The following is a 56662-nucleotide window of genomic DNA, read 5'->3' as shown; positions in this document are numbered from 1 at the left end:
CGACGATCGACGACCACATGAACGAGTCGGGCGGCTTCCAGCCTCACGAACTCACCGACGACGGCATCTCGCCGCGGGCGTTCCCCGGCACGGCCGACGGCGCGCACATGTCCACCGGCCTCGAACACGACGAGCAGGGCCGCCGGACGGAGGACACCGACATGCGCGTCGCGCAGGTCGACAAGCGCAACCGGAAGGTGGAGACGGCCCGCGAGCGCGAGGACTGGAGCCCGCGCGAGTTCGGCGACGCGGACGCCGACGACCTCGTGATCACGTGGGGGTCGAACGAGGGCGCGCTCGCCGAGGCGGTCGAGATCCTCGACGACGAGGGGCAGGACGTGCGGGTCCTCTCGGTCCCGTACATCTTCCCGCGGCCGGACCTCTCGGCGGACGTCGAAGCGGCCGAGACGACGGTCGTCGTCGAGTGTAACGAGCAGGGACAGTTCGCGGACCTCGTCGAGCACGACGTGCTCGAACGGGTCGACCGCGTGAACAAGTACAACGGCGTGCGGTTCAAGGCCGACGAACTCGCAGCGGAGATCAAGTCGACCCTCGCAGAGGGGGTGGAGGCGTAACCAATGAGCTCAGACATTCGATTCACCGACTTCAAGTCCGACAAGCAGCCGACGTGGTGCCCGGGGTGCGGCGACTTCGGCACGATGAACGGGATGATGAAGGCCCTCGCGGAGACGGGCAACGACCCCGACAACACCTTCGTCGTCGCCGGCATCGGCTGTTCCGGTAAGATCGGCACGTACATGCACAGCTACGCGCTCCACGGCGTTCACGGGCGCGCGCTCCCCGTCGGGACCGGCGTCAAGATGGCCCGGCCCGACATCGAAGTGATGGTCGCCGGCGGCGACGGCGACGGCTACTCCATCGGCGCGGGCCACTTCGTCCACGCCGTCCGGCGCAACGTCGACATGACGTACGTCGTGATGGACAACCGCATCTACGGGCTGACGAAGGGTCAGGCGTCGCCGACCTCCCGCGAGGACTTCGAGACGTCGACGAGCCCCGAGGGCCCGAAACAGCCCCCGGTGAACCCGCACGCGCTGGCGCTCGCCTCCGGCGCGACGTTCATCGCGCAGTCGTTCTCCTCGGACGCGCTCCGCCACCAGGAGATCATCCAGGAGGCCATCGAGCACGACGGGTTCGGCTTCGTCAACGTCTACTCGCCGTGCGTCACGTTCAACGACGTCGACACGTACGACTACTTCCGCGACTCGCTGGTCGACCTGAAGGAGGAGGACCACGACCCGACCTCCCGTGAGGACGCGAAGGACGTCATCCTTGACAACGAGAGGGAACACCAGGGCGTCATCTACAAGGACGAGTCGTCGGTGCCGTACCACGAGCAGCACGGCGTCGACGAGGACATGTCCGTCATCCCGGACGGGGCCCCCGAGAGCGCGACGGACCTCGTCCGCGAGTTCTACTGAGACCGCCCGAGGAGGCCGGGGCGATTCCGACCTCTCTCGACGGCCAAAACCGGCCGAACGAGCGGGTTCTCGCGGATTTTTCGGCAAGTTTCAGCAAGCCTAATTAGCTGGGTCCGCAACTGGCGTGTATGGTTGATCGCTACGACGTCGCTATCGCCGGGGCCGGTCCGGCGGGCGCGCAGTGCGCCCGCGACCTGGCCACGCGCGACTACGACGTCGTCGTCTTGGAGACGGAGTCGGAAGACGAGTTCCCGCGACAGAGCAACAAGTCGACGGCCGGCACGTTCCCGTCGATGATGTCCTCGTTCGGGATCCCCGACGATGTCGTGATGTCGTACACCGACGACGTCGTGTTGGAGTCGCCCAACGAGTACTACGAGAGCTACCAGCCGGGGGCGGTGTTGGAGTTCGCGGAGTTCAAGCGGTTCCTCGTCGCCGACGGCCGCGAGAACGGCGCCGAGTACCGCTTCGACGCGCGAGTCTCGCGGCCGATCCTCGACGACGACGGGGTCATCGAAGGGGTTCGGTACAACGGCGACGAGGAGGTGTACGCCGACGTGGTGATCGACGCCACCGGCCCGGCCGCGCCGCTCGCGAGCGCGCTCGACGTCGTCGACCTCGAACGCGAGAACCAGGCGATCGGTATCGAGTACGAGATGGAGGGCGTCGAGATGAACCACCCCGAGTACGCCGACCTCCGGCGCGCGATGATGCTCCGCCTGGACCACGACATCGCGCCCGGCGGCTACTCGTGGATCTTCGCGACCGGCGAGGACACCGCGAAGGTGGGGATCTGTTACATCCAGAACGACCGGCACCGCGAGTTCGCTGAGGCGGGGAAGACCGTCGACGGCTACCTCGACGACTGGGTGAGCCGCGACCCACGCTTCGCAGACGCCGAACAGATCGACGAGAAGGTTCACCGCGGCTCCGCACACATCCAGATGCCCGACCAGATGCACACCGACCGCTTCCTCGCGATCGGCGACACGGTCCCGTCGATCGATCCGCTGTGGGGCGAGGGGATCCACAAGGGGATGAAGTCGGCCCGCGCCGCGGCGGCGACCGTTGACCGGTGTCTCACCGACTCGAAGCGTCGCCTCGACGCGGAGAGCCTCGAGGTCTACGAGCGGCTCTGGCATCGAGACGTGGCCCCGCGGATGAAGGCGCGACTGATGCTCACGCGGCTGTTGTATCTCGCTCCCAACGACCGGTACGACCGGTTCATGCGCGACCTGCGTCAGACCGACGACAACGCCCTCGAAAAGGCGAATCAGGGCGACAAGAGCGCGATGGCGAAGCTCCTCCACCTCGACGACATCCCGCTGCTCGCGAAGTTCGCCCGCGAGCGGTTCGGGGTCTGAGCCGGTCGAGCGAGAGCGGCGGAGCGAGCGCGCGGTCGCGACGACGGCGAACCGCTTTTGTCGACGCGACGCCCACGAACGATCATGCTCGATTACGTGGGGCTGGAGGCCGACCTCGACGAGGAAGCGCGGCTGATCCGCGACACCGCCCGCCAGTTCGTCGACGAACAGGTCCGCCCCGACATCGGCGATCACTTTCAGGCGGGGACGTTCCCGACGGACCTGATCTCCGAGATGGGCGACCTCGGCTTCTACGGCTCGAACCTCGACGGCTACGGGCTGCCGAACGTCTCAGAGACCGCTTACGGCCTCCTGATGCAGGAGCTGGAGGCGTGCGACTCCGGGCTCCGGTCGATGGCCAGCGTTCAGGGGGCGCTCGTGATGTACCCCATCCACGCGTACGGCAGCGACGAACAGAAGGAGCGCTGGCTGCCGGACCTCGGTACCGGGGAGGCGGTGGGCTGTTTCGGACTGACGGAGCCCGACCACGGGTCGGACCCCTCGGCGATGGAGACGACCGCGGAGCGCGACGGCGACGGCTACGTCCTCAACGGCTCGAAGACGTGGATCACGAACGCCCCCATCGCGGACGTGGCGGTGGTCTGGGCGCGCGACGCCTCCGCCGAGGGGCGGCCGGTCCGCGGATTCCTCGTCGAGACCGACCGCGACGGCGTCACCACCAACGAGATCGACGATAAGCTCTCGCTGCGGGCGTCGATCACCGGCGAGATCGCCCTTCAGAACGTCTCGGTCCCCGAGGAGAACGTCCTCCCGGGAGTAAACGGCATGAAGGGACCGCTGTCGTGTCTCACGCAGGCGCGCTACGGGATCGCGTGGGGCGCGGTCGGCGCCGCGCGCGACTGCTTCGAGCAGGCCCGCGAGTACGCGCTCGACCGCGACCAGTTCGGCGGCCCGATCGCGCGGTTCCAGCTCCAACAGGAGAAGCTCGCGGAGATGGCCACTCAGATCACGACGAGCCAGCTGCTCGCCCACCGGCTCGCGGAGCTGAAAGAGCGCGGCGACCTCACGCCCAAGCACGTCTCGATGGCGAAGCGCAACAACGTCCGGATGGCGCGCGACCAGTCGCGGATCGCCCGCGAGATGCTCGGCGGCAACGGAATCACGACCGACTACTCGCCGATGCGCCACATGGCGAACTTCGAGACCGTCTACACCTACGAGGGGACCCACGACATCCACACGCTGGTACTCGGCGAGGACCTGACGGGGATCGCCGCGTTCGAGTGAGGAACGGGAACGAGGAGACGGGGAAACTCGGTACGCGTCGCGCGCGAACTCCGTTACCGCTCGTCGAGGGGGACGAACTCGGAGTCCTCGGGACCGGTGTACCGGGCGCGCGGGCGGATGAGGCGGTTGTCCTCCTGGTACTCGGCGACGTGGGCGATCCAGCCGCCGACGCGGCTCATCGCGAAGATGGGCGTGTACATGTCGACCGGGATGCCGAGCGAGTCGTAGACGGAGCCGGAGTAGAAGTCCACGTTCGGGGCGATCCCCTTCTCGACGAGCCCCTGGTCGGTGAGGTACTCTTCGATCGCGGTGGTGTAGTCGAGCCACTTCGTGTCGCCCGACGACTCCGAGAGGTCGCGAAGCTTCTCTTCGAGGATCTTCGCGCGGGGGTCTTTCACTTTGTAGACGCGGTGGCCGAACCCGGGGATGCGTCCGCCGTCGTCCCGCTTGTCTTTCACCCACTGGACCGGATCCTTCGAGGAGGCGTCGATCTCGTGAAGCACCTCCATCACGTCCTGATTCGCGCCGCCGTGGAGGGGACCGGAGAGCGCGCCGATACCGCCGGTGACGCCGGAGTAGACGTCGGCCATCGTCGAGCCGATCACCATCGCGGTGAACGTGGACGCGTTGAGCCCGTGGTCGGCGTGGAGCGTGAGCGCCATGTCGAACGTCTCCTCGCTCACCGCGTCCGGCTCGGTCCCGGTGAGCATGTAGAGGAAGTTCCCGGCGTGCGAGAGCTCCGGGTCCGGGGCGACGGGCGCTTCGCCCTGCCGGACGCGCTCGAACGCCGCGAGGACCGTCGGGATCTTCGCCGTGATCCGACGGCCCTGACGGAGGGTGGCCTCGCCGTCGTCGTCGCTCTCCTCGTCGGGGTCGTACGCGGACAGCATCGACGTCGCGGTCCGGAGCGCGGCCATCGGGCGCTCGCCGGCGTCCGCGAGCGCGCGAACCGTCTCGATGACGTCGTCGCCGACATCGCGCTCCGCCGCGAGGTCGACGGCGAACGAGTCGAGCTCCGCGGCGGTGGGCAGGGAGCCGTGCCACAGCAGGTACAGCACCTCCTCGTAGCTCGCGCCCCGCGCGAGGTCCTCGATGTCGTACCCGCGATACACGAGCTTTCCGACCTCGCCGTCGACGTAGCTCAGATCCGACTCCGCGACGAGGACGCCTTCGAGCCCGCGTTTTAACTCATCGGCCATACCACGTCGTTCCGACCAACAGCAAAAAAGCGTTATCTTTCAGGAGGAATACGATACGTCGATCGTGGTACGTCTCCGCGTCGCACGACGACGTGACAGGGTTCGGAAACGTCCGCGTCGGGTCGCGAGCGGCCCGGACGGCCGTCGTCTCGGCGCGCCGCCGGACGGCTCTCGTCTCAGCGCGCCGGGACGACCGTCACGGTCCGGTTCCGGTCGATCGCGTCCTCCAGTTCCTCGGCGATGGCGGAGCCGCGGGAGACCTGGACCTCGCCGCCGCGCCCGACCGTGGCGGTGAAGAGGTACTCGCCGTCGGCGCGCACCTCGACCGTCTCGCCGACGCCGTCGTCGACGTCGATGACGACGTGCCGGGAGGTTATCTCCGGCGCGACCACCGTCCCGCGCTCGGCGCCGACCTGCCCGTCGCCGCGGCCGTTCTCGGCGGCGCCGCCGGCGGGGCCGCCTCCCGATCCGCCCGGCTTCTCGTCGTGCGTGCGGACGTCGATGTCGATCCCAAGCCGGTTCTCGATGTCGGCGATGCGGCCGCCGCCCTTCCCGATCACCGTGCCGATGTCGCCCTCCGTGACGTAGACGACCGCCTCGTCGTCGCCGTTGAGCGTCACGTCGACGCGGCCGTGCGCGACCGACTTGATCTCGCGTTCGATCTCCTTTTTCGCGATGCGGCCGACGCCGGACTCGCTCTCGGCCTCGCCCCCCTCCTCGTCGAGCGGGACGGTGACGACCTGCCGGTTGAACGTGTATATCTCGTACTCCGGGGTCCCCGTCTCGAAGTTCGTCACCTGAATGACCGGACGGGCGAGGTCCTCGGCGGTGAGCCCTGCGGGCACCTTCACCTCCGTGGTCACGTCGTAGACGGTGTGGACCTCGCCGGCCTCGATGTAGACGACGGTGTCGACGATCTGGGGGATCATCCCGAGTTCGACGCGGCCGACGAGCCGCTGGAGCGCGTCGATGGCGCGGGAGGCGTGGACGACGCCGACCATCCCGACGCCGGCCATCCGCATGTCCGAGAACACCTCGAAGTCGTTCGTCTTCCGCACCTCGTCGTAGATGGTGTAGTCGGGCCGGACGAGGAGGAGGGAGTCGGCGGTGTTCTCCATCTCGCCGCCGAGCGCGCCGTACTGGGTGATCTCCGGGCCGACCTGGAGGTCCCGCGGCTTCTCCATCGTCTTCACCGCGTAGTCGCTGTCGTTGAGGAACTCGGCGACCGCCTGCGCGAACGTCGACTTGCCGGCGCCGGGCGACCCCGAGATGAGTACGCCGCGCTTCCGCTCCGTGAACCGGTCGCGCAACTCGTCGGCGAACTCGTAGTCGTCGAGGGTCGTCTTCGCGATGGGGCGGACCGCGGTGATCTCGATGCCGTCCGCGAAGGGGGGCCGCGCCACCGCGATCCGGTAGTCGCGGAACTGGACGATGTCCATCCCGTCGTCGGAGAGTTCGATGAACCCCTCGCTCGACTGGCGGGCCAGGTCGACGATCGAGTTGGCCCACTCGCGCATCTGCGCCTCGTCGGTCGGTCCCTCGTCGATCTCGACGTAGCGCATCTCGCCGAGCGTCCCGCGCTTCGCCTTCGGGACGGTGTCCGTCTTGAGGTGGACGGACATCGTCTCGTCGGTGAAGAACTCCTGAATCGGCAGGTCGTCCACGACGCCGCGGGCGACGGGTTCGACGTACTCGACGTCGAGCCCCTTCGCGCGGGCGACCTCTGCCTGGACCACGTCGCTGGAGAGCAGCGTCGCGTCGTGGTCGGCGGCCAGGTCGCGGATCAGCGCGTCCACGTCGCCCTCGTGGGCGTTCGAGCGGGCGTCGCCGCTGGCGCGCTCGCCGACGTACCGCAGCTCGATCCGCTCGTCGTCGGCGAAGTCGGCGAGCCGCTTGAGCTCGCTCAGCCCGTCCCAGCCGGATTCGAGCCCGTCGTTCGCCTGCGACTCCAGTTCGCCCACGACCGCCTCCGGGACGAACACGGTGACCGACTCGTAGGTCCCGTCCGCGACGCGTTCGGACACGCGGCCGTCGACGACCGCGCTCGTGTCCGGTACTACGTTCATATCGAGGATCGGTCCGGGAACGGTATAAGCGTGTTCGACCGGGGGCCGCGTACCGAGACCGCGGCGACGGCACCGATCAGTCGTCCGCGGCGACCGTTTCCGCCTCGCCGGCCGCCAGCCGCTCGGCGTAGGCGGTGAAGTTCTCGAACAGCTTCTTCGCCTCGCAGGCGGCGTCGTACGCCTCGGGCGTGATCGAGTCGAGGACGCCGTCCACGCGGGCGTCGCCGATCTGATCCCGCTTGCCGTCGGTCACGTCGCGGGCGGTCTCGACGTCGTACTCGGGGTGGAACTGGACGCCCCAGCAGTGGCCGTCGCGGAACGCGTGGACGCCGCGGTCGTTCTCGGCGAGCAGCGTCGCGGACGGCGGCAGTTCGACCACCGCGTCGCCGTGGGTCGTGAAGGCAGTGAACGACTCGTCGATCCCCTCGAACAGCGGGTCCCCACGGACTTGGCGGATCTCGTTGTAGCCGATCTCGAACCCGTCCATCCCGGCGACGCGGCCGCCGAGCGCCTCCGCGAGCACCTGGTGGCCGTAACAGACGCCGAGGACCGGGACGCCGGCCGCGGCGGCCTCGGCGACGTAGTCGACGAGCGGTGGGATCCACGCCTCGTCCCAGTAGACTGAGGAGCGCGACCCCGTCACCACGACGCCGTCGAACTCGGTGTGGTCGGGGAGGTCTCCCGCGACGGCGTCGAACTCGACGAGGTCGGCGTCGATCTCTCGCCGGAAGTTCCGACGGGTGTTCGCGCCGTCGTGGGCGGCGTTCAACAGAGCGAACCGAAGGTGAGTCATTGACCAAACGGAGACGGGAGAGTCACAAAACGATTGCGGCGCCGGACACGCCGGCCGACGACGCGGACGGGGCGCTCGCCCGCCGGAGTATGCCGCACGCCGGTCCTACTCGAACCGGTCGGTCGCGTGTTCGGCGAGCCAGCCGACGAGCAGGTCGTTGACCGCGGCCGACGCCTCGACGCCGACGAGGTGCCGGGCGCCCTCGACGGCGTGGAACTCCCCGCGGGGGAGCCCCTCCGCGAGCGTCTCGCCGGCGGTGACCGGACAGGCGGTGTCGCCGCTCCCGTGGACGACGAGCGCGGGCGTCGTGACCTCGAAGAGCGCGTCGGCGAGGTCGAATCCATCGACCGCGGCGCGGTGCGCCTCGTACGCCTCGCGGTCGGCGTCCTCCGCGACGCGCCACTCCGCGATCCGCGAGAGCGCGTCCGGGTGCGCCTCGCGGAAGTCGACCGAGAGCAGCCCGGAGAGCGACCCCTCGACCGCCGCCGGGTCGGCCGGGTCGGCCCAGACGCCGTCTGGGTTGTAGGCGTCGCCCGCAGGTGGCGTCCCCACGAGGGAGAGGCTTGCCGGCCGCGAGGTGGTCAGCGCGGCGGTGAGGGCGACCATCCCGCCGAGCCCGTAGCCGACGAGATGGGCGTTCCGGATCCTCTCGGCCGCGCAGACCGCGTCGAGGTCGGCCGCGAGGTCCTCGACTCGGTAAGGGCCGGGCGGCGCGTCCGACCGACCGACGCCGCGCGTCTCCGGCGTGATCACCGTGTGCGGCCCCGCGAGCGCGGCGTGTTGCCAGCCGAACTGCCACGCGCCGAGGCCGACGTCGCCGCAGAAGACGACCGCCTCGTCCGGATCGCCGGCGTCGGGCGCGTCCACCTCGTACCGGATTTCGGTGCCGGCGTTGGTCGCGTACGGCATGGAAATCGCGGGTACTCAGGCCTCTTGTAGGCTGCGGAGGACGTCCGGCGCCGCGTCGAGCGCGTCGTCGAGGGCGTCGGCGTCCGGGCCGCCGCCCTGCGCGAAGTCCGGCGGGCCGCCGCCGCCGCCGCCGACGCGCCCGGCGAGTTCGGAGACGACCTGCCCGGCGTTCACGTCGACGCCGTCGGGGACGCCGACGACGAAGCTCGCGGAGCCGTCGGCGCCGCTGCCGATCACCGCGACCTTCCCGTCGTCGACGTGGGCGTTGGCGGTGGCGCGCAGCTCGTCGGCGTCGCCGTCGAGCCGCTGGATCACCGCCGTCGTCCCGGCGACCTCGACCTCCTCGGCGTCGGCGCCGCCGGCGGCGCGCGCGGCCGCGAGCTCCTCTTTGAGCGACTCGATCTCCTTGCCTCGGGCCTTCCACTCCTCGAAGAAGCGCTCGGCCGTCTCGGGCACGTCGAGCGGGTCGACGTCCAACACGTCGGCCGCGTCGTACAGCGCGTCCTCGGTGCGCTGGGTCGCCTCGACGGCGGCGGCGCCGGCGGCGAACGCGATCCGCTCGACGCCGTCCTGAACCGGCTCCGTTTTCAGCACCTTCACGGCGCCGATCTCGCCGGTCCGGTCGACGTGGGTGCCCGCGCAGGCCTGTACGTCGGCGTCGCCGACGTGGATCAGCCGGACGTTCGTTCCCGGCGGGACGCCGCCCTGATACAGGTCGAAGCCGTGTTCCGCCTCCGCCTCGTTGCGGTCGGGCCACTCCTGCCTGACGGGGACATCGTCGCGGACGAGTTCGTTGGCGACGCGCTCGATCGCCTTCACGTCCTCGCGGGTGATGCGCTCGAAGTGGCGCACGTCGAGCCGCGCGGAGTCGGTCCCCTTCTGTGCGCCCGCCTGTCGGACGTGGTCGCCGAGGACCTCGCGGGCGGCGTGGCCGATCAGGTGGGTCGCGGTGTGGTGCGCGCAGAGCCGCTCGCGGCGGTCGCCGTCGACCTGCCCCCTGACGAACTCGCCTTTCCCGGGGTCCGCGTCCGTGCGGTGGAGGACGACCCCGTCGGCCTCTTGGACGTCGGTGACGTCGACGGTCGTCTCGCCGACCGTGAGCTGTCCCCTGTCGGCCGGCTGCCCGCCGCCCTCGGGATAGAACATCGTCTGGTCCAACACGACGTCGTACCCCTCCTCGGCGTCGACCACGTCCAGGACGACCGCCTCGAACTCCGTGCGCCCCTGGTCGTCGTAGAACAGCTTCTCCGTCTCGGGGAGGTCGGCGAGCCGCTCGTCGCGCTCGTCGGCCGCCGCCGCGGCGTCACCCTCCTCGTGGCGGTCGGCGACGAGCGCGTAGAAGTCGTCGGGGACGTCGACGGTCGCGCCGCGATCGTCTGCGATGTCGGCGACCATGTCGGGCTGGATCCCGTGGGAGTCGTACAGCTCCAAGAGTTCCCCGGTCGGAATCGGTTCTCCAGCCCCGGCGTACTCGTCGGCGAGCTGTTCGACCTTGCGCGCGCCGCGCTCCAGCGTGCGCTCGTACTTCCGCTCCTCGCTGCGGACGATCTCGCGGATCGTGTCGCGGTTCTCGTAGCCGATCCGCTCGGCCTGCATGTCGACCAGCTCGTCGAGGGGCGCGTCGACGCCCACCTCGTCCACGAGGCGTTTCATCCGGCGGAGTACCATCCGGGCGAGATAGCCCGTGCCGACGTTCGACGGGACGATCTCGTCGCCGAACATGTACGCGAGCGTCCGCGAATGGTCGGCGATCGCGTAGATCGATTCGAGCGGCTCCACCAGTTCGCGCAGGCGATCCACGTCGACGTCGAGACGGTCGGCGATCTCGCTGCGGGCGGCCTCCACGTCGTCGACGTCGTCGATGTCGAGCCGGCCGGAGAGCTTCGCGGCGCGGTGGACGATCGATTGCTCCGCCTCCGTGTGTTCGATCCCCGCGTTCTCCTTCAGGAAGTCGATGGCGTCGGGGTAGATCGCCTCGTACACCGTCGCGGTCCCCTGGCTCATCCACGTCCACCGTTCGAGCCCGTACCCGGTGTCGACGATGTACGTGTCCATGAACGAGTACGTGTTCCCGTCTTTCATCTCGTAGTCGCCGTCGGGGTCCTGCTCCATACACATGAAGACGAGCGTCGCCAGCTCGGCACCCTTATAAATGACCTCGATGGCCGGGCCGGCGTTGCCGCCGCCGACCCACGGGTCCTCGATGTAGGTGATCGCCTCCAGATCGGCGCCGAGGCTCTCGAACAGCTCGTCGCAGTACTGGACCGTCTCGTCTTTCCAGTACACCTCGCCGTGGTAGGCGTACTCGTCCTCCTCGACCTCCTCGCGCGTGTTGAACGCGTGGTGGGCCATCATCTCGAACGCCATCGTGTGCCGGCCGGTCTTCCCGACGTTGTCGATGTCCTGCATCCGGATGCACGGCTGCGAGATGGTGAGTGGGTTCGCCGGCGGCGGCGTCTGCCCCGAGGTGACGAGCGGCTGGAAGTCGTAGATCGACGCCTGCGTCAGGAGGACGTCGTCCCGCCACCGGTTCGCGGCGACCGGGTACGGGTCGATCCGCTCGTGATCGTTCGCTTCGAAGAAAGAGAGGAACGCCTCTCGCATCTCCGACAGCGAGTGCGCCTCCGGGAAGCCCGGGTCGTCGATGAAGCTGTAGTCCTCGCAGGGCGGCTCGCCGCACAGTTCCCGCTCCGCGTCGCGGGTCCAGAAGTGCGCGCCACAGGAGGGACACTCCTTGCGCTCGAACCCCTCCTCCTCGAAGTAGTCGAGACGGTACTCCGCTTCGAGATCGCTCATTACACGAACGTGGCCCGTGTTGCTCCAAAAGGGTTCCGGGGTCGCTCGCGGTGCGCAACGGCGGCGTTCGGCCCCCCGAGCCGGGCTCGACGGCGGATTTTCGGACGGAGCGACGACGACCGTTCTCGTGGGCGACCGCGGACGCCGCGATCGGTCGGAAGCGCCCGACAGCGCCGCGTTCAGGCGATCGGTACGAAGATTTATACCCTCTGCGCGGCCTAGTACGTTCAATTGTGACTTCCGCGTTGGGCGAGCGCGCGTCGGTCCTCGTGCTCGACGACGACCCCGAACTCGCCGGCGAACTCGGGACCCACCTCGACGCCGAGCGCCGCGACTCCGGCGACGGCGGGGCGGCCGAGGCGCACGCCGCCGCCCCGGACGGGGTCGACGAGGCGCGGCTCGTCGGGGCCGACGTGACGGTCGTGGTAAACGAACCGGGGCTCGAACGGGTCCGGTCGGCCGACGGCGTCGGCGCCGTGGTCGCGTACGTCGACGACCCGACGGACCGGGTCGCGACCGACCCGCTCGTGGACGCGGTCGCCGGGTCGCCGGAGGCGCTCTCGGAGACGGTGTCGTGGCTGCTCGAACGGGCTCGGCGGTCCGTCGTCCGGTCGCAGCCGACGCGGACTCCCTCCCGGATCGAGCAGCTCAACGCCGGGATGACCGAACTCGCCGCCGTCAGGTCGGTCGACGAGGCGTACCGGGCGGCCATCGCGGTCGCCGAGCAGGTGTTCCCCGAGTACCAGTGCGTGGTCGCGGTCCGCGACGGGGAGTGGGTCGAGCCCGTGGTCGCCTCCAGCGGGACGCCAGTCGAGGACTGTAACCGCGTCCGCGTCGGCGCCGGCGTGGCCGGCAAGGCGGTCCAGACCGGCGACGCCTCCATCGCCCCGAATCCGAACCCCGAGAGCCGGTTCGACACGGTGCTCACCGTCCCCGTGGGCGACGACGTCGTCCTCCAGCTCGCGGCGGCCGCCGCCGACGAGTTCGACGGTGCCGACCGGCGACTGGCGGAGCTGCTCGGCTCGCACTTGGAGGAGACGCTCGATCGGATCGCCGTCACGGAGACGCTCCGGGGGGAGCGCGACAGGCTCCTCGCGTTGTTCACGAACGTCCCGGACCCGGCCATCGCCTACGACTACGTCGACGGCGAACCGATCGTCCGACAGGTGAACGACGCGTTCGAGGCGACGTTCGGCTACGAGGTGGAGACGGTCCTCGGCGAGTCCATCGACGAGTACATCGTCCCCCCCGACGCCGAGTCCGAAGCCGGCGAACTCAACGACCAGCTACGGCGCGGGGCGAACGTCCGGCGAGAGGTGACGCGGACCACCGTCGACGGGCCGCGCCACTTCATCCTCCACGTCATTCCGATCCACCTCGACGCCGCCAACGCGGCCGGATACGCCATCTACACCGATGTCACCGACCGGCGCGAACGCGAGGAGACCCTCCGGCGGCAGAACGAGCGGCTCGACGAGTTCGCTTCGATAGTCTCCCACGACCTCCGGAACCCGCTGTCGGTCGCGGAGGGGTACGTCGACCTCGCCCGCGAGACGGACGACACGGCCTCCCTACAGAAGGCCGCGGACGCGCTCGACCGGATGGACGAACTCGTCGCGGACCTCCTGTCGCTGGCCAGACAGGGGCGCTCGGTGGGGGAGACCGACTCCGTCTCGCTGGCGGACGTCGCACGCGAGGCGTGGGAGAGCGTCGACACCGGGAGTGCGACCCTCGACGTCGAGACGGACGCGAGCCTGGAGGCGAGCCGGACGCGGCTGTGCGAACTGTTCGAGAACGTCTTCCGGAACAGCGTGGAACACGGTTCCACTGGCAGCCGGACGGGGTCCGGCGACAGCGTGGAACACGGTTCCACTGGCAGCCGGACGGGGTCCGGCGACAGNGGAACACGGTTCCACTGGCAGCCGGACGGGGTCCGGCGACAGCGTGGAACACGGTTCCACTGGCAGCCGGACGGGGTCCGGCGACAGCGTGGAACACGGCTCCACGAGGGGTCGGGCAGAGCCCGACAACAGCGTCGAGCACGGCAGCGACGCCCCCGACGACCCGCTCTCGGTCCGTGTCGGGGAATTGGCGCGAGACGAGAACGGCGACTCCGCGGGATTCTACGTCGAAGACGACGGGATCGGGCTCCCGGAAGACGCCGACCGGGTGTTCGAGAGCGGCTTCACGACCGAGGAGTCGGGCACGGGGCTCGGGCTCGCCATCAGCGAGCGCATCGCCGAGGCGCACGGCTGGACCGCCCACGCGCTCGCGAGCGAGGACGGCGGGGCCCGCTTCGAGTTCCGCACGCCCTGACTGGCGTCGCGCGCGCGCCGGTCCGAAACGACCTTACGCCGCGCGCGAGGGTATCCGATATGGTCGAGAACGTCGTCTACCCCGCCTACTTCGACGCCGAGCTGTCACGCTCGGAGGGCCGCCGCGTCCCGACGGACCTGGCGGTCGAAGCGCCGACCGTCGACGAGATCGCGAAGGCCGTCCAGCAGGTCGGCTACGACGCGGTCGTCGAGCGCGACGCGACGTACTCCCGGGAGTTCGAGCCCCGCGGCTCCGTCGTGGTCAAGGGCACCGAAGACACCGCGAAGAACGACCTCGTTCAGGCGATCGCCGCGTACCTCGGCGTGCTGCGGGAGTAACCGTGCGGCGCGTCGGCACCGTCGTTCGCACGGCCGGCGGACTCGCGATCGCCCGCGGCGACGCCGGCGCCGAGCCGCCCCGGATCGGCGCGAGCGTCGTCGACGAGTCGCTCTCGACGGTTGGCCGCGTCGTCGACGTGTTCGGCCCGGTCGAGCGGCCCTACGTGGCCGTCACGCCGGGCGACGGCGTCGGGCTCGCCGCCCTCGTCGGCGGCAAGCTGTACGCCCGGTAGCTACGCGTCGCCCGCCTCGGGGTCGGCCCCCTCCGCCGGCCCGTCCGCCGCTTCCTCGTCGACGGCCACGTCGAAGTCGGCGAGCGTCTTGTCCGTGCGAGCGAGGCGCTCGGCGACCAGCAGCTTCTCCCGCCGCTCCAGCCGCTCCCAGTCGAACTCCGACGGCGGCGACGCCTCGAGCGACTCGAACCGCTCGATCACCGCCTCGTTGGCGAACCGCTCGAACGACCCGCAGTTCGGGCACGTCATCGAGAGGTGCGAGGTGTCGAACGAGCGGGTGACGGCGTGATCGAGACAGTTCAGACACCGATAGCTGCGCGTGCGAGGCACACGTAACGGAACGGTCCGAAGGAACGAGAATCTGTGGCTTCCGGGCGGGACGTCGGGGATCGAAACGGCGGCCGAGAGTCGGCCGCGGCGGTCAGAACAGCGCGGACGCCGCCGCCTCGGCCGTCTCGATGACGGGGCCGAAGCCGGGCAGCAGCAGCACGGTCGCGACCGCCGCGAAGACGACCGCGGCGTACAGCGCCGTCGGCCGCACGTCGATTGCGTCGAGCGCGCTCGACGACTCGGGGTCGTCGAGCCACAGCGCCTTCACGACCCGGCTGTAATAGTACAGCGACACGACGCTGTTTATCGCGCCGAGGCCGGCGAGCCAGACGAAGCCGTTGTCGATGGCCGCCTGAAACAGGAAGTACTTCGAGAAGAACCCGGCGAACGGCGGGAGCCCGGCGAGCGAGAACATGAACACGGCCATCGCCGTCGAGGCGACGGGCGCGCGCCGCGCGAGCCCGGCGTAGTCCTCGAAGGTCCGACCGACGCCCCACCGCTCCGCCATCGCGACGAAGAGGAACGCGCCGGTGTTCATGAACCCGTAGACGAGCAGGTGCGCCATCGCGGCGCCCATGACGGTGCCGTTGGCGGGCCCGTCGACCGTGAGCGCGGCGACGCCGATGAGCGCGTACCCGGCGTGGCCGATAGAGGAGTACGCGAGCATGCGCTTGACCTCCTCTTGGACCGCGGCCGCGAAGTTACCGAGCGTCATCGTGACGGCCGCGAGGATCGCGAACGCGAGCATCCAGTTGACGTTCGCCGAGACCGCCATCTCCACCGGGAACGCCTCGGTGAACACGCGGAACGCGACGACGAACCCGGCGGCCTTCGAGGCCGACGAGAGGAACGCGCTCACCGGCGCGGGCGCGCCCTCGTACGCCTCCGGCGCCCAGAAGTGGAACGGGACGGAGGCGGTCTTGAACGCCACGCCGCCGATCATCATCACGACGCCGACGCCGAGGACACCGGTGACGCCCTCGACCGACGCCGACGCGATGTCGGCGAGGATGAGCGACCCCGTCGCGGCGTACACGAGCGAGATGCCGAACAGGAAGATGGCCGACGAGAGCGCGCCGACGAGGAAGTACTTCAGCCCCGCCTCGACGCTCCCGCGGTTCTGCTTGAGGTACGCGACGAGCACGTACGACGGCAGCGACACCATCTCCAAGGCGACGAACACGACCGCGAGCGAGTTCGCGACCGCGAGCAGCGCCATCCCGGTCGCGGCGAACGTCACCAGCGAGTAGAACGCCGCCGGGTTGGCGTGGTCGTGGAAGTAGTCGTGCGCGGCGACGAGCACCAGCGCCGTCACCGACGCGAAGATGGCGGTGAAGAACAGCGCCATGGTATCGACCTTGACCGCGTCGGCGAACAGCAGCACCGCGCCGCCGTCCGGGCTCACGCCGCCGCTCGCGGTGAGCCAGACGGCGGCCGCCAGCGCGGCGAGCGAGCCGAACGCGCCGACGACCGCCATCGACGTGTTCGACCGCGCGTCCGGACGGATCGTGTCGACCAGCAGCAGCGCGAGGCCGGTGGCGGCCAGCAGTAGCACCGGCAGCAGCGCCGTCACGGCGGGTAGTCCGTTAACCATTGATCGTCACCCCCTCGACGACCGGCAGGGCAGCGTCACGGATCATCTCGAAGAAGATGTCGGGTGCGACGCCCAGCACGATGATCGCCACGAGCAGCACCGCGAGCGGGGCGACGTCGTGGAACGCCGCGGGGCCGACCTCGTAGTCGGTCTCCAGTTCGAACGGCCCGAACAGCGTGCTCTGCATCGCCGACAGCAGGTAGCCGGCGACGATGACGATACCGAACATCGCGAGCGCCGTGAACACCGGCGCGTACGGGAGCGCCGGCGCGGACAGCGAGCCGACGAAGATGAAGAACTCGCCGGCGAAGCCGGCCATCAGCGGCAGCCCCATGTAGCCGAAGGCGCCGGCGATGAGGATACCGACGGTGACCGGCATCCGGTCGGCCATCCCGGCCATGTCGCCGACCATCCGGGTGTGGGTGGTGTTGTAGATGACGCCGACCGCCATGAACATCAGCCCAGAGATGAGTCCGTGCGCGACCATCTGGAACGTCGCGCCGCCGACTCCGTACTCGGTGAAGACGATGAGTCCGAGGATGACGTACCCCATCGACGAGACGGAGGAGTAGGCGACGATCCGCTTGAGGTCCTTCTGTGCCAGCGCCAACATCGCACCGTAGATGACGCTGATCACGGCTATCGCCGCGATCGGGACCGCGAGCATCGACGCCTGTTCGGGCAGCATCGTGAAGTTGAATCGGAGCAGCGCGTACGTCCCCATCTTCAGGAGGACGCCGGCCAGAAGCACCGACGCGGGCGTCGGCGCCTGAACGTGGGCGTCCGGGAGCCACGTGTGGAACGGAACGATCGGGACCTTCACCGCGAATCCGAGGAACATCGCGAGGAACGCGACCATCGCGATCCGGTCTGGCGCGATGCCGAACCACGCACTCAGATCGCCCGCCGCGATTGCCTGCGCGATCTCGGGCAGCGCGAACGATGACACCGAGTCGCCGAGCGCGAACACGAGGCTCATGAAGCCGATGAACATCAGCAGCGACGCCGCGTTCGTGTAGACGAAGAACTTGATCGCGGCGTACTTGCGGCGCGGCCCGCCCCAGATCCCGATGAGGAAGTACATCGGGACCAGCACGGCCTCCCAGAAGATGAACCAGAGGAAGAAGTCGAGCGCGGCGAACACGCCCAGCAGGTTCGCCTCCATGAACAGCATGAGGCCGTAGAACTGGCTCTGTCGGGTGTCGACGGGCGTCCACGCGCTGAGTATCGCCAGCGGCACGAGGAACGTCGTGAGCACGAACAGCGGGAGGCTGATCCCGTCGAGCCCGACGAACCACGAGACGCTGCGACCGCCCACTTCGAGCCACTCTATCTGCGTCGCGTACGCGATATCGCCGCCGAGCAGCGCGTTGCCGCCGGCCTCGAAGCCGGACCACAGGTAGAGGCTGCCGACGAACGGGATCAAGCTGATCGCGAACGCCAACCGCCCGGCCCACTCGTCGGGCGCGAGGAACACCGTCAGCGCGCCGGCGAAGGCGGCCGCCATGAGCGCTTCGAGTATCACAGGAACCACCCCCCGGTCGCGCCGAGCACGAGCAACAGCGCGACCAGCCCGAAGGTGAGCAGCGCGGCGTACTGCGAGACGACCCCCGACTGGAGCTTCCGGATCCGGCCGCCGCCGGTCAGGCTCACCGACGAGACGCCGTTCACGACGCCGTCGATGATCCCTTGGTCGAAGGTGTCCGCGCCGCCAGCGACGTCTTCCGTCCGATACGCGAGCCAGACCTGCAGTTCGTCGAGGTAGTAGTTGTTGTACAACACGTCTTTGACCCCGCCGAGTTTGGCGGTGTGTTCCGTCGGCGACGCCACGTTGTAGAGCCGCCAGGCGAGTCCGAGTCCGAGCAGCGCGAGGCCGAGCGAGACGACCGCGCCGACGAGGACGGTTCCGACCTCACCGCCGACGAGATACGCGCTGCTGTACGGGCCGATGTCGGCGTAGTGGTGCGAGGAGAGTCCCTCGATACCGCCCCAGTGGTTGTCGAGCCACAGGTGGAGCAGGTCGATCCCTTCGAGGCCGAGCACCTTCTGGACCGGCACCATGTTGATGAACCCGGTGACGACCGCGAGCGAGCCGAGGACCGTCAGCGGCCCCTTCACGTTCCAGCCGACGGATTTGGGGTCGCGTGCGGTGTCGCTGCGGGGCTCGCCGTGGAACGTCAGGAACACCATCCGGAAGGTGTAGAAGGCGGTGACCGGCACCGCGAGCAGCCCCATCACGTAGCCGCCGAGCAGCAGCGGGTCGTCGAGGCCGTGGACGAGCGCCTCGTAGAGGATTTCGTCTTTCGACCAGAAGCCGGCGAACGGGAAGATACCCGCGAGCGCTAGCGACCCGGCGAGGAAGGTGTAGTAGGTGACGGGCATCCTCGACTTCAGCCCGCCCATGTCCCACATGTCCTCGTTGTGGTGCATCGCGATGATGACCGACCCGGCGCCGAGGAACAGGAGCGCTTTGAAGAACGCGTGAGTGGTCAGGTGGAAGACCGCGGCCACGTACCCGCCCGCGCCGAGCGCGAGCATCATGTAGCCGTACTGCGAGATGGTGGAGTACGCGAGCACCTGCTTCAGTTCGTCTTTCACCACGCCCATCGTCGCCGCGAACAGGGCGGTGAAGCCGCCGACGAAGGCGATGACCGCCATCGTCGTCGGCGTCAGCACGTAGAACCCGTACATCCGCGCGACGAGGTAGACGCCGGCCGCGACCATCGTCGCGGCGTGGATCAGCGCGGAGACGGGCGTCGGACCCTCCATCGCGTCGGGGAGCCACGTGTGAAGCGGGAACTGCGCGGACTTCCCGACGACGCCGCCCAAGACGAGCAGGCCGACGACGGTCAGCCACGTCCCGAGTTCGACGCCGCCGGGCGTCCACGCGACCGAGCCGGAGCCGTTGAGCGCCGCGTCGGCGAGCGCCGGGAACGACTCCGGCCCGGCGAACTGCGCCGTGCCGAAGGTGGCGAACACCGCGACGACGCCGACGAGAAAGAAGTAATCGCCGAAGCGAGTGACGAGGAACGCCTTCTTCGCGGCCGACGGCGGGCCCGGCTCCCGGAAGTTGAAGCCGATGAGCAGGTACGAGCAGAGCCCGACCAGCTCGAAGAACATGAACGCCATCAGCAGGTTGTCGGCGACGACGAACCCGAGCATCGACGCCGTGAAGAGGCCGAGACCGGCGTAGTAGCGCGGCAGCCCCGTCTCGTCCTCGTCGTTCATGTAGCCGAGCGAGAACACGTGGACGAGAAGCGCCACGAGCGTCACGATGACGAGCATGAGCGCTGACAGCGGGTCGATCAGGACGCCGAAGGAGAGTTCGATATCCGTCGGGCCGATGCCCGCGCCGCCCTCGCTCGCCCAGTAGTACAGCGTCTCGTTGTACGCCTGTCCGCCCGCGACGGTCGCGGCGACCCAGATCGACAGCAGGAACGAGCCGGCCGTCGCCGCGACGCCGCCGAAGGCGCCCCCCTTCGGGAGGTACCTACCCGCGCCGAGCGCGACTAGGAACGAGAAGAACGGGAGGAGCACGATCGCCGGAACGTATGCGAATGCGTCCACCATCTTACCACCTCATCTCCGCGGGAACAGTCACGTCTGTCGTGCCGAAGTTGCGGTATAACACGAGTATGATGCCGATGCCGATGGCGACCTCGGCGGCGGCGAGCGCGATGACGAACAGCGCGAACACCTGCCCCGTGAGGTCGCCGTAGTACAGCGCGAACGCGACGAAGTTGATGTTGGCCGCGTTCATCATGAGCTCGACGCTCATGAGGAAGTACAGCGCGCTCCGCCGCGTCAACACGCCGAACAGCCCGATACAGAACACGGCCGACGCCAAGAGGAGGTACCACGACGGCGGGATCGAGGCGGCGACGGCGCTCACTGGCGGTCACCTCCGTCGCGTCCGCCGTCGGTCATCGCCTGCCCGAGCGCGGAGACGATGGAGTCGTCCCCCTCGCGTTTCGCCAAGTAGACGGCGCCGTCGACCGCGACGTCGAGCGCGACCGCGGCGATCAGGAACGCCGCGAGGAACCCTTCGGACGGCACCGTGCCGAGTTCGTACTCGGCGAGGTTGAAGAGGGCGTACCCGATGTTGTGGACGACCGAGGCGTCCGCCGGGAAGCCCACCTCCCCGAAGCCGAACGTCGCTCCGCTGACCGTCGCGGCCAACACCGCGAACAGCCCGCCCACGGCGATCGCGGGCGCGATCCGAGATCCGCGGCTCTCGTCGTTGCTCACGCGCTACTCACCTCCGTTTCTGTATCCGATCGCGTGAGCATCACGGCGAACGTGACCAGGATGAGGACCCCGCCAACGTAGACGAGGATCTGCATGGCGGCAATGAACTCCGCCCGCAGCATCACGTAGTGCACCGCGACGCTCGTGAGGGCTCCGCCCAGAAGCAGAGCGGCGTGGAACACGTCGCGCGCCAGGACGACCCCGAGGGCGAACGCCAGCGTGACCGCGGCGAACAGCCCGAACGCGATGGTAGCATAAACCATTGTGTTTGTCTCCTATGAGAACCCCTTTGAAGATTTCGAGACGCGCCCGCTACTGGTAGTCGACCTCGCCGTCGCCCTCCCCGATCCACGCGCCGCGATCGGGGTTGCGGGACTCCAGCGGGTCGATCCCTTTGTACCACGGGACGTTCTTGAGCTGTTCTTTGTTGAACACGAAGTCGTCCTTCGTGTCGGCGGTGAACTCGAAGTTCTGCGTCAGCAGGATGGCGTCGACGGGGCAGACCTCCTCGCAGAGCCGGCAGTAGATGCACTGCCCGATGTGGAGGTTGTACTGCTCCCCGTTGCGCTGGTCGTCCTGAACGATCTGGATCGTGTCGTTCGGACAGACGTTCTCGCACTGCCGACACCAGATACACCGCTCTTGGCTGAACTTGTGGACTCCGCGGAACCGCGGGCTCACCTCGGGCGCGTCCTCCGGGTATTCCACCGTGAACGTCGTCCCGTCCAGCGCGTGTTTCATCGTCGTCGCCATGGATTTCATGAGTCCGATCATATCAGGCAATCACCCCCACGATTACGGCCGTGAGCACCAGGTTCGCGAACGACAGCACCAGCATTCCCTTCCAGCCGATCTCGATCAGCTGGTCGATCCGGACGCGCGGCAGCGCCGCGCGGGCCCACTGCGTGAACAGGAAGAAGCCCCAGATCTTCACCACGAACCAGATGAAGCTGATACTCTCCGGGCCGGGACCGGAGGCCCCGCCGAGGAACGTCACGGCGAGGATCGCCCCGCCGAGGAAGATGTGGACGAACTCGCCGAGGTAGAAGAGGACGAAGTACGCCGAGGAGTACTCCGTCTGGTACCCCGCGACGATCTCCGTCGGCGCCTCTGGGATGTCGAACGGGTTCCGTCCGATCTCCGCCATGTTCGCCGTGAGGAACAGCACGAACGCGAACGGGTTCACGAGCGCGTACCACGACGGGATCGAGACCCCGGCGATCGTCACGAGCGTCTCCGTCTGCGCGCCGACGACGCCGCTCATCTGGAGCGTGCCGGAGAAGATGACGACCGACATCGCCGTGACGATGAGCGGAATCTCGTATGCGAGGTTCTGCGCGACCGCGCGGAGCCCGCCGAGCAGCGAGTACTTGTTGTTCGACGCGTAGCCGGCCATCACCAGCGAGACGGACGCGATCGACGCGAACGCGAACACCAGCGCGAACCCGACCTCCGGGTCCGCGAGGTGGAGGCTGATCGGACCGAGCTGCCCCATCGGGATGACGGAGAAGCCGAGCAGCGCCGACGCCGGCAGGAGGATCGGCGCGATGTCCCACGAGGGACGGTCGACGCCCTCGGGGATGATGAGCTCCTTCGCGAGGAGCTGGACCGCGGCCGCCGGGATGATGAGCAGTCCGTAGGGACCGATCCGGTCGACCGCGATCCGGTCGGTGAACGCGGCCGTGATCTTCCGTTTCGCCCACGGGCCCGCGACGCCCGTGAACGCGAGGATGATGTTCCCGACGACGAACGCGGCGACGAGCGAGGCCGCGACCTCGCCGATCACGCTGTCGAGTCCGAGCGTGTCGACGATGAACTCGGGGAACAGCTGCGCGGGCGCCGTGCCCATCAGCGGTCCACCTCCCCGAGGACGACGTCGAGGCTACCGAGCGCGGCGATGACGTCGGGGATGTACTCCCCGTTCGCCATCTCCGGCAGCGTCTGGAGGTTCGAGAAGCACGGCGACCGGATCTTGAACCGGGCGGGCTTGTCCGTCCCGTCCGCGCGGATGTAGATGCCGAGTTCGCCCTTGGCGCCCTCGACGGCGCGGTAGATCTCCGTGTCGTCGTCCGGGCGCAGCGTGCGCGGCACGTTCGCCTGGATGTTCCGCTCGTCTTCGGGCCAGTCCTCGAGCAGGTCGACGCACTGCTCGATGATCTTCGCGGACTCCTCGACCTCGCGCATCCGAACGAGCAGGCGACTGAAGTTGTCGCAGCCGTCCTCGGTGACGACGTCCCAGTCGAGTTCGTCGTAGTACCCGTACGGGTCGTCGCGGCGCAGGTCGTAGTCGACGCCTGAGCCGCGGGCGACGGGGCCGGTCGCGCCGTAGTTCTTCGCGACCTCCGGCGGCAGGATGCCGGTGTCGATGGTCCGCATCTGGAACACCTCGTTCGAGGTGATCAGGTTGTGGTACTCCTCGACGGACTCCGGGAGCTGGTCGAGGAAGTCCCGGGTCTTCGAGAAGAACTCCTCCCGGGGTTCGGGGAGGTCCCAGACGACCCCACCGAGCCGGAAGTAGTTGAACATCAGCCGCTGGCCCGTCAGGTCCTCCAAGAGGTTCTGGACGCGCTCGCGGTCGTTGATGGCGTACATGAACGTCGCCGTGAAGTCGCCGTTGATGTCGAGCGCGAACGTCGCGAGCGCGAGCATGTGCGCGGCGATCCGGCACATCTCCGCGCCCATCGTCCGGATGACCTGCGCGTACTCCGGGACCTCGATGTCGGCGAGGTCCTCGGCCGCGCGGGCGTACGCCCACTCGTTGAGCAGGCCCGCCGAGATGTAGTCCCAGCGGTCGGGGTACGGCATGATCTGGTGGCGGTACGTCCCGGACTGCGCCATCTGCTCCTCGCTGCGGTGGAGGTAGCCGATGTCGGGCTCGACGTCGGCGACCTGCTCGCCGTCGAGGACCGTCTTCAGGTGGAGCACGCCGTGGGTCGCCGGGTGGTGCGGCCCGATGTTGAGGAACATCGTGTCGGACTCGGCGTCCTTGTGGTGGTCCTCCAGCGGGTTCGCGTGCTCCGGCAGCGTGGCGATCTGCGGCCGGTCCTTGTCGTAGTCCATCGACAGGGGGTGGCCCTGCCAAGTCTCCGGCAGCAGGATCCGACGCATGTCCGGGTGGTCGTCGTACTCGATCCCGATCAGGTCGTACGCCTCCCGCTCGTGCCAGTCGGCCGTGCGGAAGACGGGCTCGGCCGACTCCGAGACGGGGTTGTCCTTATCGGCGGGCACGACGATGCTGACCTCTTGAGTCGGATCGTCGTACTTCTTCAGGTGGTAGATCGACTCGTAGCGGTTCTCGTACTCCTGTGCGGAGACGACGGAGAGGTGGTCGTACCCCGCCTGCTCCTTCAGGGTCCGGAGCGTCTCCTGAACGGTGTCCGGGCGGATGACGAACGCGGGCGCGTTCAGGTGGTCGTCGCGGTCGACGACGAGGTCGCCGAGCAGCGCCTCCAGCTCGTCGGGGGTGCGCTCGACGCCGCCGTCGTCGACGGTGTCTGGTCGTTCGAGGCTCATGGCGAATCAGCGAAGTTGTACCGCATGACGAGCTCGTCGTCGTCGATCTGGTCGGTCAGCTTGTCGACGAGTTCGTCGCGTTCGAGGTCGGAGAACTCCTCCAGCTCGTACGGCTTGACGGTGACGGGCGCGGCCTCGCCGTTGGCGACGCGCTCCTGAAGCTTCACGACGCCGTACACGAGCGCCTCGGGCCGGGGCGGACAGCCGGGGACGTGGATGTCGATCGGGATCACCTCCTCGGCGCCCTTGATCACGTTGTATCCCTCCTGGAACGGGCCGCCGGAGATGGTGCACGAGCCCATGCCGACGACGAACTTCGGCTCGGGCATCTGGTCGTAGACGCGCTTCATCCGCGGGGCGAACTTCGAGACGATCGTCCCGGGGACGATCATCACGTCGGCCTGTCGCGGCGAGGCGCGGGGGACGCCAGACCCGAAGCGGTCGAGGTCGTGTTTCACCGCGTAGGTGTGCATCATCTCGATGCTACAGCAGGCGATGCCGAACTGCAGCATGAACATCGAGGACCCCCGACACCAGTTCAGGAACTTGTCGAACTTGGTGAGGATGAACGGCGAGGAGCCGAACGCCTCCCGGAGCCGGGAGTTGAACCGGTCCCCCTGCCCGGTTATCCGGGCGTCTCTGGTCTCGGTTACGACCTGCGATTCGTCGGTGATAAACGGTTGATCGCTGCTCATTAGTTGAATTCCTCCGTCGTTTTTCTGCTGGTCGCGCGGGGGCTGCGGGCCCAGCTGATCGCCCCCGACCGCCACGCCCAGACGAGTCCGACCGCGAGGATCCCGACGAACGCCAACATCGGCCACAGCAGGTCGGCCATCGGCACGCCGGCCTGGACGGCCGGACGGTAGATGACCGCCCACGGGAACAGCAACACGGTCTCGATGTCGAACACGACGAACAACAGCGCGACCATGTAGTACTGGATGTTGAACCGGATCCGCGTCCCGCCCGTCGGGGTCTCGCCGGACTCGTAGGTGGTACTTTTACCGGTCTCAGGCACGCTCGGACGGAGCAGCGCCGACACTGTCATCATCGCTATCGGGATGAGCAGGCCGACGACCGCCAAGGCGCCAATCGCTATCCAATCGCTCATATAGGTCTCCGTAACGTGCTGGCGTTTGGACCGCCCCCTCATAAGCGTTGAGTCTTGTGCGTCCGCGTGCGTGCGGGCCGGTCTCGGCCGTTCGCGGTCGAATCACCCGTGAACCTACCGAGAGCTGTCGAACGAGTTCGTCACGGAATGGAAAGTGAGGGACCACCGGACCGCGAAAGGCCGTCGTGTCGAGGTCGCGATCGCCCGGATCGAGGTCCCGCTACCGATCGCGGAACCCGTCGATTCCGAGGTCGTGGAGGTCGACGGAGACGTCCGCCACGCCCGCCTTCTGCTCGTCGTGGAGGTCGACCAGCCGCTCGGCGATCTTGTCGTGTTCGCGCGCGATCACCTGTCCGGCCGACAGCGCCGCGTTGTACGACTTCCCGGCGTCGACGGCGACGATCGGCGCGCCGGTGGGCATCCCGATGACGGAGTCGACCGACTTCTCCTGAACCGGCACGCCGATCACCGGGACCGGATACGCGATAGAGGCGGTCATGTTCGGGAGGTCGGCGGACTTCCCGCCGGCGCCCGCGACGATCACGTCGAGCCCGCGCTCCGTCGCCGTCTCCCCGTACGCGTACATCAGCTCCGGCGTCCGGTGCGCTGAGACGACGTAGCTCTCGTACGTGAACCGCGCGTCCGGCGAGTCGCCGAAGTCGGTCTGCTCCGCGAAGCCGAGGTCGTCGAGCGCCTCGTAGGCGTCCTCCATGACGGGGAGGTCCGAGTCGGACCCCATGATGATCCCCACGTCCGGGGTGGTCGCCGGGTCGGCGTCCGCCGCCGCCTCCGCTTCGATCCGCTCGATCAGGTCGTCGACCGTGGTCATGGACGAGCGTTCGGCGGAGGTCGGTAAGGAAGTGCCGGATGCGGCGACCGATTTCGCTGAACTCGTATTCGTCGCTCCCTGTCCAACCCTTATCAACCGAATCGCCCGAATCCTACGGTAATGGCGAGCTCCACGGACGACGGAGGAGACCACGACGGCGAGATCCGCCTCTGGCGAGACGAGGGGCGGTGGATCGCCCGAGACGTGGGAACTGGCGTCACGACGCAGGGCCAGTCTCGCTCCGACGCGCTAGAGAACCTCGACGAGGCCGTCGCGCTCCACCGTGGAGAGATCGGTCGCGAGCCGACCGAGGAAGAGCTTCGGGAACTCGGGATCGATCCCGAAGAGAACGAAACTGGAGACACGGAGCCGCCGGACGTCCTCAAATATCGTGGCGAGGCGCACCTTCTCCGGACGGGAGGTCGTGAAGGTCCTCGTCAACCGCGGCGGGTTCGAGTGGCGACGGACCGCCGGCGACCACGCGCAGCTCTACTACGAACGCCCGACGGACGAGACGGACAAAAGACACGTCACGGTTCCGCTCCACGACGAACTTCGGGCGGGAACGCTCAGGGGTATCGCGGACGCCGCCGGTGCACACGATTTCGACGACTTCTGCGCTTGGATAGACCGCAACTCCTGAGAGCCGTTCGGGACTACTCTTCCCGGAACGTCAGTCCGTTCCGGAGTTCTCGCGCCTGAGAGACCAGCGCGTCGCGGTCTGCCTCGCCGTCGTTCGGCGAATCCACGCCTCGTTCCGTCACCGTCAGGTGCCCCATCTTCCGGAGCGGGTACACGTCGTCTTTCCCGTACCAGTGGAGGTCGGCGTCGGGGGCGTCGAGGATCGTCTCGACGTTCCGGAGCGTGGCCGGCCGTGTCTCCTCGACATCCCCGAGCAGATTAGCCGTGACCGCGGGCGCGACGAGGTCGGTCGGGCCGAGCGGCCACCCGAGGACGGCGCGGACGTGGTTCTCGAACTGCGAGGTGCGCGCGCCCTCGATCGTCCAGTGGCCGGAGTTGTGCGGGCGCGGCGCGATCTCGTTGACCAGCACCCCCCCGTCGCGGGTCTCGAACAGTTCGATCCCGAAGACGCCGCGGCCGTCGAGGACCTCCAGCACGTCGTGGGCGATCGACTCTGCCTCGGCGACGACCGCGTCGTCGGCGCGGGCGGGACTCACGCTCTCGCGGAGGATCTCCTCGCGGTGGACCGTCTCCGTGACGGGGTAGGTCCGCGTTTCGCCGTCCGCACCCTTCAGCCCCATCACGGCGATCTCGCGCTCGAAGTCGAGGAACTCCTCGGCCATCGCGGCCCCGCCGACCGCGTCGAGGGCGTCGACGGCCTCGTCGGGCGTCTCGACCGGGACGTTCCCGCGGCCGTCGTACCCGCCCTCGCGGGCCTTCAGCATGACGCCGCCGAACTCCTCGACGACGCGTTCGAGCCCCTCGGCGGTCGCGACCGCGACGAACTCCGGGATCGGGATCCCGGCGTCCGCGAGCGCCTCCTTCTGGACCAGCTTGTCCTGGATCGTCTCCAGCGTGGCCGGGTCGGGGTGGACCGGCACGCCGTGTTCCTCGCTCGCGGCCGCGAGGACGTCCGGGTCCGCGAGTTCGATCTCGAAGGTCAGCGCGTCGACGCGGGCCGCGAGTTCGTCTATCGCGTCCGCGTCGTCGAAGTCGCCGACGATCTGGTCGGCCGCGACGGGCGCCGCCGGGCAGTCAGGCGTCGGGTCCAACACGACGAGGTCGACGCCGAGCGGCGCGGCGGCCTCGGCGAGCATCCGGCCCAGCTGTCCGCCGCCGACGACGCCGAGCGTCGGCCCCGGAAGAGTGATCGACATGTGCGAGTCGGTACTGGACAGCGATGAATAAGTATTGCCAAAATGAGACTCAGATACGCACAGATACGGATCTCTCGGTCGGAGACCGCCGGCTCAGACGGCGATCCGTTCGAGATCGCTTTCGAGTTCGTCGACGAACTCGTTGTACGCCTCGACGAACCCGCGGAATCGGTCGGCGTACTCCCGGACGTCGGCCGCGGAAGGGGCGCCGTACTGCGAGAGGAGGTAGAGCCCGCCCGACCCGCCGATCCGGAGGTACGAGACCGCCCCCTCGTCGTACTTCAGCTCCCAGCGGTCGCCCTCGACGCGCGTGGTGAACGTCCCGTAGTCGTCCCCCTCGTACCGGTGGATCTCGCCGGCGATCACCGCGCAGGTGTCGCGGATTTCATCGAGGACGCGGTCGCGCTCGGCCACCACGCCCTCGGTGGTCGCAGGCTCGGGGAACTCCGCGCTCACGCCGTCGAGGACGCCGGACAGCGAGTCGACGTGGTCGTTCCACGCCGCCACGAACGCCGCGTAGTCGTCGAGCGCGGTCGCCAGCGCCGCCGGCTCCGGCGGCTGCTTCGTCGAGACGACGTACGTGTCCGACCCCGATTTCGGCGAGAACAGCAGGAACTCCAGTTCGCCGGCCTCGTGTTTCACCGTCCACTCGCCGCCCGGCGTCGACAGCGTCTCCCGGCCGTAGTCGCCGCCTTGGAGCCGCGCGAGCTGGTAGGCGATCTGCCCGGCGTGGTCCCGCACCGCGGCGACCAGTTCGTCGCGTCGCTCCGCGACGGCCGCGGCGTCGCGCACGTCGAGGTCGATCCCGAGGTCTGCCTGCGTCGTCACGGTCTCAGTGAGCGCGCCACCCGGTTAACCGGTTCGGGTCGGCTGGTGGCGTCCGACCCTCTGCTGCCGGCGGCGCGGTCACTCGATCGTCTCGCGGATCTCGCGGAGCCGGTCCGGCTCGTCGATGCCGGAGCGGACCACGACCGCGGAGACCGCGTCGCCGTCGAGGACCGGGGCGTCGCCGCTCAGGATGGCGTCCGAGCCGGTCTCCTCGGCGAGCCAGCGCCGCCCGTCCGCGATCGCCTCCCGGTTGAGCCACGCGGGCGGGCCGCCGATCACGAGCAGGGTCCGGTCGGCGTGCCCCTCGGAGACCTCGACCGTGTTCTTCCCGCGGGTCGCCTTCCGGATGACCGTCTCGATGGCCGACACCGCGGCGCTCGTGTCGACCTCGGCCGGCTCCGAGGAGCCGAACAGCCCGAGTCCGAACCGCGATCCCGAGTCGGGCGCGTCCACCGCCTGCGTCGCGTGCCCGATCGCCGCGATCTGGCCGTCGCTCCCGACCGCGCGGGCGATGTCGCTCGCGTCGAGCACCTGTTGGGGCGTCGCCGTCCCCTCGGGCGTCTCGCCGGCGCCGAACAGCGCCGCGATTCGCTCGACGGCGACCCGGTTGAGCCGCTCGCGGGCCCCGGCGAGCGTCTCGCTCGGCCGGATCCACGCCCCGTTGTCGAACGGGAAGACCGCCGCGCACTCGTCAGAGAGCGCGTCGAGGGTCCGCGCGGCGTTCCGCTCGGCCAGCGGGCGGTGGGTCGTGGGCGGCGCCGGCTCGTCACCGGGGGACCCCGCGCCGCCCGCGGCCGCGCTCGCCGCGCTCGGCGGCCCGTCATCGTCCGGTTCCACCGTCTCGTCGTGGGCAGGGAGGAACCCGAAGGCGTAGACCGGGGCGTCGTAGAGCCGCGAGAGCTCCGCGGCGAGCGCCGGGGCCGCGCCCGCACCGGCCGCGCCGCCGAGCCCGACGACGATCAGGAACGCCTCCGCGAGGGAGGGCTGCTGGTCGTCCATGGCCCGGCCGAGTTCGCTCGCGTGCGCGTCCCCGAGGCGGCGCCCGGCGTGGAGGTCGCCGCCGAGCCCGTCCCCGCCCGCGGCGTCACTGAACCGGTACCGGCGCTCCTCGCCGAGCGCGTTCAGCGCCCCGAGCGCGTCCATGTCCGTGTCGAAGGCGTGTGCGCCCGCGAGGAACGGGGCGTCGCCGTGTTCGCCGGCGAGGCGGTCGGCGATCCGCCCCCCGGCCCCGCCGAGGCCGATGACGTGTAGTCGCATACGTGGAGCGGTCGTCGACCGGGGATATATGACTTCGGCTCGGCGCCAACGGCGACCGAGCCCCCGGGCCTCGCGACGGCTCAGAACTCGTCGAGGCGGTGCTGCCGCTCCGGGATCTCCGGCTCCGGCTCCGGCTCGACGCCGAGCAGGCGCAACAGCGCGGTGTCCGCGAACGTCAGCGCCACCACGAGGATGATCGGCGCGAGGAACAGCCCGTGGAAGCCGAACACGACCGGCCCGAAGATGTACGCCAGCATGAGCAGCCCGACGTGGGTGGTCTCGCCGCTGAAGTACGGCCGGAGGACGATGTCGGGGATGGTGTCGACGACCACGATCGCGACGGCGAGGAACCCGGCGACGTAGGCGAACAGCGAGAGGTCGCCGTCGAGCGCGATCGGTATCGACATCGCGGCCGCGATCGGGATGTAGACGATCTTCATCCCGATCACGGGGATCAGGCTGGCGACGCCGGTGAGCGCGCCCGCGAGCGTCGGGTACGGGATCTCGACCGCCGCCGGAGCGACCGCGTTGTACCCGAGGTAGGTGACGACGGCGATGATCGAGATGGCGATGACGTTGAGCAGGTTCCCGTACAGCACGGCCTCCAGCTCGTCGTCCGCCGTTTCGAGGTACTCGCGGACGATCGCGTCGTCGTCGAACCGGAGCAGCCAGTCGTGGAACTTCGACCCGTCGATGAGCAGGTAGTACGTGACGATCACGGTGATGAGCAGGTTCAGGGCGAGCCCCGACAGCGTGCTCGCCAACAGCGACGCCTGCTCGGAGACGAGTTCGATGAGAGGGTCGAACTGCCCGGACCGGTACGCCGCGAGCAGCTCGTCCATCGTCGGGTTCGACAGCGCCGCGAGGTCGCCGATCACCGAGTTCTCCGCGCCGATGGTGTCGGCCACCGGATACGTCTCGATGAACCGCCGCGCCTCCAAGACGAGCAGCACCAGCGTGTAGCTCACCAGGCCGATGAGCGGGAGGCCGATGACCGACAGCGACACAACCGCGCGAACCCGGGCCGGCAGCCGGAAGCGTTCGAGCCGGTGGTAGAACCGCCGCGTCGAGTAGTAGAGGAAGACGGCGACGGTGAGCGGGGCGACGAACCGATAGGCCACGTAGCCGGCGATGACCGCGACCGCGAGGCCGAAGAGGGCGACGACGAACCGCTTTTCGTCCATGGGCCACGGTCGCCACCGCCGGACATAAACCATGGTGGTCGTCGCGACCCCGCCGACCCCCGAAATCGCGGCCGCGCGGATCCCAAAGCCCCTAACGGCGGACGGTGAAGGGGGACGCATGAGCGAGATTCACCCGGACCAGCGCGTCGCCGTGCTGGCGGACTCGCAGAACCTGTATCACTCCGCGCAGAGCGTCTACTCGCGGAACATCGACTACTCCGGCCTGCTCGACGAGGCCGTCGCGGACCGGTCGCTCGTCCGCGCCATCGCGTACGTGATCCGCGCCGACTCGCCCGAGGAGGAGAGCTTCTTCGAGGCGCTCCGCGACATCGGCTTCGAGACGAAGATCAAGGAGATCAAGACGTTCGCCGACGGCTCGAAGAAGGCCGACTGGGACCTCGGAATGAGCCTCGACGCCGTCTCCCTCGCGAGCCACGTCGACACCGTCGTCCTCTGTACCGGCGACGGCGACTTCGCCCGGCTCTGCTCGCACCTCCGTCACGAGGGCGTGCGCGTGGAGGCGATGGGGTTCGGTAACTCCGCCGCCGACGAACTGATCGAGGCCGCCGACGACTTCGTCGACCTCGCCGAGCAGAAGGAGACGTTCCTGCTTTAAACTGCGTCGTCGGTCCCCGTCGTTTCCGCTCCGCCGACCAGCGCCGACACCGCGTCTCTGACCGCCGCCGCGGCAGCCTCGACCTCTCGGACGCGGACGTACTCCCGTTCGGCGTGCGCGACGGCGCCCGACTCGTCGGCGAGGTCCCCCGGCCCGAACACGACCGTCGGCGCCGGCGCGAAGTAGGAGGCCTCCGTCGCGGCGCCGAACGGTCGCGCGGACCCGCCGCGCTCGCTCGGAAGGCCGGCCGCGTCGGCCGCCTCGCGCGCCGCCCCCGCGACGATTCGGACGAGTTCGTGGTCCGGGTCGGTCGCGAACGCCTCGAGGAACGGTGACTCGCGGTCGGTGAGCCCGACCGCGGCGTCGACGTCGCCGTGGTCGCCGCCCGCGCCGTCGGCGAGCGACTCCCGCACCGCGGCCGCGAGCGACGACCGGAACTCCTCGGCGGTCTCGGGCGGCACGCTCCGCCGGTCGACGGTGATCGAACAGTCCGCCGGCACTTGGTTCGTCGCCGCGCCCCCCCCGATGACGGTCGGGGTGAGCTTCGGCGGGCCGAGTTGCGGGTGCTCGTCGGCGTCCGCGTCGAAGGTCCGGACCGCGCCGAGCGCGTCCTCCGCGGCCGCGACCGCGTTCGCGCCCGCGAACTCCGCGGCGTGCGCGGCCGTCCCGGAGAGCTCGACGGTCGCCTGAAAGCGTCCCTTCGCGGCGGTACACGCGTCGAGGCCGGTCGGCTCCCCGACGAGGAACAGGTCGCCGTCGAGCCGGTCGTCCGTCCCCGGAAGCCGCCCCGTCAGCGCCGCCGCGCCGAGCGAGAGTTCCTCCTCGTCGGGCGTGAGCGCGAGCGTGATCTGCCCGCGGTCGGGGTCGGCGGCGAGAAAGCCGGCGAGCAGCGCCGCGAGCGGTCCCTTCGCGTCGCAGGCGCCGCGTCCGCGGATCACCTCGCTCGCTCCGTCGGGTCCGTCGGGGGCCTCCGCCGAACCGCCACGCTCGTCCGCCGCCTCGCCCCGCTCGAACGGGACGTGCGGCGTCACCGTGTCGAAGTGCGTGTTCAACACGAGGTGCGGGCCGTCTTCGGGGGCCGGCGAGCGCTTCTCCGCGAGGACGCAGCCGTCCGCGGCGACCGCGGGGTCGGCGCTCCGGTCGTCCAGCAGGTCAACGACGAACTCGCGCATCTCGTCGACCGACTCGTGGGAGGGAATCTGGACCGCGTCTTCGAGGAACGAGACCGGGTCGAAGTCGTCGGGGCGCCCCGGGGCGGCGTCGCTCCCGTCGCTCATCGCGGGTCGGCGGGGAGCGCCCCTGAAAACTCGTGGGCGACGGGACCGGTCAGGGTGGCGTGCCCCGCGTCGGGGACGGTGATATCCAGTTCGCCGCCCGGCGGTCGGCTCACGGCGTCGTCGCCGGAGATTAGGCCGAGCCGGCGCGCGGCCGCGACGACCGCGACCGCGCCGGTGCCGCAGGAGCGCGTCTCGCCCTCGACGCCGCGCTCGAAGGTGCGTTGGTCGAGGACCGCGGGGCCGTCGCCGGACCCGTCGTCGACGACCGCCGCGAGGTTCACGTTCGCGCCCTCGGGGAAGACGTCGGCGTGCCGGACCGGCGGCGCGACCGCGTTGAGGTCGACCGCGTCGATGCCGTCCGGGTCGTCGCGGCCGCCGTCGACGAACGCGACCGCGTGCGGGACGCCGGTGTTGACGGCGGTGACGGGTAGCACCTCGACCGGTTCGTCGATCAGCGGTTCGTCCGCGAGCGCGCCGTCGCTGGCGACCGGGACGCGGCGGGGGTCGAACGTCGGCGCGCCCATCTCGATGGTGGCCGCGGTCCCGTCCGCGGTCACGGTGGCGCGCCGGGTGCCGGCCTGCGTGTCGATCATGAACTCGCGGTCCCCCGTCCGGTCGTGAGCCCACCGTGCGACGACGCGGGCGCCGTTTCCGCACATCGTCGCGGTGGAGCCGTCCGGCTGGACCAGCGTCATCACGACGCGCGTCGGGTCGAACCGCTCCTCGTCGCTGAGGAAGAGGACGCCGTCCGCGCCGCGGCGGTCCGCGGGCGCGCCGCTGTCGTCGGCGTCGGCGCCGAAGTCCCGGCCGTCCACGCCCGTCTCGCGGTCGCAGTGGGCGCGGGCGAACGCCGCGCGGTCGCCGACTATCTCGGCGTCGGCGTCGACGACGAGGAAGTCGTTGCCCGTGCCGTGGTACTTCTCGACCGGGACGGCGTGGGTGCTCATCGGCCACCCTCCGGTCGCTCTTCTCCTCTGCGACCCGCGTCCCGTTCGACCGTCGTCAGGTCCGAGAGGGACTCTCGGCGTCGGACGACCGTCGCGGTTCCGTCGTCGAGCGCGACCTCCGCGGGCCGCGGTCGTGAGTTGTATTGGCTCGCCATCTCGTATCCGTACGCGCCCGCGACGCCGACCGCGAGGAGGTCCCCGCGGTTCGGGTCGGCGAGCGCTCGGTTCCTACCCAGCGTATCGCCGGTCTCACAGATAGGTCCGGCGACCGTGACAGGGGTTGCCGACCGGTCCCCGGGGGCGGGAGCGTCGCTCCCGTCCGCTCCGCGCCCGCCGCCGAGGTTCCGGATCGGGTGGTATGCGTCGTACATCGCGGGACGGAGCAGGTCCGTCATCCCCGCGTCGACGCCGACGACTGTCTCGTCCGGCGTCGGCTTCACGGTGTTCACGCGCGTCAGGAGGACGCCCGCGTCGGCGACGACGTACCGCCCGGGCTCTATCGCGAGGTCGACGCCGTCGGGGAGCGGCGCGACAGCCTCGCGGGTCGCGTCGGCGACGGCCGGCAGGTCCAAGGCCGGGGCGTCCTCCTCGTAGGGGACGCCGAACCCGCCGCCGACGTCGACGTATTCGAGGTCGACCGGAGCGGGCGCGTCGTCCTCGGACGCGCCGTCGCTCGGCGCGGCCAACTCCCGCGCCAGTTCGCCCATCCGCGCGACCAACTCGCGGTGGCTGTCGAGCTGGTCCGGGTCGATGCCGGAGCCGGCGTGGGCGTGGATCCCCACTACGTCGACGCGCTCGGCCGCGTCCCGCGCCGCGGAAGCGGCGCGGTCGTAGGGGATCCCGAACTTCGCGGCGCCGCCGGTGGTGACCTTCTCGTGGTGGCCCGCGCCGACGCCGGGGTTCACGCGGACGCAGACCCGGCCGTCGTAGCCCCGCTCGGTCAGTCGGTCGAGGGTGTCGACCGCGCCGACGGTGACGGTGAGGTCGGGCTCCGCCTCGGCGACGCCGACGACGTAGTCGAGGTCGCGGGCCGGCGGGTTGACGGCGGTGTAGTGGAGCCGCGAGCCGTCGAAGCCGGCCGCGAGCGCGCGGTCCACCTCGCCCGCGGAGGCGCACTCGGCGTCGAGACCGGCGTCGCGGATTGCCTCCAAGACGGCCCGGCCGGTGTGCGCCTTGACGGCGTACCGCACGTCAGCGTCGGGCAACGCGGCGAGCAGGCGCTCGCAGTTCTCGCGGACGCGGTCGAGGTCCTGTACGTAGAGCGGGGTCTCGTGGCCGTCGGCGAGGTCGGTGAGCCGGTCGGCGTCCCAGTCGCTCACGCGGCGGACCGGCGGGTTGTCGTCGGGTTCGGCGGTCGGTTCCGCGGCCGCGTCGCGGTCGCTCATTCGCGGAGCGCGTCCTCCCGCTGCGTCGCTTCGAGGGTGTCCTCCTCCACGTGGGTCGCCACGACGGCGGGCTTGTACGCGCCGCCCTCGAAGAGGTCGTGGTCGCCGACCGACGACTCCACCATCCGCGTGAACGCGCGGCGCTCTGCCGGGAGGTGACCGTAAATGATCTCTTCCTCGACGAGGTCGTAAACGGGGATACGGGGGGTCAAAAGCGTGTTCTCCCCGACGATGCTGTTCTCGCCGACGCGGAACCCGGAGGTGACCCGACACCCGGCGCCGAGCGAGACGCCGTCCTCGACGATGACCGGCGCGTCCTCGACGGGTTCGAGGACGCCGCCGATCAGCGTGTTGGCGCCGAGCTTGACGTTCTCGCCGAGCTGGGCGCAGGAGCCGACGGTGTCACAGGAGTCGACGAGGGTGCCGTCGCCGACGTACGCGCCCATGTTGACGAACGAGGGGCTCATCATGATACAGTCGCTCCCGAGGTACGCGCCGCGGCGGATCGCGGTCCCGTCGGGCGTGTTCCGGGTGCCGCGCTCCGCGAGGTCGTCGGTGTCGCGCAGCGGGAGCACGTCGTGGTAGGTGACGCCGCCGTACTCGCGGGGCTCCGTCTCACGCAGGCCGAAGTTGAGCAGGATCCCTCGCTTTACCCACTCGTTGGCCTCCCACGAGGTCACGTCGTCGCCGGTCTTCTCGGCGGCGCGGACCTCGCCGGACTCCAGCGCGGCGAGGAACTCGTCGACCACGGCGGCGTCCGCGTTACTCGCGTCCGCGGCGCTCAGTCCGTCCTGATAGCGGTTCCAGAGGTCGGCTACGTCGGCTTCGAGGCTCATTGGATAGTGTATGGATGAGTGGCGGTATTTACTCGTCGATATTTCTATTCTTCTCGGTTATTCCTCGCCCGCGTCCAACACGTCGCCGAACCCGTACCAGCCGGGGTCGCTGGCGGCGAGCCACGCGGCGGCGTCGAGCGCGCCCTCGGCGAACACCCCGCGGTCGCCGGCGCGGTGCGTGAGTTCGAGCGTCTCGCGGTTCCCCGCAAGCAGGACCTCGTGTTCGCCCGTCACGTCTCCCGCCCGGCGGGCGTGGACGCCGATCTCGGTCGACTCGCGCGGCGCGTCGCCCTCGCGGCCGTGGACGCGCTCGTCGAGGTCGCCGCGGACCTCCTCCACGTCGTCGAGGATCGACTTCGCGGTGCCGGACGGGGCGTCGCGCTTCGCGTTGTGATGCGTCTCCGTCAGCTCCACGTCGTACCCCGGGAGCGCCGCGGCCGCCTCGCGGACGGCCCGGCGGAGCGCGGCCACGCCGCGCGCGAAGTTCGACGCCTTGAGAACTGGCACGGACTCGCTCGCGGCCCGGAGGTCGTCGACCTGCGACTCGGTGAAGCCGGTCGTCCCCGTCACGAGGGGGACGCCCGCGTCGGCGCAGGTCTCCGCGTACGCGACCGCCGAGTCTGGGCCGGTGAAGTCGACGAGGACGTCCGGCTCCTCGCTCGCGAGCAGGTTGTCGAGGTCGGCGGCGTCCTCGACCGCGACGCCCGCCACGGGGTCGGTCGCGGTGCGGTTGACGGCGACCGCGACCGTGACGTCCTCGCGGTCGGCGGCGGCCTCGATCACCTCGCGACCCATGCGGCCGCCAGCGCCCGTGACGGCGATTCGGAGGTCGGCGGCAGTCGGGTCGCCCGAGTCGCTCATTCCGCGTCCTCCGCCGCCGCGGGGTCGGCGGCCGTCGGGTCGAGCGCCCCCGGTGCGTGCTCCTCGTACGCGGCCAGCAGGTCCTGGAGCGACTCACGGCGGTCCTCGGAGAGCCGCGAGAGCGGCGAGCGAACGCGGGGACCGCCGCGCCCGCGGACGTACATCGCCTCCTTCACGGGGATTGGGTTCGTCTCGGCGAACAGCTCACGGACGAGCGGCGACAGCTCGTGGTGGAGCGCCCGCGCCCGGTCGTAGTCGCCCGAGAGCGCGGCGCCGACCATCGCGCAGGTCCGCTCGGGCTCGACGTTGGCGACCACGCTGATCGTGCCCGACCCGCCGATCGAGAGGACCGGGAGCGTGAGGCCGTCGTCGCCCGACAGCACCGCGAACGACTCGTCGCGGGTGCGCTCGATCACCTCGCTTATCAGATTCAGGTCGCCGGAGGCCGCCTTGTACCCCCGGATGTTCGGGTGTTCGGCGAGCTCGACCGTCACGTCGACCGGGATCGACTGCCCCGTGCGGCTCGGGACGTTGTAGACGATCTGGGGGAGGTCGACCTCGTCGGCGATGGTCCGGTAGTGGTCGAGGAACCCCTGCGGCTCGGGCTTGTTGTAGTACGGCGAGATGAGCAGCAGGCCGTCGGCGCCCGCGTCGGCCGCGCGCTGCGATAAGGAGAGCGCCTCCGCGGTGTTGTTCGAACCGGTGCCGGCGATCACGGGGATGTCGTCGAGCGCGTCGCGCACCGTCTCGATCACCGCGACGTGTTCGTCGTGGCTCATCGTCGCCGACTCGCCGGTCGAGCCGACGGGGACCACTCCGTCGACGCCGGCGCGTTCGAGGTAGCGCGCGTTTGCGGTGAGCTGCTCGTGGTCGACCGCCTCGTCGTCGGTGAAGGGGGTCGTCATCGCCGGATAGACGCCCTCGAAGGGGGCGCCCGCCGCGTCTCTGTCCGTCGATTCGGTCGTCGCGTAGGGTGTCGTGGTGGTCGTGTCTGTCATGGGTGCTGCGGTGAGTCCGGGTCGGTCAGTGGACCGGTGCGCGCGGGTCGGGGGTCGTCCGGGACGGGGTCGCCACTCCCGCCGGCGGACGGCTCACGCGCGTTTTTTCGAGAAGAGCCGCGTCGCTGGCGTCGACCGCTGGCCGCGTGCGGACGCGGGTCGAATCACACCGACATATGGAACGGACGCGCGCTTATACGTTGTGCCTCGGGTCGAAACTGCCGCGGCGGCCGGTTGCCGGTCGCGTCCGCGTGATCTCCGCCTCCGCGTCCCGGTCAGGCCCCGAGCAGGTCGGCCAGTTCGTGAAGCGTCTCGACGGTCGCGTCCGGGTCGCCGCCGAACGGCTCCCACGGCGTGCCCTTTCGGTCGACCCACGCCGCCTGCATCCCGGCGTGGCGCGCGCCCAGCACGTCGAACCAGCCGGCCGTCGCATGGACCACCTCGTCGATCGAGGTCCCGGTCCGGGCCGCGCCGTGCCGGTAGAGCTCGGCGGCCGGCTTGAACGTCTCCACCTCGTCGGCGCTGATCGCGTCCTCTATCAGGTCCCCGATGTCGGCGTGGTCGACCATCGACGCGAGCATCTCGAGGTCGCCGTTCGAGAGGACGTAGCAGTCGTAGCCGGCGTCGCGGAGCCGCTCGATGGCGTCGCGCACGTCGCCGAACACCTCCAGCTCGTGGTACACCGCGAGGATCTCGTCGCGCTCCGCGTCCGGCAGGTCGACGCCGTGCGCGGCGAGCGCGTACGTCAGCGCGTCGCGGTTCATCTCGTAGAACGGCTGGTAGGCGTCGACCGCGTTCGCGACGAACGTGTACGCCAGTGACCGCGACCGCCACAGCCGGGACACCGGCTCGGGGTCGGCGACGCGGTCCGCGAGCGCCGCCTCGGCGGCGTCGACGTCCACGAGCGTGCTGTACGAGTCGAACGTCACCGTCGAGACGCGGTCGGGATCGAACCCCATACGCGACGCCACAGCGGGTGACCGGATAACCGGCCGGGGCGCCGGCAGGACTCCACGAGCGGACGGCGGTGCGACCGCGGCGGTGCGATCGCGGCGATCCGCGCGCCGCGCCCGCGCGGCTCGCACATTTATGCCGGGCGGGCGACTCTGGTCGACGCATGACCGACCCTGCCGACGACGCCCCCGAGCCGACGGACGACGTCTCCGACCCGACCGACGAAGCGGCCGGTTCGACCAGCGGCGGGCGCGACGAAATCGCCGACGACACCGACGCCGGCCGCCACGAGTACGACCCGGACGCCGACCACGCCTTCCCGGACGAGCGGCTCAACGAGGTCCTCGCCCGGCTCGAATCCGACGAGGAGATAGTCACCTACCTCGAGGCGCAGAACGTCAACCCGGTCGCGCGGAAGGGGTACAACGACCACGGCTCCAAACACGTCGAGATCGTCCGCGACCGCGCGCTCCGCCTGTACGACCTGCTCAAGTCCGGCGGCGTCGAGTTCAACGGCGCCCGCCAGCAGGGGCTCGACGAGGCGGACGAGCCCGTGATCGTCGCGCTGGCCGCGACGCTCCACGACATCGGCCACGTCGTCCACCGCCACGACCACCCGTACTACTCGATCCCGCTGGCGGCGGACCTCCTGAACGACCTGCTCCCCTCGTTCTACGACGTTGCCGATCAGGTGCGCGTGAAGGCCGAGGTGCTCCACGCGATCTTGTGTCACCACACGGAGGAACAGCCGCTCACGCTGGAGGCGGGCGTCGTCCGGATCGCCGACGGTCTCGACATGGAACGCGGGCGCTCGCGGGTCCCCTACGAGGAGGGCGGCCGCGGGATCAACACCGTCTCCTCGCAGGCGATCGAGCGCGTCTCGCTCCGCGAGGGCGACGAGACTCCCGTCCAAGTCGTGATCCGCATGAACAACGCCGCCGGCGTCTATCAGGTCGACTCGCTGCTGAAGGCGAAGATGGAGGGGTCGCTGCTGGAGGACCGGGTCCAGACGATCGCGATCAACACCCACAGCGACGGGCAGGACGGGAACGGCTCGATCGTCGACCGGATCGAACTCTGATCGGCCGCGCCCGGAGCGGAACGCTCCGGGTTAGGGTCCGCGAAGCGTGTCGCCCGCCCCGTTCCGATGAGACGCCTCGTCCGCGACGGTCGTCGCGGCGACGGTGGTCGTCTGCGCGAAGTAGTCCGGAGTGAGCCCCCCGCACAGTTGGCTCCCCTCAGCGGTCCCGCCGCCCAACACGGGCGCCGCCTCGAAGCCGTTCGAGCGCGCCCCCGTCGCCGCGATCCCCGGCTGATTGACCACGAGGCGACCGGGAGCGAGCCGCTCCGCGACCCGCCGAGCGCGGCGCTGTTGGGTGGTGTGGACCGCCGCGGCGTGGGGGGAACCGATCTCGGCGGCGAGCGCTGTCGCGGCGTCGAACCCGCTCCGTCCGTGGACCGCGACCGCGGGGATCCCCGGCAGCGTCGCGAGCCGATCGTCCGCGCCGTTTGGCTCGGCGACGAGGAACGACGCCTCGCGGGCCGCGCTCGGGAGGTCGAGCGCGGCCGCCAGCCAGCGCGGCGAGTTCCCGCGGGGATCGGCCTCGTCGTCTCCGTCGTCTCCGCCGTCTCCGTCATCGCCGAGGAGCGCGCGGAGTCGGTCGCGCTCGGCGGCGTCGAGGACGTACCCGCCCTCGGCTTCGAGCGCGGCACACAGCGCGTCGACCGTCGGAGACACCGTGACGACCGCGGCGTCGCCCGCGGGGTGGGCGCCGAAGTCGTAGGTCGCCCCGACCGCGACCCGCGTCGCCACGGCCCGATCCGGGACCGAGCCGTCCGCGACGGCGACGACGCCGTCGGCGCCCGTCGCCGCGTTCGGCATCCCGCAGCGCTGCCCCGCGGCGACCGTCGACTCGGAGCCGGCCGCCACGACGAAGTCGGCCCGCTCGAACAGCGCGTCGGTCTCGGGCTTCGCCGCCGGTGCGGGCAGCATCGACACCGCGCCGGTCGGCGCACCCGCGTCGGCGAGCGCGCGGCGGGCCGTCTCGACGACGACGTCGCACGTCTCCACGGTCGACGGCGAGGGGGCGAAGACGACCGCGTTCCGGGCGGCGAGCCCGTACAGCGAGAGGACCGCGGGGATCACGACCGGGTGCGTCGCGGGGACCGCCGCGCCGACGACCCCCGTCGGCCCGGCGACGGTCACCGTGCCCGCCGCGCCGTCGCGGTCGATCACGCCGGCCGTCGGCGCGTCCCGCAGCGTCCGCCGGGCGGCGTCGAGCGCGGTCGCGACCTTCTCGCCCTTCGTTCCGGGGTGGCCCCGCCCCGTCTCGTTGGCCGCCGACCGCGCGAGGCGACTGACCGTCTCCCTGTCGGCCAGCCGCTCGCCGACGGACCGAACGAGGGCGTCGACGTCGTCGGGGTCCCACGCCGCCAGTTCGTCCGCCGCCGACCGCGCGGTCGCGACGGCCCGCGACGCGCGGCTCGGCGGGGCCGATGCGGCGGTCTCGTCCGCCGTCGACGGGTTGTCCGGTTCGGTCGCCGCTGCGCCGCTTCGTCCGGTCAATTCCGTTTCGTCGAGCCCGGCCGACTCCGTTTCGTCGAGCCCGGCCCCCGCGCCGGAATCGTCGCCCTCGCCCGTGCGGTCCCTGTCCATGGGGCCGACTGCGGCGTCATCCGGCTTATTCTCACCCCGTGAAACACTGTGTCACCGCGTGCGAGGAGTCGTCACTGAAGAAACAGTTATGTAGGTCGGTATGGTGCGTGCGGACGTATGACGGAGCCGTCCGAGCTCGTGGGCGTCGCCGAGCGCCGCCTCGACTTCCTCGAACGGCTCGCCGCGGAGCCGCTGCGCAAACACGAGCTCGTCGACGCGCTCGGCCACTCCCGGTCGACGGTGAACCGCGCGATAGACGAGCTGGAGGCGGCCGGGCTCGTCGCCGGCGAGACCGACGGGTATCGGACGACGCTCTCCGGCCGCCTGCTCGCGGCCGCGTACCGGGAGTTCCTAACGGTCGCGGACGACCTCGCGGCCGCGGGCGACGTGCTCGACCCGCTCGGCGCGGACGTCGACGTCGATCCGGCTGTCCTCCGCGGTGCGGAGACGTACCGGGCCGCGGCCCCCGATCCCTACCGACCGCTGGAGGTCCTCGACGAGGCGCTCGCCAACGCGGACTCGGTCGCCGCCGCGCTGCCCGCGTTCCCGTACCCCCGGATCGCGGAGCGACTCCGGCGCGCGGCCGCCGGCGGCGGGACCGTCGACCTGACGCTGGCGGACCGGGCGTACCGACACGCGGCCGAGCGCTTCGCGGACGACCTCGGCGCCGTCGCGCGCCGGGACGACTGCCGGGTCGCCGCGGTCGACGCCGTCGACGCCGGGGTCGTCGCGGCCGACGGGACCGCGCTGCTCCTCACCTTCGACGACGCCGGCACGCTCCACGGCGCGGCGGCGTCGACCGAGCCGGAGGCGGTCGCGTGGGCTGAGACCAAGGTGCGCGAGCTGGTCGACCGCGGGCGTGACGTCGGTGAGGCGCTCGCGGCGATGGATCGCTCTGCGGCGGGGCGGGGCGCTGGCGACCGGGTTGAGGGCGCGAGCGACCGAGCCGAGACCGAGGAGTCCGACGACTCAGTCGATGAGGGCGGCGGTGAGGCGTCCGACCGAGCGGACCGAGATGCGGGGGCGGACGGTCGGAGAGCGAGCGCCGCCGGCGGGCTCTTCGGGCGGATCGGTTCGGGCGACGACGGCCGGCGGGCGCTCTCGGCGCAGGGGTTCCACGCGGTCGACGCGGACCGGCTCTCCGGCGACCCGGACCCGTACGGACCGCTCCGCGCCACGGCGTCGTTCCCGGAGGTCGACGCGGGATACGTCCTCGACAGGACGACGGTGCGCGACGGCGACCGACGTTCGATCGCCGGGCTGCTCGTCGACGGCCTCGCCGAGGCGAGGGACCACGCGCTGGTCGGCCCGCCGGGCAGCGGGAAGAGTACCGTCTGCCGGTGCGTCGCGGTCGAGTGGTTCCGTTCGGGGTGCGGCCCTGTGACCTATCGCCCGAGCGACGGCGGCGACCCGTTCTCCGCGACGGAGCGACTGCGCGAGCGCGTCACCGAGGGCGACGGTCACCACCTCGTCGTCGTCGAAGACGCCGTCTATCCGGACGCCGCCGAGGCCGTCGGGGTCGCCCGCGAACTGGCCGACCGAGACGACGTGTCCTTCCTCTTCGACGCTCGCGAGGAGCCGTACGACGACCCGAACGGGCTCCCGCTGTCGCCCGCCGACCTCCGCTACCGCCGGGAGATGGCGACCGTGCGGATGCCGCGGCTCGACGAGCGCGAGGTAGAGCGGTTCGTCGACCACGTCGCCGACCGTACGGGGTCCGCGCCCGCGGCCGACCCGGCCGCGCTGCTCGCCGACGTGCGGCGCGCCGACGACGAGCGCGTCGGCGAACTGCTCGCGCTCGTCCACCGGCTCGTCCGCGCGACCGGCGACGGCGCGAGCGTCGTCAGGGTGGGGGAAGGGAGCGCCGGCGGCGCCTCGGAGCCGGGAACCGACGCGAACGACGCGACGGCCGGCCGCGACGGCGCGGGCCCCGAGTCCGGACTGGAGGCGGCGGTCGCGGAGGCGGTCCGGGAGGCGAGGAATCGGCCGCCACCGACCGCGGACGTCGCGGTGCTGGTGAACCTCCTCAACGTCGCCGGCGTGGCTGATTCCCGGACCCTGGCGTACGCGCTCGTCGACGGGCCGAACGGGAGCGGCGGACCTGAGACCGGGACGGGGACCGACGGCGACGAGTCGCCGACCGTCGACGAGGTTCGCCGTGCGCTCGACCGCCTCGTCGGGTCGGCCCTCGTCCGGTCGGGCGACGGGGAGTACCGCGCGGTCCACGACGAGTGGTCGGTGCTGTTCTTGGAGCGACTCGTCGAGCGGGAGCCGGGGCCGGTCGTCGCCAGACGCGTGGGACGGGCCGTCTCGCGGGTTCTCGCGCTCGCGGACGACCCCGCTCGTCGCGCCCGCGTCCGGCGCGCCGTCGGCGGGGACGAACCGACGGTGAACCGAATCGAGCGCGACCCGAGCGCGTGGGCGGCCGAGACGGTCCGCGCGGTGTACGGCGTCGGTCGGCGCTACCCGCGGCTCGCGCCGCTGTACGGACGCGTGCGCTGCGCGTGGATCGAGCTCCCGGACGCGTGCCCGGACGACCTGCGGAATCGGCCGCCGGAGTGGGTGGCGCGGATGTACGTCGAGGCCGGCGACCTCGACGGCGCGAGGGCGGCGCTGGACGCGTGGCGGCCGGCGGACGAGGCGGGCGCGGCCGAGCGCCAGCGCGGGTACGGCGACGTCGCGCGGCGGCGCGGCGAGTACGACGCGGCGCGCGAACGATACGAGCGGGCCGAGGAACTGTTCGCGGCAGCGGGCGACCGGGGCGGTCTCGCGGCGGCGATCCGGGGACGGGCGCAGGCGGCCCACTTCGACGGCGACTACGAGGTGGCTTACGAGGCGGCCTCGCGGGCGTACGCCATCGCCGCCGAGGTCGGCGACCCCATCGCGAGGGCGAAGGCGCTGATGGACGCCGGCAACGCGCTCGACTCCCTCGACGGGACCGACGCGGTCCTCGACCACTACCGGGTCGCCGGCGACCTGTTCCGCGCATACGACGACACCCACGGAGAGGCGAACGTCCGGGCGAACCTCGCGGTCGCGCTGCGGCGGCGCGGCGACCTCGACGCGGCCGAGCGGACGGCGAGACGCGCGCTCGACGGCTACCGGACCGTCGGCGACGAACACCGCGAGGCCATCTCGCTTTTGAACCTCGCGGCGGTCGCCGAGCAGCGCGGCGCCGTCGGCGAGGCGGTCGCCCACGCGTCCGAGGCGCGGGCCACCGCCGAGCGGATCGGCTCGGACATGTACGAGGCGTTCGCGCTGAGCCACCTCGGCAGCGCGGCACACCTCGCGGGCGACCTCGACCGGGCGGAGCGGTTCCTGACGGCCGCGCTCGACGGCCTCGACCGCCTCGGCGCCGACACGCGGTGCGCGATGGTGACCGCGATCCTCGTCGAGGTGGCGATCGACGACGGCGACCTGCCCGAGGCGGCGCGGCGGATCGAGCGGACCGCGTCGCTGCTGGAGGACCACGTGGGGCGGAAGCGTCTCGCCGAACTGGACCGGATCCGGGGGCGGCTGGCGCTCGCTCGCGGGGACGGCGACGCCGCGGCGGCGGCGCTGACGGACGCGGTCGCCGCCGCGAGGACGGGCGGGTTCACGCAGGTCGAGGCGCAGGCGCTCGCGGCGCTGGGCGCCGCGGAGGCGGAGCGCGGCGACACCGCCGCGGCCGCCGAGCGGCTGATCGCGGCCCTCGATCTGGCCCACCGGATCGGGAGCGCCCGGGCGATCGTCTCGGCGGCCGACCGGCTCGCCGATCTGCTCTCAGTGAGCGTGGCCGACTCGGGCCCGATAGACCGCGAGGCGCTGACCGCGGTCCTCCGGGAAGCGCCGCCGGAACCGATCCCGGCGGAGTCTGCGGCGGACCCGGCGGCGTACCGAGCGGTCGCCGACCGCTGGCGCGTCGACGGCGACGGGGTCGCCGTGGCGTACCCCGCGCTCGGCTGAGAGGTCGGGGCGACGACTCGGGGCGCTGTCGCAATCGCTTTCAGCGCGCGCGGAGAACCGCGGCCATGACCGACGCAGACACGCTCGCGGACCTGCGGACCGCCGCCGACTACCAGTTCGGGGCCGGCGCGGGCGACGCCCTGTTCCCGCCGGACGCCCCGCTCACCGTGCGCCGGTCGAGCGGCGGCCGGCCGCGGCAGGTGATCGACGGCGACGTCGACGACACCCCGGGCAGCAGCGAGGGGAACCGGCTCGTCTCGTACGGCACCGACGGTCGGTTCACGCTCGGGCTCGCGGGCGGGAAGCGGATCGCCGAGACGTTCTCCGCACCGCGACACCGGATGGTCGTCGGCGAGGAGAGCGAGCCGTTCGTGCGCGAGGGGCGCAACGCGTTCGCGAAGTTCGTCACCGCGGCCGACGCCGGGATCCGGCCGGGCGACGAGGTACTCGTCGTCGACGACGACGGAGAGATCTTCGGGGTCGGCCGGGCCGAACTCTCCGGCGCGGAGGCCGAGCAGCTCGGCTCCGGCGTCGCGGTGAAGACGCGTGACGGGAACCCCGCGGACGACGACTAACGCATTTTCTACGGTGGCGCGTGCCTGCGAGCGGCCGGAGCGAAGCGGCGGCCGCGAGGAGCACGCGCGAGGGACGCCGCGAACGCCCGGAGGGCGTGAGCGGCGAGGCTGGGGAGGTGTGAGGTGCGGGGCGGTCGCGGTCGGGCGGGACTCGAAGGGGCAGTCGCGAGGCGGGCGCAGGCGACGAAAGCACCGCAGGAGCGAACGGAGTGAGCGACGAGGAGCGCAGCGAGCGTGCGCCCGCCTCGCGGCTGGGGCTTCGGTGGTAGTCGGGTCGGTCAGCAAGTCATCATAAATAACGTCGCACGGCCGCGGAGTCGAGATTTCGGCAGCTTCGGTGAAGCCGACTTAGAAGAACGTCGCGAGCCCCAGCGCTTCGAGAAGCGGGACGCCGGCGACGAGCGACCCGACGAGGTAGCCGCCGATCGCGCCGCCGTTCAACAGGGGAAGCCCCGCGTGCGGCCGGCCCTTTATCACCCATCGCATGAGCACGAGCAGTCCCCCGAGCGTTCCGACTATCGCGAGCAGCGCGGGGAGGTTGACGCCGAGCAGCGGGACGCCGAGGTCCTTCGCCGGCGAGAACGTCGCCGCGCTCGCGATCAGCACCGTCGGGATGACGGCGTCGCCGAGGCCGATGAAGAAGGCGTCGCGGTCACCGGGATCGGCGGGGGCTTCGTTGCCCTCGTCCCCGTCCGCAGCGGCGCCTTCGTCGGCGTCGCCGGAGACTGACTCCCCGTCGTCGATAGACGCGGACTCCGCGTCCGACTCCTCCTCATCACCGACCCCCGCGGCCTCGTCGCTGGCCGACTCGCCGTCGAGCAGCGAGTACGACAGCGACAGGGGGATCACCAACACGACGGGGATGTTCAGGTCCATGATCCCCTCCGCGAGCGACAGCATGTGTTCGGTGCCGTACACCGAGACCGCGTCGTAGACGGCGAGGACGGTAAGCAGGATGAGCGCGGGCAGCAGGCCGAAGGAGATGCCGAACAGTCCCGCGGCGCCCGCGCCCATCAACACCCCGGCGGCGTCGATCACGTACCACTCGGGGTGGACGAGCAGGCCGACGGCGACGGCGACCGCGGGGACGGCGGCCGCGAGCGGCGAGACGAGCGCGGAGAACACGTACCACGAGAGATACGCCGAGACGCCGACGATCAGCAGGCGGATCGCCCGGTCGAGGTCGTACCGGAACGCCGCCAGCATCAGCCCGGTCATCGCGACGATGGCGACGACGTACAGCACGCTGTTCGCGGGGTTATCGGGGTTCTCGACCGCCTGATAGCCGCTCTCGGCGAACTCGGGGACCAGCGCCAGCGCGCCCACCTGAACGACGAGGAACAGCGCGACGACGAAGGCGACGCCGCGGTACTCGCGGGGGAACATTCTACCGCCGGTTCGTCGGCTGAGGGTTTCGGCCTTGCGCTTCGGCCCCGGACACCGGGCACCGCCGCTGTCAGGTGGAAGCGAACGCAAAACGGGTTCGGGCTCGGTGTGGGAGCGGGTGGACCCGAACCCAAGCCGACGGACGACGGACGGTGGAAGCGAGCGGCCGGACGGCCCGCCCGAACGGGATGGGGCCGACCGGATTCGTCCGCGGCGTCTACTTCCTCCTGCGAGCGACGTAAGTACCTACCGGCCGAGTTATCAGTACAGATACTCTCCTCCGAACGAAGCGACTCCCGCCGCGGCGTCCCCCGAATCGCTCCGGCGTTCGGTACTGCGACACGGAATCAGCGACGTCGAGCGCGCCGAAAGCGGACGAGACCGGGCGTCGGTGGAAGTGAGAAGTGAAGCTGTGGCAGAGGGAAGGGGAGACGGGCGAAAGGGGTGGAAGCGGAAGGGGAGACGGGCGAAAGGCGAAGCGGCGGTGGGAGGCGGACGGGCGGCGGCCGGACAGCGGACCCCCGGGCTGTCGTCGGCGACGCCGCCCAGTGGTCGGGACGGGCGCGCGGATCGATTAACGCCGAATTCCAACGAGAAAAGCGTCGGTCTTCGGCAAGAGACGATATGTTCCTCACGCGTATAAATGTGTGAGATCCGGATGCGCAAGATCCGGCCGTGTGGAATCCGGCTGTATGAGATCCGTGCGTACGGGATCCGAAGTCGTGAGGATCGGCCTCGATCGAGCCCGCGGACGCGCTCACCGCCGGTCGCGGAGCGCGGGGAACTCCTCGCGGACCGCCGCGACCCGCTCGGGGTCGACTTCGGCGGTGACGACGCCCGGTTCGTCGCCGACCGACGCGAGCGCGGTTCCCCACGGGTCGTACACCGCGCTCCGGCCGCAGAGCGCGTCGTCGCCGAACCGGCCGCTCCCGTTGACCGCGGCGACGTACGCGAGGTTCTCGATGGCCCGCGCGCGGCCGAGGGTCCGCCAGTGTTCGATCCGGGGGTACGGCCACGCGCTCGGCACCAGCACGCACTCGACGCCCGCGTCGACCATCTCGCGGAACTGCTCCGGGAACCGGAGGTCGTAACAGGTCGTCACCCCGACCGTGACGCCCGCGAGGTCGACGACCGGCGACCGCTCGCCGGGCACCATGCGGTCCGTCTCCTCGGAGCCGTACCCGAACAGGTGCCGCTTCCGGTAGACGAGGCGCCGCTCGCCGTCGGCGTCGAACAGCACCGCGGCGTTGGCGAGCCCGGACTCGGCCGGTACGTCGAGGCCGTCCGCGGCCGACGCCGACAGGTCTTCGACGACCGTCCCGGCCAGCACCGCCACGTCGTTCGCGTCGGCAGCGGCCGCGAACCGGGCGAGGCGGTCGCCGGCGAGGCTCTCCGCGGCGCGACCGTACGAGTCGAACGCGAAGTAGCCGACGTCGAACAGCTCAGGGAGGACGACGAGGTCAACGCCTTCCCCGGCGGCCGCCCGGACGCGGTCGAGCGCCCGCTCGACGTTCTCCTCGACGGCGCCGCCCTCGACCCCCAGTTGGACGCCGGCGAGCTTCATGCCGGCGAGGCGAGCGAGGCGCGGAGCGCGTCTTCGAGGTTGTCCAGCTCGGCGTCGAAGTTGCGCTTGAAGAAGGACTCGACGCCGGGGAGGTTCCCGTCGACGACGAACTCGTTGGCGAGCCGGCAGCCGCCGTCCTCGGTCTCGGTGATCACGTGTTCGCCGGTCACGCGGAACGCCCGCGACTTCCCGACGAACTTCACTCGGTTCGGCGCGTCGCGCTCGACTTCCTCCGTCTCGACGTCGATCGTCGAGCGGATCATCGGTATCGGGAGCGCGACGTGCCAGGTCGCGGTCCGGTCGTCGTGGATCTCGAAGGAGTCGACCACGCTGATGGCGCCCGCGCGCTGCTCCGCGTCCGAGATGAACGCCCACACGTCGGCCGGCGGCGCGTCGAACTCGAACGTCCGGGAGACTCGAACGGTCATACGATCCTCCTTAGGGGCGACGGGGGTTAAAAATGCGCGCCGACGGTGTCGGATGCGGGGAACGCGGCGAGCGCGTCGAGGCCCGCTCGGGCCCTCAACCCTCCGGCGTCACGCGCCACGTGGTCGACTTAGCGCGGCCCCACTTCTCGATGTCGACGTCGTCCGACTTCTCGGCGAGCCGGGGGAGCCGCGAGCCCACCTGCTTCGCGGTGAGACCGATCGCGTCGGCGATGGTCTTCGAGCGAACGTACCGCTCGCCACGGGTGACGCTGTCCGTGAGGTACGCGAGGATCCGCTGTTCCTCCTCGGTGTACTCGCTCATTACCGGATATACGCGTCTGACGTCCTTAACGGTTTCTCGTCGTTCGCGGCCGATCGGCCGGCTCGTGGCGCGGCTCCGTCAGTCGAAGAGCTGTACCGCGCCGACGGCGAGCGTCGCGAAGACGAACGCGCCCGCGAATCCCCACGCTTTCCCGAGCTGCCCCGGGTACGCTATCATCACCACGGCGCCGACGACCGCGATGGCGCCGAGCGCGAGCGCGACGCCGACCTCCTTGTCCGATTCGATGGAACCCTCACTCATACGAACCGCTTCGCGGGGGACCACTTAGTTCATGCGAACCGCGCGACGCGGCCGGCGGCAACCTGCGACGGCCACCGGCCGCGGGCGAGCCCGGGCGAGGCGTCGCGATCGGAACGGGCGGGCCGGGGCGACGCGCCGCGATCAGATGATCTCGACGTGTTCCGACGCCTCGTTGAGCGCGAGGTTCGCCGCGATCTCCGCGTTCCGCATGGCGTACTCCGCGGTGTGCTGGAGGCTGACGAGCACCTCTCGGGTCATCAGCAGCGTCTCGTTGTCCAGGTCGTCCGGCAGTTCGTCGAGGATCTCCTGTTCGCGGTCCTCCAGCCGCGAGAACAGGTCGCGGCACTCGACGGTGAGGTCGTAGTCGCGCTCGACGACCGCCCGCACCGCGAGCGCGGTCAGCTCGTCCACTTGGTCGGTGAACTCGCGGATCTGCCGCATCGTCGCGCTGTCGACGTCAAGGGTGTGGCCGTCGGCCTCCATCACGATCTCGGCGATGTCCTCCGCGTTGTCCGCGGTGAGTTCGAGGTTCTTCGCGACGGAGCGGTAGCCGATCAGCGGGAATCCCTCTTCGAGACCGACCGCGCGGGCGAGGTTCGGATTCTGGTAGGCGGTGAAGATGAGCCGGAGCAGGAGGACGAATATCTTGTTCGCCTGCCGCTCGCGGTTGAGCGCGCGCTGCGCGAGGTCGGGGTTGCCGTGCGCGAGCGCCTTCACGCCCTCGCCGCGCATCGTCGAGCCCGTGTTCTCCAACCGTTCGAGCAGGTTGTCGAGGGTGAAGTCCTCGGGGTCGACGGAGCAGCGGATCGAGATGTCCTCCGGGGTCTCCTCGATGACGCCGAGCCCCATCAGCTGGGTCTCGGCCTTGTACACCGCGTTGATGTGCTCGCTGTCGAGCGTCCCCTCGCTGCGGACGTGGATCACGCGCCGCCCCAACACGTACTGCGCGACGATCGCTCGTTCGAGCGAGCGCGCGTCGAGGCCGTCGGCGTTGATCACCGCCTCCGACTCCTCGGAGCTCACCGATTCGGGGAGCACCGTGAGCGTCCCCTTACCGCCCATCCGCAGCGACACCTCGTCGCCCTTGTTCACGCCGTGTTCCTGTGCCCCCTCCGCCGGGAGCGTCATCGCCAGCGTCGACGGCCCTAACCGCTGGACCTTCCGCGTTTCCATACGCGGAGTTATCGTGGGATAGACCTTAACGTTGTTCCCGGGTTCATTATATGCTTCATCGAATATACAAGGGATCGCGGCCGCGCGGGCGTCGCGCTCCCGACGCCGCAGTCGACTCGCGCCGGTGCGCGTTGTCGTCCACCGCGTCGACGCGCGTGTCGTGACCTGTTCGTGCCGAGCGATCTCATATCGTGCCGAGCGATCCGCGCGCTTATGTCGGTCAGGCGGGGAGAACGGGTATGACCGAGCGGGTACTCGTCGTCGACGACTCCTCCTTCCAGCGGACCGTCGTCCGGGACGCGCTGGCGGACCGATTCGAGGTCGTCGACGAGGCGGAAAACGGCGCAGAGGCGGTCAAAATCTTCGAGGCGTACGAGCCCGACGCGGTGTCGATGGACGTCGTGATGCCGGAGATGACCGGGATCGAAGCGACCGCGGCGATCAAAGACCGGTGGCCCGACGCGGTGATCGTGATGTGTACGAGCGTCGACCAGCAGGAGAAGATGATGGAGGCGGTGAAGGCGGGCGCCGACGGGTACGTGACCAAGCCGGTCGACGCCGACGAGCTTGTCGGCGAGTTCGAGAGCCACCTCGGCTGAAGCGCCGGATCAGGCCGCGTCGACGGCGGAGCGTCAGGCGGGATCAAACAGGCGGAGACGTCAAGCGGGGTCGAACGATCGGAGGATCGACGCGAGCGCGCTCGCCAGCTCCTCGAACCGGTCCATCTCCATCGAGTCGGTCGTCACCCAGACGCCGTGGTCGTTGGCGATGACGCGCGTGAGGTATCCGTTCTCGAACACCCGGACGGTGAACCGGTAGTCGCCGAGCTGGGTGTCCGCGTACATCGACTGCGCGTGGAACCCCTGCCGCTCGTTCTCGGCGAACCCGACCAAGTCGGCGGTCCGGCTCAGGTCGCTGCGGAGGTACAGCTGCTCGACGTCGTCCGCCGTGAAGTACGTGAGGCTCCGCAGCTCGTCCCCCGTCGCCGTGCGGGCCGCGCTCAGTAGTTCGTCGGCGTGTTCGTCCGGTGGTTGGGACATACGACCACGATCATCGCTCTCATACATGAGCGTGTGGGTGGCCGCATGGTCGCCCGGCGACCGGGAGGGACAGAGTTTACCGACTCCCCCGTGACCGCTCGCTTGATGAGCGACCACGACGACGTCTGCGTCCTGTTGCCGACGATGAACGAGGCCGAGACGGTCGCACGCGTCGTCACGGACTTCCGCGACGCCGGGTTCGAGACGCTCCTCGTGATCGACGGCGGCTCGACCGACGAGACGCAATCGATCGCCCGCGAGGCAGGCGCGCGCGTCGTCGAGCAGACGGGGCGCGGGAAGGGACAGGCGGTCAGGGAAGCCGTCCGGGACCACGTCGAGTCGCCGTACGTGTTGATGGCGGACGCCGACGCCACCTACGACGCCGACGACGCTGCGGCGATGCTCGAACCCCTCTTCGAGGGCGAGGCCGACCACGTCATCGGGAACCGGTTCGCGGATATGCGTCCGGGCGCGATGAGCCGGCTCAATCGGATCGGCAACCGCCTGATCAACCTCGCGTTCCGGACGATCCACCGCGAGGGCTACCGCGACATCCTCTCGGGGTACCGCGCGTTCACCCGCGAGTCGTTCCGGCGACTTCACCTCACTGCGGACGGGTTCGGGATCGAGACGGAGATGGCCGTCGAGTGCGTGAAGAACCGCGTCCCCGTCGCCGTGGTCCCGATCACGTATCGGGAGCGTCCCGGTGGGTCCGCGACGAACCTCCATCCGATCCGGGACGGCGGAGTGATCTTCTTGGAGCTGTACCGGAAGGCGAAGACGAACAACCCGCTGTTCTACTTCGGAAGCGTCGGTGCGGCGTCGACCGCGGCGGGGTTGGCGATCGGTGCGTTCGTGCTGTACCGGTACCTCGCGGTCGGCGTCAGCCACGAGATCCTCGCCGTCGGTGCGGTCGGCGCGACAATCCTCGGCATTCAGCTGCTCGTGTTCGGCGTCCTCGCGGACATGATCCACTCCCTCCATCGCGAACAGATCGCACGGTACGAACGAGCGCTCGGCGGTGAAACGGTCGAGGGAACGTCGGTCGCCGACGGCGACGGTCGATCGGTCGAAGCCGACGCGAGCGCCGAGGCGAGCCCCGCGACGCGGACTCCCAGTTCCGAACCCGACGACGCCGCCGGTCGAGACGGTCGCGGCGACTGAAGGCGCTCCCGCAACGGGCGGGGAACGGCTGGCACCGCACTGGTAATTTCGGACTCCATTCCGGTGAGTGTCGGCCATTCGAGCGCGGCACCGTTATATGGCAGAAGTATGATATTTATTTACTCTGTCAGCGCAGATTTTCTGATACGCGATGAAATATGCGGCTGTGAGCCTTTTTCCGTGTTGAATGGACCGATTATCAAAACGGATGTGCGATGATCATCCCCGACAACTGTCCCGATGTCTGAAGTTTTTTATACACCCACTCGTACTAATTGGTATGCCACGGCGAAACATTGAAAATAGTGATGATCCCCGGCATCTCGACCGGCGACAATGGCTCTCCGCGCTCGGTCTCGCCGGCGCAGTGACGCTCGCCGGCTGTTCCGGGAACGGCGGTGACGGCGGCGACGGCAACAGTTCCGACGGCGGATCCGGGTCGGACGAACTCTCCCAAGAAGAGGTGTTCGCGACGGCCGCAGCGTCCTCCTTCTCGACCCTCAACCCGATATACAACGACGAGAACGGTGCCGGAGACGCGATCGCTCGGGCACTCGATCTCGGCTACACGTTCGACGAGGAAAACGAGTACGTTCCGCTCCTCTACGACATGTCCACCGAGGACGGCGAAGTGTGGACGTTCGAGGTGCGCGAAGGACTCGAATTCAGTGACCCGTACGGCGAAGTGACCGCGAGCGACTTCGTCTACCTCATCCAAGAGATCCACCAGAGCAGCTGGGCGAGCTCGGCCGCGTCGGCGGATTGGGACGGAGTAACGGTCGAAGAGACCGGAGAGTACGAGTTCCGGGCGACGCTGAGCACGCCGCAGCTACTCTGGCCCGAGAGCTACGAGCCGCAACTGTACCCGATCCCGCAGGGGCTCCTCGAACCGTACGTGGAGGAGGAAGACACCGAAGGACTTCGACAGGACGAAGAGCTGCTCGAGCTCCAGTTCTCGGGGAACCTCGGTCCGTACGTCCTCGACGAGTGGCAGCGTGACGGCGGAACCCGATACAGTCGGAACGACGACTACTACCTTCAGGACGCGGACGATCTCCCGGACGCGTTCGGCGAGGCCCCGTACTTCGAGGAGGCCGAAATCCGCGTGATCAGCGAGCAGGCCTCGCGGCTCGGTGCGCTGGAGACCGGAGCGGTCGACTCGGCGGCGATCCCGCCGAACCAGGTCGAAGCGTACCAGAACAACGACGAGATATACGTCAACCGGATCCCGCAGCCGTACAACGAGAAGATCTCGCTCAACATGCGGGACAACGGCTGGACGACCGGGCCGGGGAACATGTTCCGGCACGTGCCGTTCCGCCAGGCGATGGCCTCCGCGATCGACAAGGAGGGACTGATCCAGGGCGTGTTCCGCGACTTCGCCGAGACCCACTTCACGTGGCAGCCGCGGTTCAGTAACTTCTACCCGCCGGAGGAGGACATCCCGATGTTCGGCGTCGGCGACAGGTACGGGAGCGAGGTGGCTCGCGGACTGGCCGAAGACGCGTTCGAGCAGTCCGAGTACGACTACCGGTTCGACGGGGACGCGATGGTCGATCCCGACGGAAACCAAGTCCAGCTCAGCCTCTACCACAGCGCCGGGCAGAACACCGAGCAGCTGATGGCGGACTTCATCGCACAGGAACTCGGTGAGAACCTCGGTATCGACGTCTCCGTCGAAGCCATCGACGGAACCCGATTCAACAACGAGTACTGGACGCAGACCGACTACCCGACTCCGGAGACGAACGAGGCGGGCGAGGTCACCAGCGTGCCGGACGAGCTCGTCGACACGGTGAACGGCGAGGAGGTTGAGTGGACCCAGCCCACCTCAACCAACCCCGGCCCGCGCAACGTCACGTCCAACGAGTCGTGGGACATGGAGGTCGTGTTCGGCCTGAACACGTACCCCCGGAACCCGCTTACAAACAGCGTCTTCTTCGAAGGCGCGAACCCGCTGTACAACCCCGTCGGTTACTACCCGGGGTTCAACGCGGAGGAGCTGTTCCAGAACGCGCGAGAGGCGACCTCGGAGGACGAGTTGGCGGACGCGCTCATCGAACTGTTCGTCAACCTCGCCGAGGAGCAACCGTACATCATGCTCACGTTCCCCGACGACACGGTCGGGTACCGTGAGGGACTCGAAGGCCCCATCGAGAACTTCTCCAACGGCTGGAACCTCCCGGCGTGGAGATACGGGGAATAGGTCGCTCCCTCGCTACCACCCGTTCTCTACGATATCAACATGGGATTTGGAAGGTACGTTACCGCTCGCGTTCTCTGGGCAGGAGTTGTATCGCTCATCATCACTACGATCACGTTTCTGCTGCTGTCGGCCGCTCCGAACCCCGACGTACAGCAGGCCGCCACGCAGGCGGCGCTCCAGGGAGGCGATCCGGCGGAGGCCACACAGCGGGCGAGAGAGCTCCGAGGGCTTGACGAACCGCTCTACGTCAGGTACTTCGACTTCATCCAAGGAGTGTACACCCTCGACTGGGGCTGGTCGAGCAGTCGGAGCCAGCCGGTCATCGAGGCGGTCGGCAACTCGCTGTACTACACCGCGCAGTACTCAATTCCGTGGACGATCCTCACGGTCATCCTCGGTCCGCTCGTGGGCGTGTACTCCGCTGCGAACATGTACAGTTGGCGGGACCACGCGGCGACCGGCTTCGCCTTCTTCGGCTACGCCATCCCGAACTTCTTTTTCGGCATCATCCTGCTCCTGATCTTCGGGGTCTGGTTGGAGGTGATACCGATCGTGTACAACACGGACGTCGCGGTCTTCAGCGTCGAGAACGCCGTTCAGCTGGCGATCCCGGTGCTGTCTCTTATACACAT

At 69.8% G+C, this 56662-nt stretch carries 52 protein-coding genes and 3 pseudogenes (1 of these 55 cut by a window edge); 18 read left to right on the top strand and 37 right to left on the bottom strand.

Features of this window, described 5'->3' with window-relative positions:
• The 4 genes from C463_RS01305 to C463_RS01290 form a co-directional block, all read left to right on the top strand.
• Positions 1-575, top strand: partial view of a 2-oxoacid:acceptor oxidoreductase subunit alpha gene (locus tag C463_RS01305; RefSeq protein ID WP_008440374.1) — the 3' end only. 1183 nt of this gene lie to the left of the window's left edge; the window shows 575 of its 1758 coding nt (coding positions 1184-1758); its start codon lies off the left edge, out of view; the stop codon is at positions 573-575.
• A gap of 3 nt (positions 576-578) precedes the next feature.
• Positions 579-1442, top strand: a complete 864-nt coding sequence (locus tag C463_RS01300) for a 2-oxoacid:ferredoxin oxidoreductase subunit beta (RefSeq protein ID WP_008440373.1) — start codon at positions 579-581, stop codon at positions 1440-1442.
• A 128-nt stretch (positions 1443-1570) separates the two neighbouring features.
• Positions 1571-2806: a digeranylgeranylglycerophospholipid reductase gene (locus C463_RS01295; protein ID WP_008440372.1), complete on the top strand. Its 1236-nt coding sequence runs from the start codon at positions 1571-1573 to the stop codon at positions 2804-2806.
• Positions 2807-2890: 84 nt separating this feature from the next.
• The gene (locus C463_RS01290; RefSeq protein ID WP_008440371.1) at positions 2891-4054 is read left to right on the top strand and encodes an acyl-CoA dehydrogenase family protein; all 1164 of its coding nucleotides are present in this window, start codon (positions 2891-2893) and stop codon (positions 4052-4054) included.
• Positions 4055-4107: 53 nt separating this feature from the next.
• Here the strand turns inward: C463_RS01290 and citZ are convergent, their stop codons facing one another.
• From citZ to alaS, 5 genes are all read right to left on the bottom strand, one after another.
• On the bottom strand, positions 4108-5253 hold the full coding sequence (gene citZ, locus C463_RS01285) for a citrate synthase (RefSeq protein ID WP_008440370.1): 1146 nt from the start codon (positions 5251-5253) through the stop codon (positions 4108-4110).
• Between the two features lie 176 nt (positions 5254-5429).
• On the bottom strand, positions 5430-7319 hold the full coding sequence (locus C463_RS01280; RefSeq protein ID WP_008440369.1) for a PINc/VapC family ATPase: 1890 nt from the start codon (positions 7317-7319) through the stop codon (positions 5430-5432).
• Positions 7320-7395: 76 nt separating this feature from the next.
• Positions 7396-8112, bottom strand: coding sequence for a type 1 glutamine amidotransferase (locus C463_RS01275; protein ID WP_008440368.1), 717 nt, complete (start codon positions 8110-8112; stop codon positions 7396-7398).
• Positions 8113-8217: 105 nt separating this feature from the next.
• The gene (locus C463_RS01270) at positions 8218-9021 is read right to left on the bottom strand and encodes an alpha/beta fold hydrolase (protein ID WP_008440367.1); all 804 of its coding nucleotides are present in this window, start codon (positions 9019-9021) and stop codon (positions 8218-8220) included.
• Positions 9022-9036: 15 nt separating this feature from the next.
• A complete protein-coding gene (gene alaS / locus C463_RS01265) occupies positions 9037-11817 on the bottom strand; it encodes an alanine--tRNA ligase (RefSeq protein WP_008440366.1) in 2781 nt (926 codons plus the stop codon).
• A 233-nt stretch (positions 11818-12050) separates the two neighbouring features.
• Between alaS and C463_RS01260 the strand changes: the two are divergent.
• The 4 genes and pseudogenes from C463_RS01260 to C463_RS01255 all read left to right on the top strand — a co-directional run.
• Positions 12051-13748 (top strand): annotated as a pseudogene (locus C463_RS01260) (histidine kinase dimerization/phospho-acceptor domain-containing protein); the annotation flags it as partial.
• Positions 13749-13866: 118 nt separating this feature from the next.
• Positions 13867-14133, top strand: a pseudogene (locus C463_RS20250) (ATP-binding protein); the annotation flags it as partial.
• 59 nt (positions 14134-14192) lie between these two features.
• Complete coding sequence (gene srp19 / locus C463_RS18315) at positions 14193-14471, top strand: signal recognition particle subunit SRP19 (RefSeq protein ID WP_004596410.1); 279 nt, start codon at positions 14193-14195, stop codon at positions 14469-14471.
• A 2-nt stretch (positions 14472-14473) separates the two neighbouring features.
• Positions 14474-14704: an H/ACA ribonucleoprotein complex subunit GAR1 gene (locus C463_RS01255; RefSeq protein ID WP_008440364.1), complete on the top strand. Its 231-nt coding sequence runs from the start codon at positions 14474-14476 to the stop codon at positions 14702-14704.
• Here the strand turns inward: C463_RS01255 and C463_RS01250 are convergent, their stop codons facing one another.
• The 13 genes from C463_RS01250 to purE all read right to left on the bottom strand — a co-directional run bounded on the left by C463_RS01250 (position 14705) and on the right by purE (position 26329).
• Positions 14705-15034: a hypothetical protein gene (locus C463_RS01250; RefSeq protein WP_008440363.1), complete on the bottom strand. Its 330-nt coding sequence runs from the start codon at positions 15032-15034 to the stop codon at positions 14705-14707. It lies immediately after the preceding gene.
• A gap of 91 nt (positions 15035-15125) precedes the next feature.
• Positions 15126-16628, bottom strand: coding sequence for an NADH-quinone oxidoreductase subunit N (locus C463_RS01245; RefSeq protein ID WP_008440362.1), 1503 nt, complete (start codon positions 16626-16628; stop codon positions 15126-15128).
• Entirely contained in the window at positions 16621-18135 is a 1515-nt protein-coding gene (locus tag C463_RS01240) for a complex I subunit 4 family protein (protein WP_008440361.1), read from the bottom strand. The genes C463_RS01245 and C463_RS01240 overlap by 8 nt, the downstream gene beginning before the upstream one ends.
• Positions 18136-18149: 14 nt before the next feature.
• Positions 18150-20198: an NADH-quinone oxidoreductase subunit L gene (nuoL, locus tag C463_RS01235; RefSeq protein WP_008440360.1), complete on the bottom strand. Its 2049-nt coding sequence runs from the start codon at positions 20196-20198 to the stop codon at positions 18150-18152.
• A gap of 1 nt (position 20199) precedes the next feature.
• Positions 20200-20520 (bottom strand): NADH-quinone oxidoreductase subunit NuoK, encoded by a 321-nt coding sequence (nuoK, locus tag C463_RS01230; protein ID WP_008440359.1) that lies wholly within the window; start codon positions 20518-20520, stop codon positions 20200-20202.
• Positions 20517-20876, bottom strand: a complete 360-nt coding sequence (locus tag C463_RS01225) for an NADH-quinone oxidoreductase subunit J (RefSeq protein WP_008440358.1) — start codon at positions 20874-20876, stop codon at positions 20517-20519. The genes nuoK and C463_RS01225 overlap by 4 nt, the downstream gene beginning before the upstream one ends.
• On the bottom strand, positions 20873-21139 hold the full coding sequence (locus tag C463_RS01220) for an NADH-quinone oxidoreductase subunit J (protein WP_008440357.1): 267 nt from the start codon (positions 21137-21139) through the stop codon (positions 20873-20875). Before C463_RS01220 ends, C463_RS01225 begins: the two co-directional genes overlap by 4 nt.
• A gap of 49 nt (positions 21140-21188) precedes the next feature.
• Positions 21189-21650 carry a NuoI/complex I 23 kDa subunit family protein gene (locus C463_RS01215; protein WP_006113010.1) on the bottom strand — a complete coding sequence of 154 codons (462 nt, stop codon included), beginning with the start codon at positions 21648-21650 and terminating at the stop codon, positions 21189-21191.
• 1 nt (position 21651) lies between these two features.
• A complete protein-coding gene (locus C463_RS01210) occupies positions 21652-22725 on the bottom strand; it encodes a complex I subunit 1/NuoH family protein (RefSeq protein WP_008440356.1) in 1074 nt (357 codons plus the stop codon).
• Positions 22725-24389: an NADH-quinone oxidoreductase subunit D gene (locus C463_RS01205; RefSeq protein ID WP_008440355.1), complete on the bottom strand. Its 1665-nt coding sequence runs from the start codon at positions 24387-24389 to the stop codon at positions 22725-22727. Before C463_RS01205 ends, C463_RS01210 begins: the two co-directional genes overlap by 1 nt.
• Entirely contained in the window at positions 24386-25084 is a 699-nt protein-coding gene (locus C463_RS01200; RefSeq protein WP_008440353.1) for an NADH-quinone oxidoreductase subunit B, read from the bottom strand. The genes C463_RS01205 and C463_RS01200 overlap by 4 nt, the downstream gene beginning before the upstream one ends.
• A complete protein-coding gene (locus C463_RS01195) occupies positions 25084-25500 on the bottom strand; it encodes an NADH-quinone oxidoreductase subunit A (protein WP_008440346.1) in 417 nt (138 codons plus the stop codon). Before C463_RS01195 ends, C463_RS01200 begins: the two co-directional genes overlap by 1 nt.
• A 220-nt stretch (positions 25501-25720) precedes the next feature.
• On the bottom strand, positions 25721-26329 hold the full coding sequence (gene purE, locus C463_RS01190; protein ID WP_008440344.1) for a 5-(carboxyamino)imidazole ribonucleotide mutase: 609 nt from the start codon (positions 26327-26329) through the stop codon (positions 25721-25723).
• Between the two features lie 120 nt (positions 26330-26449).
• Here purE and C463_RS19525 point away from each other — a divergent pair.
• Both C463_RS19525 and C463_RS01185 read left to right on the top strand, forming a co-directional pair.
• Positions 26450-26716: pseudogene (locus C463_RS19525) on the top strand (type II toxin-antitoxin system HicB family antitoxin); the annotation flags it as partial.
• Positions 26717-26720: 4 nt separating this feature from the next.
• Positions 26721-26972, top strand: coding sequence for a type II toxin-antitoxin system HicA family toxin (locus C463_RS01185; RefSeq protein ID WP_049905374.1), 252 nt, complete (start codon positions 26721-26723; stop codon positions 26970-26972).
• Positions 26973-26985: 13 nt separating this feature from the next.
• Here the strand turns inward: C463_RS01185 and C463_RS01180 are convergent, their stop codons facing one another.
• The 4 genes from C463_RS01180 to C463_RS01165 form a co-directional block, all read right to left on the bottom strand.
• Positions 26986-28167: a 5-(carboxyamino)imidazole ribonucleotide synthase gene (locus C463_RS01180; protein ID WP_008440342.1), complete on the bottom strand. Its 1182-nt coding sequence runs from the start codon at positions 28165-28167 to the stop codon at positions 26986-26988.
• 93 nt (positions 28168-28260) lie between these two features.
• The gene (locus tag C463_RS01175; protein ID WP_008440341.1) at positions 28261-28995 is read right to left on the bottom strand and encodes a hypothetical protein; all 735 of its coding nucleotides are present in this window, start codon (positions 28993-28995) and stop codon (positions 28261-28263) included.
• A 78-nt stretch (positions 28996-29073) separates the two neighbouring features.
• On the bottom strand, positions 29074-30252 hold the full coding sequence (locus C463_RS01170) for a cell division protein FtsZ (RefSeq protein ID WP_008440340.1): 1179 nt from the start codon (positions 30250-30252) through the stop codon (positions 29074-29076).
• 80 nt (positions 30253-30332) lie between these two features.
• Positions 30333-31436, bottom strand: a complete 1104-nt coding sequence (locus C463_RS01165; RefSeq protein ID WP_008440339.1) for an AI-2E family transporter — start codon at positions 31434-31436, stop codon at positions 30333-30335.
• Between the two features lie 118 nt (positions 31437-31554).
• Here C463_RS01165 and C463_RS01160 point away from each other — a divergent pair, with 118 nt between their 5' ends.
• On the top strand, positions 31555-32052 hold the full coding sequence (locus C463_RS01160; RefSeq protein ID WP_008440338.1) for a LabA-like NYN domain-containing protein: 498 nt from the start codon (positions 31555-31557) through the stop codon (positions 32050-32052).
• Here C463_RS01160 and C463_RS01155 read toward each other — a convergent pair.
• The 7 genes from C463_RS01155 to C463_RS01125 all read right to left on the bottom strand — a co-directional run bounded on the left by C463_RS01155 (position 32049) and on the right by C463_RS01125 (position 39315).
• A complete protein-coding gene (locus tag C463_RS01155) occupies positions 32049-33329 on the bottom strand; it encodes a M20/M25/M40 family metallo-hydrolase (protein WP_008440336.1) in 1281 nt (426 codons plus the stop codon). The two genes, C463_RS01160 and C463_RS01155, sit on opposite strands and share 4 nt — an antisense overlap.
• The gene (gene dapF, locus C463_RS01150) at positions 33326-34276 is read right to left on the bottom strand and encodes a diaminopimelate epimerase (RefSeq protein ID WP_008440334.1); all 951 of its coding nucleotides are present in this window, start codon (positions 34274-34276) and stop codon (positions 33326-33328) included. Before dapF ends, C463_RS01155 begins: the two co-directional genes overlap by 4 nt.
• Positions 34273-35661 carry a diaminopimelate decarboxylase gene (gene lysA / locus C463_RS01145; RefSeq protein WP_008440333.1) on the bottom strand — a complete coding sequence of 463 codons (1389 nt, stop codon included), beginning with the start codon at positions 35659-35661 and terminating at the stop codon, positions 34273-34275. Before lysA ends, dapF begins: the two co-directional genes overlap by 4 nt.
• A complete protein-coding gene (locus C463_RS01140) occupies positions 35658-36497 on the bottom strand; it encodes a 2,3,4,5-tetrahydropyridine-2,6-dicarboxylate N-succinyltransferase (protein WP_008440331.1) in 840 nt (279 codons plus the stop codon). Before C463_RS01140 ends, lysA begins: the two co-directional genes overlap by 4 nt.
• A gap of 57 nt (positions 36498-36554) precedes the next feature.
• Entirely contained in the window at positions 36555-37358 is an 804-nt protein-coding gene (dapB, locus tag C463_RS01135) for a 4-hydroxy-tetrahydrodipicolinate reductase (protein WP_008440330.1), read from the bottom strand.
• Complete coding sequence (gene dapA / locus C463_RS01130) at positions 37355-38356, bottom strand: 4-hydroxy-tetrahydrodipicolinate synthase (protein WP_008440328.1); 1002 nt, start codon at positions 38354-38356, stop codon at positions 37355-37357. The genes dapB and dapA overlap by 4 nt, the downstream gene beginning before the upstream one ends.
• A 275-nt stretch (positions 38357-38631) precedes the next feature.
• A complete protein-coding gene (locus tag C463_RS01125) occupies positions 38632-39315 on the bottom strand; it encodes a haloacid dehalogenase type II (protein WP_008440326.1) in 684 nt (227 codons plus the stop codon).
• 158 nt (positions 39316-39473) lie between these two features.
• Between C463_RS01125 and C463_RS01120 the strand changes: the two genes are divergently transcribed.
• Entirely contained in the window at positions 39474-40391 is a 918-nt protein-coding gene (locus C463_RS01120) for an HD domain-containing protein (RefSeq protein ID WP_008440325.1), read from the top strand.
• Positions 40392-40421: 30 nt separating this feature from the next.
• Here C463_RS01120 and C463_RS01115 read toward each other — a convergent pair whose 3' ends face one another.
• Positions 40422-41966: an aldehyde dehydrogenase family protein gene (locus C463_RS01115; RefSeq protein WP_008440320.1), complete on the bottom strand. Its 1545-nt coding sequence runs from the start codon at positions 41964-41966 to the stop codon at positions 40422-40424.
• 117 nt (positions 41967-42083) lie between these two features.
• Between C463_RS01115 and C463_RS01110 the strand changes: the two genes are divergently transcribed.
• Together C463_RS01110 and C463_RS01105 are read left to right on the top strand one after the other, a co-directional pair.
• Positions 42084-45911 (top strand): transcriptional regulator FilR1 domain-containing protein, encoded by a 3828-nt coding sequence (locus C463_RS01110; protein WP_008440319.1) that lies wholly within the window; start codon positions 42084-42086, stop codon positions 45909-45911.
• 65 nt (positions 45912-45976) lie between these two features.
• Entirely contained in the window at positions 45977-46486 is a 510-nt protein-coding gene (locus C463_RS01105; protein ID WP_008440316.1) for a PUA domain-containing protein, read from the top strand.
• Positions 46487-46834: 348 nt separating this feature from the next.
• On the opposite strand, the gene C463_RS01100 is transcribed toward C463_RS01105, so the two are convergent.
• The 6 genes from C463_RS01100 to C463_RS01075 form a co-directional block, all read right to left on the bottom strand.
• Complete coding sequence (locus C463_RS01100) at positions 46835-47872, bottom strand: presenilin family intramembrane aspartyl protease PSH (protein WP_008440314.1); 1038 nt, start codon at positions 47870-47872, stop codon at positions 46835-46837.
• A 757-nt stretch (positions 47873-48629) separates the two neighbouring features.
• Entirely contained in the window at positions 48630-49436 is an 807-nt protein-coding gene (locus C463_RS01095; protein ID WP_008440313.1) for a nitrilase-related carbon-nitrogen hydrolase, read from the bottom strand.
• Positions 49433-49864 carry a CoxG family protein gene (locus tag C463_RS01090; protein ID WP_008440312.1) on the bottom strand — a complete coding sequence of 144 codons (432 nt, stop codon included), beginning with the start codon at positions 49862-49864 and terminating at the stop codon, positions 49433-49435. The genes C463_RS01095 and C463_RS01090 overlap by 4 nt, the downstream gene beginning before the upstream one ends.
• 94 nt (positions 49865-49958) lie before the next feature.
• Complete coding sequence (locus C463_RS01085) at positions 49959-50186, bottom strand: DUF7123 family protein (protein WP_008440311.1); 228 nt, start codon at positions 50184-50186, stop codon at positions 49959-49961.
• Positions 50187-50264: 78 nt separating this feature from the next.
• A complete protein-coding gene (locus tag C463_RS01080) occupies positions 50265-50447 on the bottom strand; it encodes a DUF7525 family protein (RefSeq protein WP_008440310.1) in 183 nt (60 codons plus the stop codon).
• Positions 50448-50588: 141 nt separating this feature from the next.
• Positions 50589-51620 (bottom strand): PhoU domain-containing protein, encoded by a 1032-nt coding sequence (locus C463_RS01075; RefSeq protein WP_008440304.1) that lies wholly within the window; start codon positions 51618-51620, stop codon positions 50589-50591.
• 239 nt (positions 51621-51859) lie between these two features.
• On the opposite strand from C463_RS01075, the gene C463_RS01070 reads away from it, so the two are divergent.
• Positions 51860-52219 (top strand): response regulator, encoded by a 360-nt coding sequence (locus tag C463_RS01070; RefSeq protein WP_008440303.1) that lies wholly within the window; start codon positions 51860-51862, stop codon positions 52217-52219.
• Between the two features lie 60 nt (positions 52220-52279).
• On the opposite strand, the gene C463_RS01065 is transcribed toward C463_RS01070, so the two are convergent.
• Positions 52280-52660: a DUF7522 family protein gene (locus C463_RS01065; protein ID WP_008440302.1), complete on the bottom strand. Its 381-nt coding sequence runs from the start codon at positions 52658-52660 to the stop codon at positions 52280-52282.
• Positions 52661-52765: 105 nt separating this feature from the next.
• Between C463_RS01065 and aglJ the strand changes: the two genes are divergently transcribed.
• The 3 genes from aglJ to C463_RS19520 all read left to right on the top strand — a co-directional run.
• The gene (gene aglJ / locus C463_RS01060) at positions 52766-53824 is read left to right on the top strand and encodes an S-layer glycoprotein N-glycosyltransferase AglJ (protein ID WP_008440301.1); all 1059 of its coding nucleotides are present in this window, start codon (positions 52766-52768) and stop codon (positions 53822-53824) included.
• Between the two features lie 280 nt (positions 53825-54104).
• Positions 54105-56030: an ABC transporter substrate-binding protein gene (locus C463_RS01055; protein ID WP_049905371.1), complete on the top strand. Its 1926-nt coding sequence runs from the start codon at positions 54105-54107 to the stop codon at positions 56028-56030.
• A 39-nt stretch (positions 56031-56069) separates the two neighbouring features.
• A partial coding sequence (locus C463_RS19520; protein WP_008440299.1) for an ABC transporter permease occupies positions 56070-56662 on the top strand: 593 nt, incomplete at its 3' end.

The organism is Halorubrum californiense DSM 19288 (assembly GCF_000336875.1).
GTDB lineage: Archaea > Halobacteriota > Halobacteria > Halobacteriales > Haloferacaceae > Halorubrum > Halorubrum californiense.
The sequence above is the reverse complement of the archived record's forward strand: the minus strand, read 5'-3'. Positions and strand labels throughout refer to the sequence as shown.

What these genes read in the sequence shown, in the direction of transcription:
- C463_RS01240 (WP_008440361.1), bottom strand. Translation starts at nt 18,135, where the DNA reads ATGGCGGCCGCCTTCGCCGGCGCGCTGACGGTGTTCCTCGCGCCCGAC.
- alaS (WP_008440366.1), bottom strand. Translation starts at nt 11,817, where the DNA reads ATGAGCGATCTCGAAGCGGAGTACCGTCTCGACTACTTCGAGGAGGAG.
- C463_RS01215 (WP_006113010.1), bottom strand. Translation starts at nt 21,650, where the DNA reads ATGATCGGACTCATGAAATCCATGGCGACGACGATGAAACACGCGCTG.
- C463_RS01245 (WP_008440362.1), bottom strand. Translation starts at nt 16,628, where the DNA reads ATGGTTAACGGACTACCCGCCGTGACGGCGCTGCTGCCGGTGCTACTG.
- C463_RS01195 (WP_008440346.1), bottom strand. Translation starts at nt 25,500, where the DNA reads ATGAGCGATTGGATAGCGATTGGCGCCTTGGCGGTCGTCGGCCTGCTC.
- purE (WP_008440344.1), bottom strand. Translation starts at nt 26,329, where the DNA reads ATGACCACGGTCGACGACCTGATCGAGCGGATCGAAGCGGAGGCGGCG.
- C463_RS01200 (WP_008440353.1), bottom strand. Translation starts at nt 25,084, where the DNA reads ATGAGCAGCGATCAACCGTTTATCACCGACGAATCGCAGGTCGTAACC.
- C463_RS01220 (WP_008440357.1), bottom strand. Translation starts at nt 21,139, where the DNA reads ATGGTTTATGCTACCATCGCGTTCGGGCTGTTCGCCGCGGTCACGCTG.
- C463_RS01295 (WP_008440372.1), top strand. Translation starts at nt 1,571, where the DNA reads ATGGTTGATCGCTACGACGTCGCTATCGCCGGGGCCGGTCCGGCGGGC.
- C463_RS01280 (WP_008440369.1), bottom strand. Translation starts at nt 7,319, where the DNA reads ATGAACGTAGTACCGGACACGAGCGCGGTCGTCGACGGCCGCGTGTCC.
- C463_RS01090 (WP_008440312.1), bottom strand. Translation starts at nt 49,864, where the DNA reads ATGACCGTTCGAGTCTCCCGGACGTTCGAGTTCGACGCGCCGCCGGCC.
- C463_RS01160 (WP_008440338.1), top strand. Translation starts at nt 31,555, where the DNA reads ATGAGCGAGATTCACCCGGACCAGCGCGTCGCCGTGCTGGCGGACTCG.
- C463_RS01115 (WP_008440320.1), bottom strand. Translation starts at nt 41,966, where the DNA reads ATGGACAGGGACCGCACGGGCGAGGGCGACGATTCCGGCGCGGGGGCC.
- C463_RS01080 (WP_008440310.1), bottom strand. Translation starts at nt 50,447, where the DNA reads ATGAGTGAGGGTTCCATCGAATCGGACAAGGAGGTCGGCGTCGCGCTC.
- C463_RS01155 (WP_008440336.1), bottom strand. Translation starts at nt 33,329, where the DNA reads ATGAGCGACGGGAGCGACGCCGCCCCGGGGCGCCCCGACGACTTCGAC.
- C463_RS01205 (WP_008440355.1), bottom strand. Translation starts at nt 24,389, where the DNA reads ATGAGCCTCGAACGACCAGACACCGTCGACGACGGCGGCGTCGAGCGC.
- C463_RS01110 (WP_008440319.1), top strand. Translation starts at nt 42,084, where the DNA reads ATGACGGAGCCGTCCGAGCTCGTGGGCGTCGCCGAGCGCCGCCTCGAC.
- C463_RS01055 (WP_049905371.1), top strand. Translation starts at nt 54,105, where the DNA reads ATGCCACGGCGAAACATTGAAAATAGTGATGATCCCCGGCATCTCGAC.
- C463_RS01300 (WP_008440373.1), top strand. Translation starts at nt 579, where the DNA reads ATGAGCTCAGACATTCGATTCACCGACTTCAAGTCCGACAAGCAGCCG.
- srp19 (WP_004596410.1), top strand. Translation starts at nt 14,193, where the DNA reads ATGGTCGAGAACGTCGTCTACCCCGCCTACTTCGACGCCGAGCTGTCA.
- C463_RS01290 (WP_008440371.1), top strand. Translation starts at nt 2,891, where the DNA reads ATGCTCGATTACGTGGGGCTGGAGGCCGACCTCGACGAGGAAGCGCGG.
- C463_RS01075 (WP_008440304.1), bottom strand. Translation starts at nt 51,620, where the DNA reads ATGGAAACGCGGAAGGTCCAGCGGTTAGGGCCGTCGACGCTGGCGATG.
- C463_RS01105 (WP_008440316.1), top strand. Translation starts at nt 45,977, where the DNA reads ATGACCGACGCAGACACGCTCGCGGACCTGCGGACCGCCGCCGACTAC.
- citZ (WP_008440370.1), bottom strand. Translation starts at nt 5,253, where the DNA reads ATGGCCGATGAGTTAAAACGCGGGCTCGAAGGCGTCCTCGTCGCGGAG.
- dapB (WP_008440330.1), bottom strand. Translation starts at nt 37,358, where the DNA reads ATGAGCGACTCGGGCGACCCGACTGCCGCCGACCTCCGAATCGCCGTC.
- C463_RS01125 (WP_008440326.1), bottom strand. Translation starts at nt 39,315, where the DNA reads ATGGGGTTCGATCCCGACCGCGTCTCGACGGTGACGTTCGACTCGTAC.
- C463_RS01065 (WP_008440302.1), bottom strand. Translation starts at nt 52,660, where the DNA reads ATGTCCCAACCACCGGACGAACACGCCGACGAACTACTGAGCGCGGCC.
- C463_RS01070 (WP_008440303.1), top strand. Translation starts at nt 51,860, where the DNA reads ATGACCGAGCGGGTACTCGTCGTCGACGACTCCTCCTTCCAGCGGACC.
- C463_RS01140 (WP_008440331.1), bottom strand. Translation starts at nt 36,497, where the DNA reads ATGAGCCTCGAAGCCGACGTAGCCGACCTCTGGAACCGCTATCAGGAC.
- C463_RS01085 (WP_008440311.1), bottom strand. Translation starts at nt 50,186, where the DNA reads ATGAGCGAGTACACCGAGGAGGAACAGCGGATCCTCGCGTACCTCACG.
- C463_RS01210 (WP_008440356.1), bottom strand. Translation starts at nt 22,725, where the DNA reads ATGGGCACGGCGCCCGCGCAGCTGTTCCCCGAGTTCATCGTCGACACG.
- dapF (WP_008440334.1), bottom strand. Translation starts at nt 34,276, where the DNA reads ATGAGCACCCACGCCGTCCCGGTCGAGAAGTACCACGGCACGGGCAAC.
- dapA (WP_008440328.1), bottom strand. Translation starts at nt 38,356, where the DNA reads ATGACAGACACGACCACCACGACACCCTACGCGACGACCGAATCGACG.
- nuoL (WP_008440360.1), bottom strand. Translation starts at nt 20,198, where the DNA reads ATGGTGGACGCATTCGCATACGTTCCGGCGATCGTGCTCCTCCCGTTC.
- C463_RS01180 (WP_008440342.1), bottom strand. Translation starts at nt 28,167, where the DNA reads ATGTCGATCACTCTTCCGGGGCCGACGCTCGGCGTCGTCGGCGGCGGA.
- C463_RS01100 (WP_008440314.1), bottom strand. Translation starts at nt 47,872, where the DNA reads ATGTTCCCCCGCGAGTACCGCGGCGTCGCCTTCGTCGTCGCGCTGTTC.
- C463_RS01275 (WP_008440368.1), bottom strand. Translation starts at nt 8,112, where the DNA reads ATGACTCACCTTCGGTTCGCTCTGTTGAACGCCGCCCACGACGGCGCG.
- lysA (WP_008440333.1), bottom strand. Translation starts at nt 35,661, where the DNA reads ATGAGCGACCGCGACGCGGCCGCGGAACCGACCGCCGAACCCGACGAC.
- C463_RS01165 (WP_008440339.1), bottom strand. Translation starts at nt 31,436, where the DNA reads ATGGACGAAAAGCGGTTCGTCGTCGCCCTCTTCGGCCTCGCGGTCGCG.
- C463_RS01170 (WP_008440340.1), bottom strand. Translation starts at nt 30,252, where the DNA reads ATGCGACTACACGTCATCGGCCTCGGCGGGGCCGGGGGGCGGATCGCC.
- aglJ (WP_008440301.1), top strand. Translation starts at nt 52,766, where the DNA reads ATGAGCGACCACGACGACGTCTGCGTCCTGTTGCCGACGATGAACGAG.
- C463_RS01095 (WP_008440313.1), bottom strand. Translation starts at nt 49,436, where the DNA reads ATGAAGCTCGCCGGCGTCCAACTGGGGGTCGAGGGCGGCGCCGTCGAG.
- C463_RS01120 (WP_008440325.1), top strand. Translation starts at nt 39,474, where the DNA reads ATGACCGACCCTGCCGACGACGCCCCCGAGCCGACGGACGACGTCTCC.
- C463_RS01270 (WP_008440367.1), bottom strand. Translation starts at nt 9,021, where the DNA reads ATGCCGTACGCGACCAACGCCGGCACCGAAATCCGGTACGAGGTGGAC.